This is a genomic window from Streptomyces sp. NPDC037100, assembly GCF_055606225.1.
The window spans coordinates 166,182-217,913 of the sequence record NZ_JBVJSX010000010.1 but is presented as its reverse complement, the minus strand read 5'-3'; the positions used below and the strand labels follow the sequence as shown (position 1 = coordinate 217,913).

Here is a 51,732-nt window from a genome sequence, read left to right as displayed (position 1 = left end):
GACGCGGAGCAGGTGCTCCGCCTCCGCCCGACGGGCCCGTACCGCCGAGCGGCCCCCGTCCTGGCCTTCGGTCCGCGCGTCGCCCTCGGTCCGCGCCGCGGCGGCGCTCAGTCCTCCGACGCGACGCGGAGAAGGTGCTCCGCCTCCGCCCGCCGGGCCCGCACCGCCGAGCGGCCCCCGTCCTGGCCCTCGGTCCGCGCGTCGCCCTCGGTCCGTGCCGCGGCGGCGCTCAGTCCTCCGACGCGACGCGGAGCAGGTGCTCCGCCTCCGCCCGACGGGCCCGTACCGCCGAGCGGCCCCCGTCCTGGCCTTCGGTCCGCGCGTCGCCCTCGGTCCGCGCGTCGGCATCGGTCTCGGGGACGTCGTGGCCGCCGTAGGCCGACAGCACCGTGCGCGCCCGAGCCCTCGCGTCGGCCGGCCGGCCCAGTTCGATCTCCAGCCAGCCCGCGGTGAGTTCGGCGCCGGTGCGACTGTGCAGGGCGCCCTCCCCGAGCGAGTCGAACACCTCGGCGGCCCGCTGCAGCCGGGACAGGGCCTCCTCGAACACGGCTCGGACGGCGGGGCCTTCGGCGCCCTCCGAGACGGATCGGGTCAGCAGGTCAGCAAACTGCCGGTGGGTGTCGCCGAGTTCGGCCACGAGCTGCTGCCGGGTCTCCTCGTCGGACGCCGCCTCCCGTGCCGTTTCGCACGCGCCGATCGCCTCCGCCATCAGGGCACGTGCCTGGGCCGGCCCGCTCTCGGTCTCCAACGCCAGCCAGGCGCGGGCGCGCAGGGAGCGGATCAGGCCGGGGGTGTTGCCGAGCGCGCGCCACAGGTCGCCCGCGCGGGCGTAGGCCCGGTCCGCCTCGACGGGCAGTCCGGCCTGCCCGAGGGACTCCCCGGCCAGGTGGGCGAGGGTCGCGTGGTCGTGCTGCTCGGGCCAGTGCCGGGCGATCTCGGCGGCCTGCAGCCGGCGTTCGGCGGCCGCGCGGTGCTCGCCGAGCTCGCTCAGGCAGTCGCCGAGCCACCACTGCGTCTGCACGACCGCCCCGTCGCCGTGCGTCTCGGCGGTCAGGTCGGGCAGCGCCGACTCCAGCACCTCCGCGGCCTCGGCCCACCGCCCCTGCCGCAGCAGGAGCCCGCCGAGCTGCTGTCGCGCCCAGGCACCCAGCGTCGCCGACTCACCCGCCTCGTCGGCCCAGTGGGCGGCCTCCAGGGCGTGCCGGGCGGCCTCCACGGCATCACCCCGGCCACCGAGGACCTCGGCGAGCTGGAGGTGCAGCTGGGCCCGGCCGGGCGCTTCCAGGTGCGCTCCGCCGTGCTCCAGGGCCGCCCGCAGCGCACGTTCGGTCTCCGCCGCGTCGCCGAGGTGGTGGGCCAGGGTGGCCAGGCGGGCCTCGTACTCCACCGCGTACCACGGCAGTCCCGCCGCGACGAACGCCGCCGCGCCCCGCGCGAACAGCTCCGCGGCCGTCTCCAGGTCCCCGGCGAGCCCCGCCAGCTCCCCGAGCATCGCCTGCGCCTCGGCGACCCGCGCGGCCAGTCGTACGTCCTTGCCCGTCCGGCCGTCGACGAGCGCGAGAACCTCACGGACGGCGTTCTCTGCCTCGGCGAGAGCGGCCCCCTCGCCCTCGCCCTCGTGCGCCCGGCGGGTCAGGATCCGCGCCCGGCTCATCACGACGGACGCCGTCTGGCGCATCCCCGTGCCCTCGGCGGCGTACAGCGCGAGGATCTCGTCGTACGGGCCGGTCACCGCCGCCACGGCGCCGTCCACGTCACCCGCGAGCGCGCGGACGTACGCCCCACGCGCGCGTGCGGCGAGAGCCTCGCCCGGGTCGCCCGCCTCGGCGTAGAGGTCTGCGGCCCGCTCGAAGAGCACGATGCCCTCGGAGCCGAGGGACATCGCCTCGTGGTCGGCCATCTCGGCACGGTCACGCGGGTCCAGCTCGGCGTCGCCGGCGGCCTCGGCGGCCGCCGCCCACGCTTCCACGGCGTTCGGCCGCAGGGTGTCCGACAGCCGCCGGGCCTCGGCCAGCAGGGCGGGCAGATCGGACTGCCCGGTGGCGCGGACCGGAGCGGCCGGGGGAACGGGCGGGGGAGCCGGGCGTACCGACCGCACGCCCAGCGGCAGCCGTTCCGCCAGCGGTTGCCGCGCCATACGCGCGCGTGCCCGCTCGCTCACGTGCGCCGTGCCGTTGCGCTCGTCGAAGCGCGCCGCCAGGGCGAGGGCCTCCCCGCGCGCGTGCGCGGCGAGTTCGCGGGCGGTCCACTCCCGCCCGGCCGGCCCCGGCACCCGCCGCTCGCCCAGCCCCAGCCCGGTCAGCCGGTCCATGAGCAGGGCCACCACGCTCAGGAAGTCCAGCCTGCTCTGCGGATGCCCGTCGTCGGTGAAGTACGCCGGCCGCTCCGCGAGCAGCTCCAGACCCCGGGCCTCGTTGCCGGTCAGCGCGCAGAACTCCACGTGCTCGGCGTACGCACCGCGCATGCTCTCCATCGCCCGGACGAGCCGGAAGCCCCGCAGGTGGTTGGCCCGGGCCTCGTCCAGGCGGCCCAGCCGCAGCAGCGGCACCAGGGAGGACGCGAAGGCCGTGTGCGGCTCGTGGGCGCAGGTGAACTCGCCCTCCAGCACCGGCCGCCACAGCCGAAGCGCCTCGGCGTCCCGCCCCAGTTCCGCCTGCCACCAGCCCTGTCCGTGCAGCTCGCAGGCGTGGCAGTCCGCCATGGTGTCCCGGTCGGCGGCCAGCCACGCGGCGTACGCCCGCTCCGCCCGCGCCACGTCCCCGACGTGTGCGGCCACACTGTGCTCGGCGCTGCGCACGGCCCGTTCGGAGTGCCCGGCGAGCCGGTAGCGGTGCTCCATCTCGCCGAGCCACTTCTCGATCGACGCGAGCGGGATGTGCGGCTGGTCGAGCATGCCGGCCGAGACCCACTTGAAGACCCAGTGCAGCGAGTGGGTCTCGTACTCGTCGAAGTCCTCGGGCCGCTCGTCCCACATGCGCAGCAGCCGCGCGAAGGGGACGAACATCTTCCCCTTCTCGGAGCTGTAGTTGTAGACCTTCAGCTGGTGGCCGAGGGCCTCGATCACGGCGAGCGGGACGCCCAGCTTCTCGGCCGCCGTCAGCAGCTCCTCCGCGCGGGCGTTGCGGGCCGGCCCCTCCGGCTGCCCGGAGTTCTCCGCCATCGCCTCGCGAAGGGCGTCGAAGTCCGTGATCTCCGTCATGACTGACCGTCCTCGCTGTGCGTGGCCCACTCCAGGAGGCCGATGAACGCGCGGTTGAGCAGCGCCGAGTCGGCCGGCCTGAGCGGTCGCTGCGCCATCAGCAGCGCCTGCCCGTACAGCGACTCGGTGGCGGTGCCGATCAGCTCCGGGTCGGGCAGCGCGCTGATCCGCCGCACCAGCGGGTTGAGATGGTTGAGCACCAGCCGCGCGCGGGGTGCGCTGCCGCGCAGGGAACCGAGGATGCCCGCCCACAGGTCGTCGGCCCGCGCCTCGGCGTCCGCCCGCGCCTGCTCGTGCCGGGCGTCCCGGTCGTCGAGGTGCAGCGCGGGCACGGAGAGCGGGTGGAAGGCCCGCAGGACCACGTCGCAGCCGAGCGGGTCGAGCCGGGCCCGGGCCGCCGCCAGGAAGCCGGACAGGGCCAGCTCCTCGGCCGGGTCGACCGCGTCCAGATGCGCGGTGACCGTGTCCGCGTCCAGCTCGGAGACCACGGTGCCCGGCCGCACCGACGGCAGCGCCTGCACCAGCTCGCTGTCGTACGTGTAACCGCCGTTGACCACGCCGATGCCCTGCGCGGACGCGATCGGCGCGACCTGCCGGTACTCCTCGACCGTCCGCGTGAAGTGCACCACCGGGTGCCGCTGCGCGAACTCCTCCAGGGACAGCCGCCCGTCGGTCGTCTCGAACGGCAGCCACGGCAGCATCGTGCGCAGCATCTCCCGGTCGTGCCGGGCCAACGACTTCACGCCCAGGTGGTGCACCGACAGGAACGCGGCCAGCCGGTCCGGATCACCGGCCGCCAGCCCCGTCAGCCAGGCACGGATCCGCTCGCCCAGCGCCTCCCGCACGCCGGCCAGCGTCTCGTCCTCGTACAGCGCCTCGCGCGACGCCGTGGGCCGCAGACTGTCCGTGTCGAGCACGCAGCGCACGAAGAACGCCCAGTCGGGCAGCAGCTGTTCGGCCCGCTCGGTCAGCAGCATGCCCTTGAGGTGCACCCGGTGACCCGCGCGCTGGGCCGGGCTCACCGCCGACGGCAGCACGTACGCCACCCCGCGGATGCCGGCCAGCGGCACGGACAGGTCGATCGTGTCCAGCGGGGTGAAGCCGAACAGATCGTGGCAGTGCCGGGCGAGGGCGACGCGACGGGCGGCCGGGCCCGGATACGGCCGGTCCCAGGGCGCCGGAAGGTCGGTGACCGCCTCGTCGCCGACCCGGACGTCGTACGGCAGCAGCGACCCGAAGTCCCGGGCCAGCGCCTCGACCCGCTCGGGCGCGAGCCACTCCGCGGCACCGGCACGGGCCACCAGGTGCACGGTCGTGCCCGGTTCGGGCCGCTCGGCGTCCGGCAGCGTCCGCACGGTGTACGAACCGTCGTCGGAGGCCGTCCACTCCACCGGCGGCGCCCCGGGCGTACGCGCGCTGCGGCTGACGACCCGGATCCGCTCGGCGACGACGAAACAGGCCAGCAGCCCGATGCCGAACTGCCCGAGGAAGTCGGACCGCGCCGCTTCGAGCCCCTCGGCCCGCTTGGAGCTGCGCCCGATGGTGGCCAGCAGGCTGTGCACGTCCGCCTCGGTGAGCCCCACGCCGGTGTCCTCGACGCGCAGGGCGCCGCCCTCGGTGTACAGCCGGACCCGGGACGGAGCGTCGGGTTCCGTCGCGCGTCTGGCCGTGATGGCGTCCACGGCGTTCTGCAGCAGCTCGCGCAGATACACCTTGGGGCTGGAGTAGAGGTGGTGGGAGAGCAGGTCCACCAGACCACGCAGGTCGACCTGGAACGTATGAGGTGACGGGGGCGAATGGGGTGCCTGGGAGGGCTGTGAGGTCTGGGAGTCCATCATCACGGCGCCGGTGGGGGACTCGCGACGGCGCGGGGTCGGGCGGTCCCGGTGGGGCGGTGACCGCGAAGAGGGCCGGGAGCGCGTCATCCTAAGGCCCTGGCGAGCCGCCTGACCAGGGGTTTCCAGGATCTTTACGGCGATCGGGCCGCGGGCCTGGAAGCCATTGTCAGTGGCGTGGTGTGCAATGGATCTCGTGCCCGCACTGGAAGAACCCCTGCGCCAACCGCTGAAGTCGGTGCTCGGCCCCGCCACCGCGAAGGTGATGGCCGAGCACCTCGGCCTGCTCACCGTCGGCGACCTCCTGCACCACTACCCGCGCAGATACGAGGAGCGCGGCCAGCTCACCCACCTCGCCGACCTCCCCATGGACGAGCACGTCACGGTGGTCGCGCAGGTCGCCGACGCCCGCCTGCACACGTTCGCCTCCGCCAAGGCCCCGCGCGGCAAGGGCCAGCGCCTGGAGGTCACGATCACGGACGGCAGCGGCCGGCTCCAACTGGTCTTCTTCGGCGCCGGAGTCCACAAGCCCCACAAGGAACTCCTGCCGGGCACCCGCGCGATGTTCGCGGGCAAGGTCTCCGTCTTCAACCGTCGTCTCCAACTCGCCCATCCTGCCTACGAGTTGCTGCGCGGCGACCCGGAGGAGTCCGTCGAGACCTGGGCGGGCGCCCTGATCCCGATCTACCCCGCCACCGCCAAGCTGGAGTCCTGGAAGATCGGCAAGGCGATCCAGACGGTCCTGCCCACCGCCCAGGAGGCCGTCGACCCGCTCCCCGACTCCCTGCGCCAGGGCCGCGGGCTGGTCCCGCTCCCCGAGGCCCTCCTCAAGATCCACCGCCCGCAGACCAAGGCCGACATCGAGGACGCCCGCTCCCGCCTCAAGTGGGACGAGGCCTTCGTCCTCCAGGTCGCCCTGGCCCGCCGCCGGCACGCGGACGCCCAACTCCCCGCCGTCCCCCGCAAGCCGGCCCCCGACGGCCTCCTCACCGCCTTCGACGCCCGTCTGCCCTTCACCCTCACCGACGGCCAGCAGCGCGTCTCGAGAGAGATCTTCGACGACCTGGCCACCGACCATCCGATGCACCGGTTGTTGCAGGGGGAGGTCGGTTCGGGCAAGACCCTGGTCGCCCTGCGCGCCATGCTCGCCGTGGTCGACGCGGGTGGACAGGCCGCCATGCTCGCGCCCACCGAAGTGCTCGCGCAGCAGCACCACCGGTCCGTCGTCGAGATGATGGGAGAACTGGCCGAGGGCGGCATGCTGGGCGGCGCCGAGCAGGCCACCAAGGTCGTGCTGCTCACCGGCTCCATGGGGGCGGCCGCCCGGCGGCACGCCCTGCTCGACCTCACCACCGGCGAGGCCGGCATCGTCATCGGCACGCACGCGCTGATCGAGGACAAGGTGCAGTTCCACGACCTGGGCCTGGTCGTGGTCGACGAACAGCACCGCTTCGGCGTCGAGCAGCGCGACGCCCTGCGCGGCAAGGGCAAACAACCCCCGCATCTGCTGGTCATGACCGCCACGCCCATCCCGCGCACGGTCGCCATGACCGTCTTCGGCGACCTGGAGACCTCCGTCCTCGACCAGCTGCCGGCCGGCCGCTCGCCGATCGCCAGCCATGTGGTCCCGGCCGCCGACAAGCCCCACTTCCTGTCCCGCGCGTGGGAACGGGTCCGCGAGGAGGTGGAGAACGGCCACCAGGCCTACGTGGTCTGCCCCCGCATCGGCGACGAGGAGGACGACCCCAAGAAGTCCGCCAAGAAGAAGTCCCCGGAGGACGAGGCGGAGAAGCGCCCGCCTCTCGCCGTCCTCGACGTGGCCGATCAGCTCACCAAGGGCCCCCTCCGGGGGCTCAGGGTCGAGGTTCTGCACGGCAGGATGCACCCCGACGACAAGGACGCCGTCATGCGCCGCTTCGCCGCCGGCGAGACCCATGTCCTGGTCGCCACGACGGTCATCGAGGTCGGCGTCAACGTCCCCAACGCCACCGCCATGGTGATCATGGACGCCGACCGTTTCGGCGTCTCCCAGCTCCACCAGCTGCGCGGCCGCGTGGGGCGTGGCTCGGCCCCCGGGCTCTGCCTCCTGGTCACCGAGATGCCCGAGGCGAGCCCGGCCCGCCAGCGCCTGGGCGCGGTCGCCTCCACCCTCGACGGCTTCGAACTCTCCCGCATCGACCTGGAACAACGCCGCGAGGGCGACGTCCTCGGCCAGGCCCAGTCGGGCGCCCGGACCAGCCTCCGGATGCTCGCGGTCATCGAGGACGAGGAGATCATCGCGGAGGCCAGAGAGGAGGCGGCGGCTGTGGTCGCGAACGACCCGGAGCTGACCCACCTCCCTGCGCTGCGGACGGCACTGGACGCCCTCCTGGACGAGGAAAGGGAGCAGTACCTGGAAAAGGGCTGAGTGTGTGCCACCCAAGGGGCGCGGGGAACCGCGCGACCAGCCACACTGATACCCGAAGCCCGCCCTCGACCAAGGACCACAGATGACCCGCGTGATCGCCGGCCGGGCCGGCGGACGCCGCCTGGCCGTCCCGCCAGGAACAGGAACCCGCCCCACATCGGACCGCGCCCGGGAAGGCCTCTTCTCCACCTGGCAGTCCCTCCTCGGCGGCCCCCTGGACGGCGAACGCGTCCTCGACCTCTACGCGGGATCGGGGGCCGTCGGCCTGGAGGCCCTGTCCCGCGGCGCCGGCCACACCCTCCTCGTCGAGGCCGACGCCAAAGCCGTCCGCACGGTCCGCGAGAACGTGAAGAGCCTCGGCCTCCCCGGCGCCGAGGTCAGATCAGGCAAAGCGGAACAGATCATCCGCACGGCACCCCCCGGCGCCCCGTACGACCTCGTCTTCCTCGACCCGCCCTACGCCGTCACTGACGACGATCTTCGGGAGATCCTCCTCACACTCCGCACCGAACGCTGGCTCGCCGAGGAAGCCCTCGTCACCGTGGAGCGCAGCACCAGAGGCGGTGAATTCCGGTGGCCCGAGGGTTTCGAACCCCTCCGGGCCCGTCGCTACGGCGAGGGAACGTTTTGGTACGGTCGCGCCGCCTCTACGTGCGAAGACGCACGATGACCGGACCGGAGAGCGAGGGATCACAAGTGCGCCGCGCCGTATGTCCCGGGTCGTTCGACCCGATCACCAACGGACACCTCGACATCATCTCCCGTGCCTCCAGGCTGTACGACGAGGTCTACGTCGCGGTGATGATCAACCAGGCCAAGAAGGGCCTGTTCGAGATCGAAGAGCGGATCGACCTGATCCGCCGGGTCACCGCCGAGTACGGCAACGTCCGCGTGGAGGCCTTCCACGGCCTGCTCGTCGACTTCTGCAAGCAGCGCGACATCCCCGCCATCGTCAAGGGCCTGCGCGCGGTCAGCGACTTCGACTACGAGCTGCAGATGGCACAGATGAACAACGGCCTCTCGGGCGTGGAGACCCTCTTCATCCCCACCAACCCCACCTACAGCTTCCTCTCGTCCTCCCTGGTCAAGGAGGTCGCCACCTGGGGCGGCGACGTGTCCCACCTGGTCCCGGCCGAGGTCCTCCAGGAGCTCACCGAGCGCCTGAGGAAGGACTGAACCGGCCCCCGGCGGCCCCACGGGGCCTGACTGCCCGTCACCCGGTGTTCCGGGGCGGCCCCATGGCCGTACAGTCGTCCCGTCCGTCTCCAACGCATCTGTAGAGAGTGGCGAGCACACGGTGGACGTGCAGAAGAAGCTCGACGAGATCGTCTCCGCGGTCTCCGGCGCCCGGTCCATGCCCATGTCGGCCTCGTGCGTGGTCAACCGCGCCGAACTGCTCGCGATGCTGGACGAGGTGCGCGCCGCGCTGCCCGACTCCCTCGCCCAGGCCCAGGAGCTGATCGGCGGCCGTGAGCAGATGGTCGAGCAGGCCCGCCAGGAGGCGCAGCAGATCATCGAGAGCGCGCACGCCGAGCGCGGGTCGCTGATCTCGGGCACCGAGGTCGCCCGCCGTTCCCAGGCCGAGGCCGACCGCATCCTCGCCGAGGCGCGCCAGGAGGCCGAGGAGATCCGCGCCGAGGCCGACGAGTACGTCGACTCCAAGCTCGCCAACTTCGAGGTCGTCCTCACCAAGACCCTGGGCTCCGTCGGCCGCGGCCGCGAGAAACTCCTGGGCACCGGCCCCGGCACCGACGAGCAGGGGTACGAGGACGAGGACGCCCCCGAGCGCAGCCACGACCCGGAGACCCAGCGCCGCAGCGCCGACGAGTACGTCGACGTCAAGCTCGGCGCCTTCGAGGCGGTCCTCGCCAAGACCCTGGAGGCCGTCGGTCGCGGCCGGCAGAAGCTGCACGGCCGGATCGCCACCGACGACCTCGGCTCCCTCGCCGACGACGCGAGTACCGTCCAGCACTCCAGCGACGCCGACTACCTGGCCGACCTGGCCGCCCTCACCGACCAGAAGCCCCCGGCCGGGCAGCCCGCCCGGCAGCAGGACTACGGACAGCCGCAGCCGGCGTACGCACCGGCCCCCGGCTACGCCCCCGCGGGAGGCGACCCCGCCCAGCAGCCCGATCCGTACGGCGACTATCAGCAGGCCTACGCCGCCCAGCAGGACCCCTACGGCTACCAGCACGCCGATCCCTATGCCTACCAGGGCTACGACCCCCAGCAGGCCGCCTACGACCCGAACCAGGTCCAGCAGCAGCCGCAGCAGGGCCACCAGGCCCAGCAGGGTTACGCCCTCGACGAGACCAGTCTCTTCGACACCGGCATGATCAGCGCCGAGCAGTTGCGCGCCTACGAGCAGGGCCGCGGCCAGGCCTGAACCCCGGATTGGGCCGAAAGCGAAAGGTCCAGTATCCTGGCTCTTCGGTCGCGCGTACGTCCGCGATCAACGCTGCCCGGGAACAACGAAGGGCAGCGCCCCCCGAGCTCAGCAGACCGAAAGTTGGAATGGCCCTGAACGCCCGCCTCGACCACCGCAACCCCCTCGTGTTCGACACACACGAGCTGGGCCGGCGGCCTGGTGCGCTGCAGCGCCTGACCCGCACGGTCGACGCTCCCAAGGACCTCGGTATCAAGGGAGTCATCGGAGTGCCGGAAGGCGCCCCGGTGGAGCTCGAACTCCGCCTGGAGTCGGTCATGGAAGGGGTGCTCGTCACGGGCACCGCCCGTGCCGCGGCCGAGGGGGAGTGCGTAAGGTGTCTGGAGCCGCTCGAGCAGCAGCTCGAAGCGGAGTTCCAGGAGATGTTCTCGTACCCTGACGCCGACGACCGGGGCCGCGTGATCGCGGAACCGGGCGACGACGCCGAGGACGACGAGGACAGGCTCTTCATCGAGGACGGCTTGTTCGACCTCGAGCCCGTGCTGCGTGATGCGGTGGTGCTCGCACTGCCGATGCAGCCGGTGTGCCGGGAAGACTGCCCCGGTCTGTGCGCCGAGTGCGGCGCGCGGCTGGCGGACGACCCGGACCACCACCATGACGCCGTCGACATCCGTTGGGCGGCATTGCAGGGACTCGCCGGCACCATGAAGGACGGCGAGAAGGACGAGATGAGCGGCGCCGAAGCGGAAGCGGGCGTCGACGAGAAGCAGGAGAAGTAGCCGTGGCTGTTCCGAAGCGGAAGATGTCGCGCAGCAACACGCGCCACCGCCGGTCGCAGTGGAAGGCTGCGGTCCCCACCCTGGTTGCGTGCGAGCGCTGCCACGAGCCCAAGCAGCAGCACATCGCGTGCCCGTCGTGCGGCACCTACAACAAGCGCCAGGTCCTCGAGGTCTGAGCGGCTGGTGAGAGGCACTGTGTCCACGCCTAAGAACAAGTCTTCCCGTGTGAGCGGGAGTGCTCCGGCGGACAACAACCAGGCCTCGTCCCACACGCTTCTGGAAGGGCGGCTCGGGTACAAGCTCGAGTCCGCCCTTCTGGTGCGCGCACTGACCCACCGGTCGTACGCATACGAGAACGGCGGTCTGCCGACCAACGAGCGCCTGGAGTTCCTCGGGGACTCCGTCCTCGGCCTCGTGGTCACGGACACGCTGTACCGCACCCACCCCGACCTCCCAGAAGGCCAGCTGGCCAAGCTGCGGGCCGCGGTGGTCAACTCGCGTGCGCTCGCCGAGGTGGGCCGCGGGCTCGACCTGGGCTCCTTCATCCGGCTCGGCCGGGGTGAAGAGGGCACGGGCGGCCGGGACAAGGCGTCCATCCTCGCCGACACCCTCGAAGCGGTGATCGGCGCGGTCTACCTGGACCAGGGACTGGACTCGGCGGCGGAGCTCGTGCACCGCCTGTTCGACCCCCTGATCGAGAAGTCCTCGAACCTCGGAGCCGGCCTGGACTGGAAGACCAGTCTCCAGGAGCTCACCGCGACCGAGGGGCTCGGTGTTCCCGAGTACCTGGTCACGGAGACCGGCCCCGACCACGAGAAGACCTTCACTGCTGCCGCCCGCGTCGGAGGCGTCTCGTACGGCACCGGCACCGGCCGCAGCAAGAAGGAGGCGGAACAGCAGGCCGCCGAGTCCGCATGGCGGTCCATCCGGGCCGCGGCGGACGAGCGCGCCAAGGCGGCGAAGGACGCCGAGGCGACGCAGACGGCAGCTGCTCAGGCCGCCCAGACGGTCACCGACGGCAGCGTCGGCGGCTGACCGCCGCCGCCCTCACCGGGCGGCAAGAACAGCGCACCCGAGCGCCCGCCCCTGCCCGGGGCGGGCGCTCGCGTCATCCACAGGTCCGTGACGGGGGAGCCCATGCCCGAGTTGCCCGAGGTCGAGGTCGTGCGGCGCGGTCTCGAGCGGTGGGTCGCCCACCGGACCGTCGCCGAGGCCGAGGTGCTGCACCCGCGCGCGGTACGCCGTCATCTCGCGGGCGCCGACGACTTCGCACACCGTCTCAAGGGCCACCGCATCGGCGTCCCCAGCCGGCGCGGCAAGTACCTGTGGCTGCCCCTGGAGGACACCGACCAGTCGATCCTGGCCCACCTCGGGATGAGCGGCCAGCTCCTGGTCCAGCCGCACACCGCGCCGGACGAGAAGCATTTGCGCATCCGCGTCCGCTTCACCGACGCCCTGAGCACCGAGCTGCGCTTCGTCGACCAGCGCACCTTCGGCGGCCTCTCGCTGCACGACAACACCCCCGACGGCCTGCCGGACGTCATCGAGCACATCGCGCGCGATCCGCTCGACGAGCTCTTCGACGACGAGGCCTTCCACCGGGCCCTGCGCCGCAAGCGGTCCACGATCAAGCGGGCCCTGCTCGACCAGTCGCTGATCAGCGGTGTCGGCAACATCTACGCGGACGAGGCCCTGTGGCGCGCCCGCATCCACTACGAACGCCCGACCGCGACCTTCACCCGCCCCCGCACCCTGATGCTGCTGGGGCATGTGCGGGACGTGATGAACGCGGCCCTCGCGGTGGGCGGCACCAGCTTCGACAGCCTGTACGTCAACGTCAACGGCGAGTCGGGCTACTTCGACCGGTCGCTCGACGCGTACGGGCGCGAGGGCCTGCCCTGCCGGCGCTGCGGCACACCCCTGCGGCGACGGCCCTGGATGAACCGGTCGAGCTACTACTGCCCGAAGTGCCAGCGGCCGCCCAGAATCACGCCCTAGCGGAGTCGTACCGCTCGCGCGCGGCCAGCACCTGCTCCATGCTGCCCTCCACGAAGCGGATCAGGGCGAGCAGCCGCTCGGCCACGTCCCGCCCCAGCGGCGTCAGTTCGTAGTCCACCCGGGGAGGATTGGTCGGCTGGGCCTCACGGTGGACCAGGCCGTCGCGCTCCAGGGCGTGCAGCGTCTGGGACAGCATCTTCTCGCTGACCCCGTCGACGCGGCGGCGCAGCTCGTTGAAGCGCAGCGACCCCTCGTACAGGGCGCCGAGCGCCAGGCCGCCCCAGCGGCCCGTGACGTGCTCCAGCGTGCCGCGCGACGGGCAGGCCTTGGCGAACACGTTGAACGGAAGGTCTTCGAGGCCCTCCGTGAGCCCCTCGGTGGTGGTCATAATCCCAGCGTACGCCAGCGCAGCGCTAACCAATAGCTCGCACTAACCAGGAGTTAGCACTCCTGTGACTGCGGCTTTCCCACGCCACCGGAGTGCCGTCAGCCGGGCCTGGTAGCCGAAGAAGTGATGGGCCGGGGCCCTGACCTGCAGTCGTCCAATCGATCAACGCTGCGACCTGCGACTTAGCCGTCGGTGGTTGTCGGCGTTGGTCGTCGTCGAGCATCCCCGCACGGCCCGGAGACGGCCCGAGTGGCGACCGTAGTTCAGACCCCGATCACGATCGGGAGCGCGTCCGGCCGGCCGTAAGCGAGGATGCGCGTGAGTGCCTCCTTCATGTGAGCTACGTCCGCGGCCGGTGCATGTAGCACTGCCTCGACTACCGGATCATCCAGGAACAGGGCTTCCAAGGAATCGGGGTCGAACGTGACCCGCAGGATGTCTCCATCCAGCTCCACCGTGCGCACGCATCCGTACGCGGTGCCTTGGTCGGGGGTGACAACGCAGTACGAGTCGCAGCCGTTGCGGATGTTCTGCGCATCGGGTTCCTCAAAGCTGCACTGGAAGTCAAGCGCGAAGCCCTCTCCGCCTTCTGACTCGGCAACTCCGGCAGTCAGGGCATAGATGTCCGGCCCCGGCTCGTGCCACCCGTAAGCGATCTTCGCAGTGAAGCTGTAGGTCATACGCGTGTTCTACCAGTGCCTGCAACGGCCGATGACGTGAGGTCGGCGGAGCGGCTTTGGGCGGGAGCTGCCATGAGGCGAGTGATCATGGCCCGTAAGCTTCCGGCGCGTCGGGCAGTCTGTGGACCTGCCCGTTGAAGCACGACGTTGGGGCCATGATCTTCGAGGCTCGCCCCATGGTGGCTGCCTAAAGTGGTGGCTCCCTAAAGCCGTGGAGCCGACCGCCCCAGCCACGACGTGTTCTGACCTCATGCCCGTGTGCCTGCCTCTTGGGCGGGAGCGAAGCGACGACGGGTGCTTGACGCGGGGGAGAGCATCAAGGCTCTCAGTGAGTACCTGGGCCACCATGACCCCGGCTTCACCCTGCGTACCTACGCACACCTGATGCCGTCGAGCGAGACCCGGACCCGGGCCGCCGTTGATCGCGTCTTCGCGGATGAAGAGTCATCGAGTGACGGCCCCGAGACGGCCCCAGGGGTCTCCTAGGCCTCTGACCTGCGGCTATCTCAGTAGCCGAAGTTCTGCGTCCACCAAGGGCCGCCGGAACCGAGTTCGACTCCCACGCCCAGCGTCTTGAAGTCGCAGTTCAGTATGTTGGCGCGGTGGCCGGGGCTGTTCATCCAGGCGTCCATCACGGCCGCGGCGTTCGCCTGGCCGCGGGCGATGTTCTCGCCCCCGAGGTTGGATATCCCGGCCTTCTCGGCCCGGTCCCAGGGGGTGCGGCCGTCCGGGTCGGTGTGGTCGAAGAAGCCGCGCGCCGCCATGTCCTCGCTGTAGCTCTGGGCCAGGTCCGTGAGAGCGCTGTTGGCGGCGACCGGGCTGCAGCCCACCTTGGCCCGCTCCTCGTTCACGAGGCTGAGCACCTGGGCCGCGGCGGCGGACTCCCCGGACAGGGCGGCGGAGGCGCTGGGCGTCCTCGGCGCCTTCGTGGCCGTACGGGAGGGCGTGGTGTCCGGCTTCTCGCTCGGGGTGGCCGCCGGCTCCTTCTTCTCCGGAGTCTTCTCCTGCGTCTTCTCCGGCTTTTCCGGCGTCTTCGTCGGTGCGGCCGAGGTCTTCGAGGCGGACGGCGACGGTGTGCCGGAACGCTCGGCGTCCCGGCTGGTGGACGTCTCGTCCCGGCTGTCGGCGGTGCCGGTGGTGCCGCCCTGCTCGATCGGGGTGTTCGTCGGCGTGTCCCCGGCCTGGACCTTGTCGGCCCCGCCGCCCCCGCCGAGCTTGTAGTTGTCGAGGCCGGGCACCGCCCCCGTGGCGACCGCGACCGTGCCGAGGGCGACGGCGGCGGAGACGCCGAGCAGCCCGGTGCGCATCGGCCGGGCGGCCTTCTTGCGGCGGCGGTGCGAACCTGCGCGCCGGGCACCGACGTCGGGCGTGAACCCGTCGCTCGCGAAGACGGCCGTGTCGCCGTAGCGGTCACCCGCGGCGGCCCCCTCGGGCCCCTCGGCGGCGAACAGGTACGCCTCGCTCTTCGCGTAGCTGTCGGCGTACGCCTCCGGGTTCAGATAGGGCGCGATGCCCATCGTCGGGGCGTCGTCCGCGGCGGGGTACAGCGGATCGTGGCCCTCCGCGAAGCCGTCGGCGTGGGTGATTCCCGTGGCGCGGCCCGTGGCGGCGCGGCCGGCGTCGGAGCGTCGGTGGCGTCCCATGTCCTGGCCTTCCTCGTCCTGGCGGTCGACTCGTCCTCGAGATCAACACCAAACTCACTCGATCGTGTGAGTTTCATATGAGATTCGTTGAGGGGGGACGGTACCGCATGGCGCAAGGGGAGGAAGTGCCCGGAGAGAGTTTGGGCGGTTAGGTTGCAGTCATGAGCGAGGATGTGCGATTGGTCGCCTGGGTGCGAGGACGCGTCCAAGGTGTGGGTTTCCGCTGGTTCACGCGGGCCAAGGCATTGGAGATCGGCGGCCTGAGTGGCTTTGCTCTCAATTTGGGCGACGGGCGGGTCCAAGTGGTCGCCGAGGGCGGTCGCGAGGGCTGCGAGGGCCTGCTGGAGTGGCTCCAGGGCGACGACACGCCCGGCCGCGTGGACGGCGTCACCGAGATCTGGGACACACCGCGCGGCGGCTACGACGGCTTCGCCATCCGCTGATCATGCCCGCCGGGCGGCTCCCGGGGCGGCCTCCGGGGGGCGCGCCGGCAGCTGCCCGGAGAGGAAACTTGCTGGTGATTGCCAGAACCGCTTGCCTTGCCACGCTCCACACGCAAGGATGATCGCCACGCCCCGAGGGCCCCGCAGAAGCCGCAGTACGGCCGTTCCAGGCCGCGCGTGCCCGGGCCGCCCCCCAATACGGGGCGTGATCGTGTTGACCGTCAAACTTTTTGGTGAGACGCTGAAAGCCCCGCGCACCTTAGCTGTTTGGCATGGCTGAACGGCAGTACAACTCCAGGCCCTGCCAATACCGCGGGTGCGAATCCCTCACGACCCACACCGCAGCGGTCGGTCACGCATTGTGGAGGACCATCCATCATGGCAAAGGCGCTTCTCGGTTACGTCGGCGGCTCCGACCCGCGACTCCTCGCCGAGATGCGACGGCTCCAGCAGCGCGTCCAGGACCTGGAATCCGAGCTCGGACGAATCCAGGCGGAGAACGAAGCGCTGACGGCTGCCGCTTCTCACGACAGGATCATGGAGAGCGTTGACGCACACCAGGCGGAGCCTGCGCTCACCTGATCACTGCACCGCTCCACAACAGCACAGCAGTGGTTGGGCCGCCCGTCACAACCACCTAGTTGTCAGAAGTGCAAGGGACGCCCTGTCGGCGTCCCTTCTTTCTTGCTTCCTTGCCCCCGCATCCTTTCACCGTCTTCAACGTCTGATGTGCCCTGCGCGTTCAGCGGCGAAACCGCGGGTTCATGGAGTGAGACATGCCCGGGCGGTAGAGTCCGGCGGCGTGCACCTCAAGGCCCTGACCCTCCGCGGGTTCAAGTCGTTCGCCTCGGCGACCACCCTTCGGTTCGAGCCGGGGATCACGTGCGTCGTCGGACCGAACGGCTCGGGCAAGTCCAACGTCGTCGACGCGCTCAGCTGGGTCATGGGCGAGCAGGGCGCCAAATCGCTGCGCGGCGGCAAGATGGAGGACGTCATCTTCGCCGGCACCACCGGCCGCCCCCCGCTGGGCCGCGCCGAGGTGTCCCTGACCATCGACAACTCCGACGGGGCCCTGCCCATCGAGTACGCCGAGGTCACCATCACGCGGATCATGTTCCGCAACGGCGGCAGCGAGTACCAGATCAACGGCGACACCTGCCGCCTCCTCGACATCCAGGAGCTCCTCTCCGACTCCGGCATCGGCCGCGAGATGCACGTGATCGTCGGGCAGGGCCAGCTCGACTCCGTACTGCACGCCGATCCCATGGGCCGCCGCGCCTTCATCGAAGAGGCCGCCGGCGTCCTCAAGCACCGCAAGCGCAAGGAGAAGGCGCTGCGCAAGCTGGACGCGATGCAGGCCAACCTCGCGCGCGTGCAGGACCTCACCGACGAGCTGCGGCGCCAGCTCAAGCCCCTCGGCCGGCAGGCCGCCGTCGCCCGCAGGGCGGCCGTCATCCAGGCCGACCTGCGCGACGCCCGCCTGCGCCTGCTGGCCGACGACCTCGTACGGCTCCGGGAGGCGCTCAAGGCCGAGGTCGCCGACGAGGCCGCGCTGAAGGAGCGCAAGGAGTCCGCCGAGCAGGAACTGCGCAAGGCGCAACAGCGCGAGGCCCTCCTGGAGGACGAGGTCAGGCAGCTCACGCCGCGGCTCCAGCGCGCCCAGCAGACCTGGTACGAGCTCTCCCAGCTCGCCGAACGGGTGCGCGGCACGATCTCGCTGGCCGACGCCCGGGTGAAGAGCGCCACCTCCGCGCCCCCCGAGGAGCGGCGCGGCCGCGACCCCGAGGACATGGAGCGCGAGGCCGCCCGCATCCGCGAGCAGGAAGCCGAGCTGGAAGCGGCCCTGGAGGCGGCCGAGCGCGCCCTGGAGGACACGGTCGCCCACCGCGCCGAGCTGGAACGCGCGCTCGCCCAGGAGGAACGGCGCCTGAAGGACGCCGCCCGCGCCATCGCCGACCGGCGCGAGGGGCTGGCCCGGCTCAGCGGCCAGGTCAACGCCGCCCGCTCCCGCGCGGCCTCCGCCCAGGCCGAGATCGAACGCCTGGCCGCCGCCCGTGACGAGGCGCAGGAACGTGCCGTCGCCGCGCAGGAGGAGTACGAGGCACTCAAGGCGGAGGTCGACGGCCTCGACGCCGGCGACGCGGAACTCGCGGCACAGCACGAGGAGGCGAAACAACGGCTCACCGAGGCCGAGACCGCCCTCACGGCAGCCCGCGAGGAGACCACGGCGGCCGAACGCAAACGCGCCGCCACCCAGGCCCGCCACGACGCCCTCGCCCTCGGCCTGCGCCGCAAGGACGGCACGGGCATACTGCTCGCGGCCAAGGACCGCCTCTCCGGCCTCCTGGGCCCGGCGGCGGAACTGCTGACGGTGACCCCCGGCCACGAGGCCGCCCTGGCCGCCGCGTTCGGGGCGGCGGCGGACGCCGTCGCGGTCACGTCCCCGGCATCCGCGGCCGACGCGATCCGGCTCCTCCGCAAACAGGACGGGGGCAGGGCCACCCTGCTCCTGGCAGGAGATGACGCCCTCGGAAGCGCGGGGAACGGCGCGACCGGTCACAACGGCCCTGCGGACGCCAGCCGCACCTACGCCGCAGACCTGGTACGCGGCCCCACTGACCTCATGCCGGCCGTCCGACGGCTGCTGGACGGCATCGTCGTCGTCGGCACTCTCGAAGACGCCGAAGACCTCGTCTACGCCCGCCCCGACCTCACCGCCGTCACCGCCGAAGGTGACCTCCTCGGCGCCCACTTCGCCCACGGCGGCTCCGCCGGCGCCCCCAGCCTCCTCGAAGTACAGGCCTCCGTCGACGAGGCGGCAGCCGAACTGGAAGAGCTCGCCGTCCGCTGCGAGGAGCTCGCCGAGGCCCAGCACGCGGCCGTCGACCGACGCAGGGACGCCGCCGCGCTGGTCGAGGAGCTGGGGGAGCGGCGCCGGGCCGCCGACCGGGAGAAGTCCGCCGTGGCCCAGCAGCTCGGGCGGCTCGCGGGCCAGGCGCGCGGGGCCACCGGCGAGGCGGAGCGCGCCACCGCCGCCGCGGCCCGGGCCCAGGAAGCCCTCGACAAGGCGCTCCAGGAGGTCGAGGAGCTCGCCGAGCGGCTCGCCGTCGCCGAGGAGATGCCGATCGAGGAGGAGCCCGACACTTCCGCACGGGACCGGCTCGCCGCCGACGGTGCCAACGCACGCCAGACCGAGATGGAGGCCCGGCTCCAGGCCCGTACGCACGAGGAACGGGTCAAGGGACTGGCCGGGCGGGCCGACTCGCTGGACCGGGCCGCCCGCGCCGAACGCGAGGCGCGAGCGCGTGCGGAGCAGCGGCGGGCCCGGCTGCGGCACGAGGCGGCCGTCGCCGAGGCCGTCGGCGCCGGTGCCCGGCAGCTCCTCGCGCACGTCGAGGTCTCCCTGGCCCGCGCCGACGAGGAGCGCCACGCCGCCGAGGCCGCCAAGGCCCGCCGCGAGCAGGAACTCGCCCGTGCCCGCACCGAGGGGCGTGATCTCAAGGGCGAGCTCGACAAGTTGACGGATTCGGTCCACCGTGGCGAGGTACTCGGCGCCGAGAAGCGGCTGCGCATCGAGCAGCTGGAGACCAAGGCGCTGGAGGAGCTGGGTGTCGAGCCGGCCGGACTGGTGGCGGAGTACGGACCGCACCAGCTCGTGCCGCCCTCGCCCCCCGCCGACGGCGAGGAGCTGCCGGAGGACCCGGAGCACCCGCGCAACCGGCCCAGGCCGTATCTCAGGGCCGAGCAGGAGAAGCGCCTCAAGGCCGCAGAGCGTGCCTACCAGCAGCTCGGCAAGGTGAACCCGCTCGCCCTGGAGGAGTTCGCGGCACTGGAGGAACGCCATCAGTTCCTCAGCGAGCAGCTGGAGGACCTGAAGAAGACGCGGGCGGATCTCCTGCAGGTGGTGAAGGAGGTCGACGAGCGCGTCGAGCAGGTCTTCACGGAGGCCTACCGCGACACGGCCCGGGAGTTCGAGGGCGTCTTCAGCCGGCTGTTCCCCGGTGGCGAGGGGCGGCTGATCCTGACCGACCCGGACAACATGCTCACCACGGGCGTGGACGTCGAGGCGCGTCCGCCGGGCAAGAAGGTCAAGCGGCTGTCGCTGCTCTCGGGCGGGGAGCGGTCACTGACCGCGGTGGCGATGCTCGTGTCGATCTTCAAGGCGCGGCCCAGCCCGTTCTACGTCATGGACGAGGTCGAGGCCGCCCTCGACGACACCAACCTCCAGCGGCTGATCCGGATCATGCAGGAGCTCCAGGAAGCCTCCCAGCTGATCGTGATCACCCACCAGAAGCGCACGATGGAGGTCGCCGACGCGCTCTACGGCGTCTCCATGCAGGGCGACGGTGTGTCGAAGGTCATCAGCCAGCGCCTCCGCTAGATGCCTGTGCACTACACCGGTCTCACCTGCACCTCTTCATGACTTCAACACTTGAACACATTGCCTCCACACTCCTGCCTCAGATTCACAGTCAATGACCTATTGACTTCGAAACTTGAAGGCATAGTCTCGGCAACGTTCCTTTTACCTTCAGGTACCTTCAGGTGGCACCTCGAAGGGCTGATCCCCTCCGGCAGCGTTGCCGGTGGCCCGAGGAGTACACGTGACCAGCACAGCGCAGGCACCCAAGTCAGGAGCCAGGACGGCTCACCCCGATCATCTCGGGCACGTCATCTTCATCGCGGCGGCAGCCGCGATGGGCGGTTTCCTCTTCGGCTACGACAGCTCCGTGATCAACGGCGCCGTCGAGGCCATCCGTGACCGCTACGACGTAGGATCCGCGGCCCTCGCCCAGGTCATCGCCATCGCCCTCATCGGCTGCGCCGTCGGCGCCGCGACCGCCGGCCGCATAGCCGACCGCATCGGCCGTATCCGGTGCATGCAGATCGCCGCGGTCCTCTTCACCGTCAGCGCCGTCGGCTCCGCGCTGCCCTTCGCGCTGTGGGACCTCGCCTTCTGGCGGGTCGTCGGCGGCTTCGCCATCGGCATGGCCTCCGTCATCGGCCCGGCCTACATCGCCGAGGTCGCACCGCCCGCCTACCGCGGCCGGCTCGGCTCCTTCCAGCAGGCCGCGATCGTCATCGGCATCGCCGTGTCGCAGCTGGTCAACTGGGGTCTGCTGAACGCCGCCGACGGTGACCAGCGCGGCAAGCTGATGGGCCTGGAGGCCTGGCAGGTCATGCTCGGCGTCATGGTCGTCCCGGCCGTCCTCTACGGCCTGCTCTCCTTCGCCATCCCCGAGTCGCCGCGCTTCCTCATCTCCGTCGGCAAGCACGAGCGCGCCCGGGAGATCCTCGCCGAGGTCGAGGGCAAGGACATCGACCTGAACGCCCGTGTCGCCGAGATCGAGGGCGCCATGAAAAGCGAGCACAAGTCGAGCTTCAAGGACCTGCTCGGCGGCAGCTTCTTCTTCAAGCCGATCGTCTGGGTCGGCATCGGCCTGTCGGTCTTCCAGCAGTTCGTCGGCATCAATGTCGCGTTCTACTACTCCGCGACGCTGTGGCAGTCGGTCGGCGTCGACCCCGCCGACTCGTTCTTCTACTCCTTCACCACGTCGATCATCAACATCGTCGGCACCGTCATCGCGATGATCTTCGTCGACCGCATCGGCCGCCGGCCGCTCGCGATCATCGGCTCGGTCGGCATGGTCGTCGGCCTGGCGCTGGAGGCCTGGGCGTTCTCCTACCACCTCGTCGACGGCAAGCTGCCGGCCACGCAGGGCTGGATCGCCCTGATCGCCGCGCACGTCTTCGTCCTCTTCTTCGCCCTGTCCTGGGGTGTGGTCGTCTGGGTCATGCTCGGCGAGATGTTCCCCAACCGGATCCGTGCCGCCGCCCTGGGTGTGGCCGCCGCCGCGCAGTGGATCGCCAACTGGGCCATCACCGCGAGCTTCCCGTCCCTGGCCGACTGGAACCTCTCCGCGACCTACGTGATCTACACCGCGTTCGCCGCGCTCTCGATCCCGTTCGTCCTGAAGTTCGTCAAGGAGACGAAGGGCAAGACCCTGGAGGAGATGGGCTAGACCCGTCCCGCGACTCGGGGGGAAGGGCCAAGTCCCCGCTGCCCCTCTCCCCGTAACCCGCCGCCGCCCCGGTTCGGCCACTGCCCGAGCCGGGGCGGCGGTCCGTCGTTCACCAGTCGAGTACGCCGCCCCCATGAACACGTCGACCGGCAAGTGAACACGTCGACCGGCAAGCCCACGGCGACAGTGGATCACCGAGGAGGCGTGGCGGGCCCCCGTTTGTCCGGCAGGGTCAGCGGTCCAGGCCCGGCAGCACCCGCTCGCAGAACAGCTGCAGGCTCCGCCACCCCTCCTCCGTCGGCATCCCGCCCGCCAGCGGATGCAGGACGTAGGACTCCAGCCCCAGCGCCACGCACGCCTCCGGCGTGAGGATCCGGTACACGCCTTCCGCCCGCAGCTCCTCGACCGTCGCCGCGGCCGACTTCACCGCCGAGCGCATCCCGCCCGGCTGCCAGGAGGCGTACGTCCGGGCCTCGTGCAGGAAGTGCCGCCCGTACTGCGCCCAGGCCCGGTCCGGATCCTCCGCAACGTGCAGCAGGGGCGTCTCGGCGGCGGGCATCATCACCCAGCCTTCGGTGCCGTACTCGACCAGCAGCTCCTTGTAGTACGTCTCCAGCTCCGGCAGATGCGCGCTGGGGAAGAACGGCAGACCGAGCCGGGCGGCGCGGCGGGCCGCTGCCCGGGACGAGCCGCCGACCAGGAGCAGTGGGTGCGGTTCGGTGCAGGGGCGCGGGGTGACACGGACCGTGCGGCCACGGTAGGAGAAGGGCTCGCCCGTCCAGGCCGCCAGCAGCGTCTCCAGCAGCTCGTCCTGGAGTTTCCCGCGCCGGGCGAAGTCCACCCCGAACTGCGCGTACTCCTCCGGCCGGTACCCGATCCCGGCGACCGTCACCAGCCGCCCGCCGCTCAGCAGGTCCAGCACGGCGATCTCCTCGGCCAGCCGCAACGGGTCGTGCAGCGGGCCGATGATCGCCGAGACGGTGACCGCGACACGCCGGGTGGCACCGAAGACGGCACCCGCGAAGGCGAACGGCGACGGCAGCCAGTTGTTGTCCGCCCCGTGGTGTTCCTCCGTCTGCACGGTGCTCACGCCCCGGTCGTCGGCGTACGCGGCCATCTCCAGGGCCGCCCGGTAGCGGGCACCGAGCTCGGCCGGCGTCGCCCCGGGAGCGACGAGGTTGAAGCGTGCGACCGTGACGGGCATGGGGCGTCTCCCTCCGCCGGGCGGGTGTCCGGGGGACGTTAGCTGACGATGCGTCAGACATCCAGAGGTGTGGAGATCAGGCGGCGCCCGGCCCGGCGGGGCGGTGCGAGCGGGGTGACCCGGGGGCCCATGACTGATACTGGACCCGTTATGGACATCGTCATCCTTGCTGTAGTCATCGCCGTGGTCGTGATCGGCGCGCTCGGCGGGCTCATCGTCGGCAGCCGGCGCAAGAAGCAGCTGCCCCCGCCCCCGCCCGCAGCGCCCGACATCACCGCCCCACCGGCCGAGCCGCACGTCGGCGACGAGGCCGAGACGCCGCGGGAGGAACCGCGGCGCACCATCGAGGAGGTGGATCTCCCGGACGGCTCGGCTCCGGTCGTAGTCGAGGAGCCGCCCGCCGAAGCTCCCGAGATCGAGATCCCGGAACCCACCGCCGGCCGCCTGGTCCGGCTGCGGACCCGGCTCTCCCGCTCGCAGAACGCCCTCGGCAAGGGGTTGCTCACCCTGCTGTCGCGCGAGCACCTCGACGAGGACACCTGGGAGGAGATCGAGGACACGCTGCTCACCGCAGACGTCGGCGTGCAGCCCACCCAGGAACTGGTCGAACGGCTGCGCGAGCGCGTGAAGGTGCTCGGCACCCGCACCCCCGAGGAACTGCGCACCCTGCTCCGCGAGGAACTGGTCACGCTGGTCGGCCGTGACATGGACCGCGCGGTCAAGACCGAGCCGGAGGACCGCAAGCCGGGCATCGTCATGGTCGTCGGCGTCAACGGCACCGGCAAGACCACCACCACCGGCAAGCTCGCCCGTGTGCTGGTGGCCGACGGCCAGAGCGTCGTGCTCGGCGCCGCCGACACCTTCCGTGCCGCCGCCGCCGATCAGCTCCAGACCTGGGGCGAGCGCGTCGGCGCCCACACCGTGCGCGGACCGGAGGGCGGCGACCCGGCCTCCGTGGCCTTCGACGCGGTCAAGGAGGGCAAGGAGATGGGCGCGAACGTCGTGCTCATCGACACCGCCGGCCGCCTGCACACCAAGACCGGGCTCATGGACGAGCTCGGCAAGGTCAAGCGGGTCGTGGAGAAGCAGGCCCCGGTCGACGAGGTGCTGCTCGTCCTGGACGCCACCACCGGCCAGAACGGCCTGGTGCAGGCCCGGGTCTTCTCCGAGGTCGTCGACATCACCGGCATCGTGCTCACCAAGCTCGACGGCACGGCCAAGGGCGGCATCGTGGTCGCGGTCCAGCGCGAGCTGGGCGTCCCGGTCAAGCTCGTCGGGCTCGGCGAGGGTGCGGACGACCTGGCGCCGTTCGAGCCGGAGGCGTTCGTTGACGCCCTTATCGGAGAGTGAGCTCGGCACCTGCCGAGGACGACCTCCGGACATTCGTATGTGCGCACGAAGCGCCCGTCCCGATACGCGATCGGGACGGGCGCTTCGCTGTGTACGTCCGTACGGAACTAGGCTCGCGAACGGTGCGCCACGTACGCCAGCGTGCCCAGCACCAGGCGGGCCTCCGGCGGCCGGGACGCCGAGTCCAGGGCGGGGGAGCGCAGCCAGCGCACCGGGCCAAGGCCGCCGCGGTCGGAGGGCGGTGCCGTGATGTACGTGCCCGGGCCGAGGCCGCGCAGGTCGAGGGAGGCCGGGTCGTCCCAGCCCATGCGGTAGAGCAGGCCGGGGAGATCGGCGGCGGCGCCGGGGGCGACGAAGAAGTGCGCGCGGCCGTCCGGGGTCGCGGCGACCGGGCCGACGGGCAGGCCCATGCGCTCCAGCCGGGCCAGCGCGCGGCAGCCGGCGGACTCGGCCACCTCGATGACGTCGAACGCCCCGCCGACCGGCAGCATCACCGAGGCGCCGGGGAACTCGCCCCATGTCTCGGTCACGGCGTCCAGCGTCGCGCCGGCCGGGAGCACCGGCGCGAAATCGAGCCGGTGCGCGCCCGGTGCGGGGCAGTCGCCGCGGCCGCAGGAGCAGGCGCCCGCCGAGGCCCGGGCACCCGGCACCACGTCCCAGCCCCACAGCCCGGTGTACTCGGCCACGGCCGTGCCGTCCGACGTGCGGCGGCGACGTGAGCCGGACCGGATGTCGCGCATGCCACGGTTGATACCGATCGTGAAGCCCATGCCCCCTCCAACGGGTCCGGCGCCCGGTGGTTACGCAGCGGACGCAGTGTGTGACTCTCTGTTTCCGCCTTCCCGATGGCGGCCCGCCCACTCGGCGCCCGGATGCGCCCGGGGTGGCGTGTCCGGCGACGCGCGCCCCCAAGTGCATCGCTGCACCCACTCCTGGTTGTGCTGTGTCAAGTGAATCGCGCCCAGGCGTACGTGAGTTCATTCGAAGGGGTGGCGAATGGTGGCGTTTCCGTGTGAGCCGTGGCTGGACGGGTGATCGTAGGATTACTTTGTGTGCACGAGACCTGGGGGCACACGCGCTCGTGGGTATGCCGGAGGCAAGTCGTCATTCCGTTCGAAGGGTGACAAGGGCCGGACGGACGGCCGTACGAACCGGCATGCTGATAGGGCTTGGCGCACTCGGCGACAAGTGGTCTCAGGGATGGGGGCGTTCCAGTGAGCGGCAACGGCGGAAGCGGAACGAACGCTGCGAGCGCGACGCACGCTGACAAGCGCCCCAACGAGCTGCTCACCTCCTGGTTCGTGCGCAGCGGCTGGTCCAAGGGTGAGCTCGCCCGCCAGGTCAACCGCAGGGCACGCCAGTTGGGCGCCAACCACATCTCCACGGACACCTCGCGCGTGCGCCGCTGGCTCGACGGCGAGAACCCCCGCGAGCCGATCCCCAAGATCCTGTCCGAGCTGTTCTCCGAACGCTTCGGCGTCGTCGTCTCCGTCGAGGACCTGGGCCTGCGCACCGCGCGCCAGTCACCCTCCGCCACCGGCGTCGACCTGCCCTGGACGGGCCCGCAGACCGTGGCCCTGCTCAGCGAGTTCTCGCGCAGCGACCTCATGCTGGCGCGGCGCGGCTTCCTCGGGAGCTCGCTGGCCCTCTCTGCGGGCCCGGCCCTCATCGAGCCCATGCAGCGCTGGCTCGTCCCCTCGCCCCCGGCCCCGCGCGCCGAGCCCGGGCCGGCGGGCGGCTCCGGGCGCGCCCGCGGCCGGCTCTCCAAGCCGGAGCTGGACCTCCTGGAGTCCACGACGGTGATGTTCCGGCAGTGGGACGCCCAGTGCGGCGGCGGCCTGCGCCGCAAGGCGGTCGTCGGACAGCTGCACGAGGTGACGGACCTCCTCCAGGAGCCCCAGCCGGAGTCCACCACCCGGCGTCTGTTCAAGGTCGCCGCCGAACTCGCCGAGCTGGCCGGCTGGATGTCGTACGACATCGGGCTCCAGCCGACCGCGCAGAAGTACTTCGTCCTCGCGCTGCACGCCGCCAAGGAGGCAGGCGACCGGCCGCTCGGGTCGTACGTGCTGTCCAGCATGAGCCGCCAGATGATCCACCTCGGCCGGCCCGACGACGCGCTGGAGCTGATCCACCTCGCGCAGTACGGCAGCCGTGACTGCGCCGGCCCGCGCACCCAGTCGATGCTGTATGCGATGGAGGCCCGCGCCTACGCCAACATGGGGCAGCCCGGCAAGTGCAAGCGGGCGGTGCGGATGGCCGAGGACACCTTCTCCGAGGCCGACGAGTGGGACGAGCCGGACCCCGACTGGATCCGCTTCTTCTCGGAGGCCGAGCTGTACGGCGAGAACTCCCACTCCTACCGCGACCTGGCCTACGTCGCCGGCCGCAGCCCCACGTACGCCTCGCTGGCCGAGCCCCTGATGAACCGGGCCGTGAAGCTCTTCGCCGAGGACGGCGAGCACCAGCGGTCGTACGCACTGAACCTGATCGGCATGGCCACGGTGCACCTCCTCCAGCGCGAACCCGAGCGGAGCACGGTCTTCGCCACCGAGGCCATGCAGGTCGCCAAGAAGGTCCGCTCCGAGCGCGTCAACACCCGGATCCGGAAGACGATCGACACCGCCGCCCGGGAATTCGGCGACCTCGGCGAGGTCGTCGACCTCACCGAGCGGCTCGCCGCCGAACTGCCCGAGACCGCCGAGGCGGTCTGAGAAGCCCTCCGACCTCCTGAACCCCGGCCGCGGCCGGCCCTCCCGAACTGCCCGACTCGGCTCCCCCATGCCAGGTCATCGGAAGGCCGACCGCGGCCGGTCTGTGCGCCCACGGCTGCCTGAAGCCGAAGGTTGCGCCACGATAACGATCGGCTCGCCCGTAATCCGGCAGTTCATCGACGCGTAACACAGAACGCGCCTTCGTCACGGCCGCGAAACAACGAGGGGCTTCGACCGAAACCGCGCTGCGCCAATCTCGTGGCGCATAACCGGCCCGCCCCTCAAGTCCGCTCGAGGCTTCGCCCGCACGGGGCCGTACCAATGACGAGGAGACGCCGATGGCACCAGCCATCACCCTTGCCGCAGAGGCGCCCAAGCTCTCTGCCGCGAACACAGGGTTCATGCTCATCTGTTCCGCCCTGGTGATGCTCATGACCCCGGGTCTGGCCTTCTTCTACGGAGGCATGGTCCGCGTCAAGAGCACCCTGAACATGCTGATGATGAGTTTCATCAGCCTCGGGATCGTCACCATCCTGTGGGTGCTGTACGGCTTCTCCATGGCGTTCGGCACCGACTCCGGCAGCCTCATCGGCTGGAACTCCGACTGGGTCGGTCTCGGCAACATCGGCCTTACGGAGCTGTGGCCCGGATACACCATCCCGGTGTTCGTGTTCCTGGTCTTCCAGCTGATGTTCGCGATCATCACGCCCGCCCTGATCAGCGGCGCCCTCGCGGACCGCGTGAAGTTCAGCGCATGGGCGCTGTTCATCGCCCTGTGGGCCACGGTCGTCTACTTCCCGGTCGCGCACTGGGTCTGGGGCACCGGCGGCTGGGCGTTCGAAATGGGTGTCATCGACTTCGCCGGTGGTACGGCGGTGCACATCAACGCGGGCGCCGCGGCGCTCGGCGTGATCCTCGTCATCGGCAAGCGCATCGGCTTCAAGAAGGACCCGATGCGCCCGCACAGCCTGCCGCTGGTCATGCTCGGCGCCGGTCTGCTGTGGTTCGGCTGGTTCGGCTTCAACGCCGGCTCCTGGCTCGGCAACGACGACGGCGTCGGCGCGCTGATGTTCGTCAACACGCAGGTCGCCACCGCCGCCGCCATGCTGGCCTGGCTCATCTACGAGAAGATCCGCCACGGCGCCTTCACCACGCTGGGCGCCGCCTCCGGCGCGGTCGCGGGCCTGGTCGCCATCACCCCCGCCGGCGGCGCGGTCACCCCGCTCGGCGCGATCGCCGTCGGCGTCATCGCCGGTGTGCTGTGCGCCATGGCCGTCGGCCTGAAGTACAAGTTCGGCTACGACGACTCCCTGGACGTCGTCGGCGTCCACCTGGTCGGCGGTGTCGTCGGCTCCCTGCTGATCGGCCTCTTCGCCAGTGGCAAGGGCCAGTCCACCGTCGAGGGCCTCTTCTACGGCGGCGGCCTGACCCAGTTCTGGAAGCAGTGTGCCGGTGTCTTCGCGGTCCTCGGCTACTCCCTGATCGTCTCCGCGATCCTCGCCTTCATCCTCGACAAGACCATGGGCATGCGGGTCACCGAGGACGACGAGGTCGCCGGCATCGACCAGGCCGAGCACGCCGAGACCGCATACGACTTCAGTGGCGCCGGTGGCGGTGCCGCCAAGACGGCCGTCACGGCCCCCGTCGCCGCAGCCGCGAGCAAGAAGGTGGACGCATGAAGCTCATCACCGCCGTCGTGAAGCCGCACCGGCTCGACGAGATCAAGGAGGCCCTGCAGGCCTTCGGCGTACACGGCCTGACGGTCACCGAGGCCAGCGGCTACGGTCGGCAGAGGGGCCACACCGAGGTCTACCGCGGTGCCGAGTACACCGTCGACCTGGTGCCCAAGATCCGCATCGAGGTCCTGGTCGAGGACGACGACGCCGAGCAGCTGATCGACGTCGTGGTCAAGGCGGCCCGCACCGGCAAGATCGGTGACGGCAAGGTCTGGTCGATCCCGGTCGACACGGCCGTACGGGTCCGGACCGGCGAGCGCGGCCCCGACGCGCTCTGAAGACCCTCGAGGCAGGCAACGGAACAGGAGTCGCTGGGTGACGGGTACGGACGTGCAGAAGGAAGCAGAGGACTCGGGACCCAGCGGCTACGCGGCGGCCCGGCTGCGTCTCCTCACCGAGGAGGCGCGGTCCGGGCCGCCGCGCCGTGCGGCCCTGGCCGAACTCACGGACGACTGGCTCACCGGCCTGTTCGCGGCGGGCGCCGAGGGGCTGCGCGGTGCCTCCCTCGTCGCCGTCGGCGGCTACGGGCGCGGTGAGCTGTCCCCGCGCAGCGACCTCGATCTGCTCCTGCTGCACGACGGCAGTGACGCCAAGTCCGTCGCCACCCTCGCCGACCGGCTCTGGTACCCCGTCTGGGACCTGGGCCTGGACCTCGACCACTCCGTCCGCACCCCCGCCGAGGCCCGCAAGACCGCCGGTGAGGATCTCAAGGTGCAGCTCGGACTGCTGGACGCCCGGCACATCGCCGGCGACCTCGGCCTCACCGCCTCCCTGCGCACGGCCGTCCTGGCCGACTGGCGCAACCAGGCCCCCAAACGCCTGCCCGAACTCCAGGAACTGTGCGCCGAACGCGCCGAGCGCCAGGGCGAGCTGCAGTACCTGCTGGAACCCGACCTGAAGGAGGCCCGCGGCGGACTGCGCGACGCCACCGCGCTGCGCGCCGTCGCCGCCTCCTGGCTCGCCGACGCCCCCCGCGAGGGCCTCGCCGACGCCCGGCGCCGGCTCCTGGACGTCCGGGACGCCCTGCACCTGGCCACCGGGCGCGCCACCGACCGGCTCGCTCTCCAGGAGCAGGACCAGGTGGCCGCCGAACTGGGCCTGCTCGACGCCGACACCCTGCTGCGGCAGGTGTACGAGGCGGCCCGGCTCGTCTCGTATGCCAGTGATGTCACCTGGCGAGAGGTGGGGCGTGTCCTGCGGTCGCGCGCCGTGCGGCCCCGGCTGCGCGCCATGCTGGGCGGCGGGAAGCCGACCGCCGAGCGGTCTCCGCTGGCCGAAGGAGTGGTGGAGCAGGACGGCGAGGTAGTGCTCGCCCGCGCCGCGCGCCCCGAACGCGACCCCGTGCTGCCGCTGCGCGCCGCTGCCGCCGCCGCGCAGGCCGGCCTCCCGCTCTCGCTGCACGCCGTACGGCGCCTGGCGGCCACCGTGCGCCCGCTGCCCACGCCCTGGCCCGCCGAGGCCCGTGAACAGCTCGTCACCCTGCTGGGTTCCGGCCGCCCCACCATCGAGGTCTGGGAGGCACTCGAGGCGGAGGGGCTGATCACCCGGCTGCTGCCCGACTGGGAGCGCGTCCGCTGCCGCCCGCAGCGCAACGCCGTGCACCTGTGGACCGTCGACCGGCACCTCATCGAGACCGCGGTGCGCGCCTCCGAGTTCACCCGCCGGGTAAGCCGCCCCGACCTGCTGCTGGTCGCCGCGCTGCTGCACGACATCGGCAAGGGCTGGCCCGGCGACCACTCCGTGGCAGGCGAGATCATCGCCAAGGACGTGGCCACCCGTATCGGCTTCGACCGCCACGACGTGACCGTCATCGCCACCCTCGTACGGCACCACCTCACACTCATCGACACCGCGACCCGGCGCGACCTGGAGGACCCGGCCACCGTGCGCTCCGTCGCCGAGGCCGTCGGCTCCGAGGGCACCCTGGAGCTGCTGCACGCGCTCACCGAGGCCGACGCCCTCGCCACCGGCCCGGCCGCATGGTCGTCCTGGCGCGGTTCGCTCGTCGCCGACCTGGTCGAACGGGTCTCGGCGGTGCTCGCCGGCGACGCCCCCGACGACCCCGAGGAGGCCGCGCCGACCGCCGAGCAGGAGCGGCTCGCCCTGGAGGCGGCGGCGACGGGCAGCCCGGTGCTCTCCCTGCGGGCCCAGACCGAGGCGCCCGCCGGGCAGGAGCCGTCCGGCGACCCCGAGCCGCTCGGCGTGGAACTCCTCATCGCCGTGCCCGACCAGCCCGGGGTGCTGCCGGCGGTGGCCGGCGTCCTCGCCATGCACCGGCTGACCGTACGCACCGCCGAGCTGCGCTCCGTGCACCTCCCGGACGGCGTGGACGGTTCCGTCCTGCTGCTGGACTGGCGCGTCGCGGCCGAGTACGGCTCGCTGCCGCAGGCCGCCCGGCTGCGCTCGGACCTCGTGAGGGCCCTGGACGGCTCCCTGGACATCGCCGGCCGCCTCGCCGAACGGGACGCGGCCTATCCGCGCCGCCGGGGCGTGATCGCCCCCGCGGCCCGGGTGTCGGTCCACCCGGCCGCCTCCCGGCTGGCCACGGTCATCGAGGTCCGCTCCCAGGACGCCCCGGGCCTGCTGTTCCGCATCGGCCGCGCCCTGGAGGACGCGAACGTGCGGATGCGCAGCGCCCACGTCTCGACCCTCGGCGCCAACGCCGTCGACGCCTTCTACGTGACCGGCCCGGAAGGCGCGCCGCTGCCCGGGGACGAGGCGGCGGCGGTGGCGCGCAAGCTGGAGGAGACACTGCGGGGGTGAGGCCGACCCTGTGACTTGTCATGCCGGGATACCCTGGAGGGCGATTCCCTGTAGCCACCGACCCCGAGGACCGCGAGCGCCGTGTTCGATACTCTTTCCGATCGCCTCTCAGCGACCTTCAAGAACCTGCGCGGCAAGGGACGGCTCTCCGAGGCGGACATCGACGCCACGGCGCGCGAGATCCGGATCGCGCTGCTCGAGGCGGACGTGGCGCTTCCCGTCGTCCGGGCGTTCATCAAGAACGTCAAGGAGCGCGCCCTCGGCGCCGAGGTCAGCAAGGCGCTGAACCCCGCCCAGCAGGTCCTCAAGATCGTCAACGAGGAACTGGTCACCATCCTCGGCGGCGAGACCCGGCGTCTGCGCTTCGCCAAGCAGCCGCCCACCGTGATCATGCTGGCGGGTCTGCAGGGTGCCGGTAAGACCACCCTCGCGGGCAAGCTCGGCCGCTGGCTCAAGGAGCAGGGCCACTCGCCGCTCCTGGTCGCCTGTGACCTCCAGCGCCCCAACGCCGTGAACCAGCTCAGCGTCGTCGCCGACCGCGCCGGTGTCGCGGTCTACGCCCCCGAGCCGGGCAACGGTGTGGGCGACCCGGTCAAGGTCGCCAAGGACTCCATCGAGCACGCCAAGTCCAAGGTCCACGACATCGTGATCGTGGACACCGCCGGCCGTCTCGGCATCGACCAGGAGATGATGCAGCAGGCCGCGGACATCCGCGACGCCGTCTCCCCGGACGAGATCCTGTTCGTCGTCGACGCGATGATCGGTCAGGACGCGGTCAACACCGCCGAGGCCTTCCGCGACGGCGTCGGCTTCGACGGCGTGGTGCTCTCCAAGCTCGACGGTGACGCCCGCGGTGGTGCGGCCCTGTCCATCCGGCAGATCACCGGCAAGCCGATCATGTTCGCCTCCAACGGCGAGAAGCTCGACGACTTCGACGCGTTCCACCCTGACCGGATGGCCTCCCGCATCCTCGACATGGGTGACCTGCTCACCCTGATCGAGCAGGCGGAGAAGACGTTCAGCCAGGAAGAGGCCGAGAAGATGGCCTCCAAGCTGGCGTCCAAGAAGGGCCAGGACTTCACCCTGGACGACTTCCTGGCCCAGATGGAGCAGGTCCGCAAGATGGGCTCCATCTCCAAGCTGCTCGGCATGCTGCCGGGCATGGGCCAGATGAAGGACCAGATCAACAACCTCGACGAGCGGGACGTCGACCGCACGGCCGCCATCATCAAGTCGATGACCCCGGCCGAGCGCCAGGAGCCGACGATCATCAACGGCTCGCGCCGCGCCCGTATCGCCAAGGGCTCCGGCGTCGAGGTCAGCGCGGTCAAGAACCTGGTCGAGCGGTTCTTCGAGGCCCGCAAGATGATGTCCCGCATGGCCCAGGGCGGCGGAATGCCCGGGATGCCGGGGATGCCCGGCATGGGCGGCGGCCCCGGCAGGACGAAGAAGAAGCAGAAGCAGGCCAAGGGCAAGCAGCGCTCCGGCAACCCGATGAAGCGCAAGCAGCAGGAGCAGGAGGAGGCCGCCCGCCGGGCCGCCGCGGCCGAGGGCGGCAGCGCCTTCGGGCTGCCGCAGCAGGGCGGCAAGGACTTCGAACTGCCCGACGAGTTCAAGAAGTTCATGGGCTGACGGCCGGTCCGAACGGCACTGAGGGCGCCCCCTTCTCCTCAAGGGGGCGCCCTCAGCGGTGTGCGGAGCTTCGCCGGTCAGCCGTTCGGGAACTTCCAGACGTACGGCTCGCCGTCCTCCTCGGACCAGTGGACCTCGACGCTCTTGGCGTTCGCCGGGACCACGTACGTCTCGCAGAAGACATGGCTCTCGCCCTGCTTCCAGCTCTCGACGTCGTACGGGTCCTCGCAGCCGGTGGCGTCCTCGGACGCGCCGATGAGGACCGAGCCGCGCTGTCCGTCGGCGAAGACCGTCGTGCCGTCGTGCACGTCGGAGCCGTCGGTGAGGGCGGGCCCGCTCTTGTGCGTGTACTTCACGTGCGCGACGGCCAGCACCTTGCCCTTGACCTTGTCCGGCTCGGAGACGGCCTTCGCCGCCTCGGCCTCGGTGCCCACCTCGACCTTCTGCGCCAGCACCTCGTAGGTGACCTCGCCCGGGTCCTCGGCGACCTTGCCCGTGGCGCTCTCGCCGGCCCCCATCTCGCCGCCGGAGGCGGGCTCCGGCGACGGCGAGGCCTTGGCCTGGGCGGTGCCCGTGCTCTTCGCGTCGGCGGTGTCGTCGCCGCCCCCGCAGGCGGTGAGCGTCAGGGCGAGGACGGCGACTGGCGCGACGAGGCGCAGCGCGGTGTGGTGGTGCGGCACAGCAGCTCCTGTATGCAGATGTATAGGTCCCCCGAGCGGTGGATCACACTAAGCGTTCATGATCCACTTGCTGGAACCAAAAGCTCCCCCTGGTGTTTTCTTCACACCATTCACACCTGCATCGGGAGCGCTGTGCGTCAGGGTGTCCGGGCGATCAGGTACCGGAACACGTTCGGCATCCACACCGTCCCGTCCTGCCGCTGGTGCGGATGCAGGGCCTCGGTGAGTTCCTTGTCCACCTGCACCTGGTCCGTCGCGGTCATCGCCGCGTCGAACAGACCCGTCGATTTCAGGCCGCGTACCGCGCTGTCCACGTCGGCGTAGCCGAAGGGGCACGCCACCCGCCCCGATCCGTCCGGCCTGAGCCCGGCCCGGTGGGCGACCTCCTCCAGGTCGTCGCGGCAGGCGGGGCGCCAGCTGCCCGAGGTGCGCAGCGGCTCCGCCAGCTTCGTGGCCACCCGCATCACGGACGCCGTGGCGCAGCGCTCCGGCGGACCCCAGCCCGCCAGCACCACGGCCGCACCGCGCCGGGCGAGCGGCGTCGCCTCCGCGAGCACTCCGGCCAGCCCCTCCGAGTCGCCCGCCAGGCACCCGATCGGCTCGAAGGCGGTCACCAGGGTGTAGCCGGGAGCGCCCGGCTCCGCGGTGTCCCGGGGCGAGCCGTCGACCAGCCGGGCGCCCGGACGCGCAGGCCCGCCCGACGCCCCGGGAAGCAGCCGCTCCCGCGCCAGGGCCATTCTTTCGGGGGAAGCGTCGACACCGGTGACCGCCGCTCCCCGGGCGGCGGCCATCAGCAGGGAGAGCCCGGAACCGCAGCCGAGGCCGAGCAGCCGCGTCGCGGGACCCACGTCCAGTCGCTCGTAGACGGCCTCGTAGAGCGGTACGAGCATCCGCTCCTGGATCTCGGACCAGTCACGCGCGCGTGCACGCAGGTCCACACGGGGTGCGGCCCCCGCGTGAGGCAGGTGCTGCCGCACGAGCGTAGGTGTCATAAGTAAGCGCCCCAATCCGCCGAGAGTTGCCTCTTGCCCGATTCCATGGCCCCCGTGACAGTGCGCTCGCACTACCCCCGTATGCCAGGAAACTCCCCCCTCGACCCGTCGTCCAGTGGAATGCGGAAGGGGTTGTGAGTTGTCATGTGCCTATGGCGAGATTTCACATTCCGGCAACGTGGGCCCGTACCCTCTCGCCATGGCCAAGGCACCTGTTCTCACCCCCGGGCGGTCGATTTCCCGCGGTGGTATCAGGACTTGATCACCAAAGCGGAGCTCGCCGACAACGGGCCGGTGCGCGGCACCATGGTCATCCACAGCCCGTACGGGTACGGGCTGTGGGAGCGGATGCAAAGAGCTCGAAGAGCCGGCCGTGTTCCGGCCCACCTCCGAGGAGGCGCGCGATTTCGCCGCGCACGGCGGCTGGGCGCGCATCCCGTGGGCCGTGCTCGGGCCTCGGGGAGGCCGAACTGGCCGATCACGCGGTGACCGTACGGTGTCTGGGCGCCGAGGACGGGTCGGTGCCGGAAGCCGACGACGCACCCGGTAACGTCGCGGTCGTCGCACGCGCTTACTGAGCAGGGCTCCAGGCGGCCGAAACACCTCTTGCGCACCCGCGGACCTCTGGTACGACGGCACGCGCGGTTTGTATACGCGCCGACCGAGAGGGTGGCCCGAAGGGCCTCGGCTGAGGGTGGTGACGGGAGACGGGCGGGCGTACGAGGGACTACGCACCACCTTGTGGTGAGGTGCGAGGCTTCTCCACAGATCAGCGCACCCGCCCTCGTCAGGACGCATCAGAGGCAACTGACGGGTACGTGCAAATTATTTGGGATGGCCCGGAATCGGAACACTGGGGCACCCCGGCTCGTTGTCATTACGTGAGCACGACACAGACACCACCTGTTCTCGCCGCAGAGCTGGCACAGGCGTGGGCCGACATTCAGCGGTACCACTCCGAGCTGCCCGACCTTGCCGCGCCAGAGTCCCTGATCGGGGAGTCGTCGTCCGCGTGCGGTCACGAGCTCTCCTTCGAGCGACTGCTCCATGAGGCAGTCCATGGCATCGCCGCCGCGCGCGGCGTCCGCGACACCTCCCGTGCCGGCCGCTACCACAACCGCAGATTCCTCGCGATCGCCGAGGAGCTGGGCCTGGACCACCCCGAGGAACCGCATCCCAGCAGCGGATTCTCCCTGGTCACGCTCACCCCCGAGGCGAAGCGCCGCTACCGCCCGACGATGGAGCGTCTCCAGCGCGCCCTGAAGGCCCACACCGCCGCGACCTCTTCCGACACGTCCCGCACCTTCCGGGGGCCGGCCGCCCGGCACGGATCCTCGGGCGGCGGTGTGCGCGTCAAGGCGGTCTGCGACTGCGGCCGCAACGTCCGGGTCGTCCCGTCCGTCCTCGCCCAGGCGCCGATCGTCTGCGGCGGCTGCGGCAAGCCGTTCCGGATCCCGGACATCGTGGGAGCGGCAGCGAGCTGACGCCCCGTACCGGCATCTCGTGGCTGCCGGTCTTCGGCGCAGGGCTCGGACCGATGGCGCACCCGGACGTGCCGCGCCTCCCACGCCGGGTGCGCCGTCGGCATGCCCGCGCAGCGGACCCGGCCCCCGGCCCGGAGCGACTCGCCGGGTGTGGCACAATGGCTAGCTGTACTCGACAGCCGCACAGGAACCCTCTCGCCTCCGGCTGACGCGTCCATCGGGCACTCGGGTACCGCAACCCCACGCGGCTCTCTCGCCGTGCCCAACCACGTCAAAACCAGGAGAACCCACTCCCGTGGCAGTCAAGATCAAGCTGAAGCGTCTGGGCAAGATCCGTTCGCCTCACTACCGCATCGTCGTCGCCGACTCCCGTACCCGCCGTGACGGCCGGGCCATCGAGGAGATCGGCAAGTACCACCCGACGTACAACCCGTCGGTGATCGAGGTCGACGCCGAGCGCGTGGCGTACTGGCTCGGTGTCGGCGCCCAGCCGACCGAGCCCGTGATGGCCATCCTCAAGAAGACCGGCGACTGGCAGAAGTTCAAGGGCGAGCCCGCCCCGGCTCCGCTGCTGACGCAGCCCGAGAAGGCCGCGCGCCCGTCGTTCGAGGCCATCGGCGGCGACGACGAGGGCAAGGGTGAGGCGATCACCCAGAAGAAGAAGGCCGAGAAGAAGGACGAGGCCGCCGAGTCCGCTTCGACCGAGGCCTGAGCATGCTCGAGGAGGCTCTCGAGCACCTCGTGAAGGGCATCGTCGACAACCCTGACGATGTGCAGGTCGCCTCGCGCAACCTGCGTCGCGGTCGCGTGCTCGAGGTCCGGGTCCACCCGGACGACCTCGGCAAGGTGATCGGCCGCAACGGCCGCACCGCACGCGCCCTGCGTACCGTCGTGGGCGCCATCGGCGGTCGGGGCGTCCGCGTCGACCTCGTCGATGTGGACCACGTCCGCTGACGCTTTCGCAGCAGCACCGGCTCGGGCCGGGGAGGGCCACTGGGCCGTCCCCGGCCCGCAGTCGTATGACAGGAGAATGGACACGTGCAGCTGGTAGTCGCACGGATCGGCCGTGCCCATGGCATCAAGGGTGAGGTCACCGTCGAGGTGCGGACCGACGAGCCGGAGCTGAGGCTCGGTCCCGGTGCCGTACTCACCACCGATCCCGCATCCGCAGGACCGCTCACCATCGAGACGGGCCGCGTCCACAGCGGCCGTCTCCTGCTGCGCTTCGAGGGCGTCAGCGACCGCACCGGCGCCGAGGCCCTGCGCAACACCCTCCTGATCGCCGAGATCGACCCGGAGGAACTGCCCGAGGGCGAGGACGAGTACTACGACCATCAGCTCATCGACCTGGACGTGGTCACCGCGGACGGCACCGAGGTCGGCCGGATCACGGAGATCTCGCACCTGCCCACCCAGGACCTGTTCATCGTGGAGCGTCCCGACGGCAGCGAGGTGATGATCCCCTTCGTCGAGGAGATCGTCGCCGAGATCGACCTCGAGGAGCAGAAGGCCGTCATCACGCCGCCGCCCGGCCTGATCGACGACCGCGCCGAGATCGCATCCAGCCGGGACGAGTCGTAATGCGCCTCGACGTCGTCACGATCTTCCCCGAGTACCTGGAACCGCTGAACGTCTCCCTCGTCGGCAAGGCACGCGCGCGTGGACAGCTCGACGTGCACGTCCACGACCTGCGTTCCTGGACCTACGACCGTCACAACACGGTCGACGACACCCCGTACGGCGGCGGCCCCGGCATGGTCATGAAGACCGAGCCGTGGGGAGACGCACTGGATTCCGTCCTCGCCGACGGCTACGAGACGGGCTCCCGGGCGCCCGCCCTCATCGTGCCCACGCCCAGCGGCCGGCCCTTCACCCAGGAACTCGCCGTCCACCTCTCCGAGCGCCCCTGGCTGATCTTCACCCCGGCCCGCTACGAGGGCATCGACCGCCGCGTCGTCGACGAGTACGCGACACGGATACCGGTGTACGAGGTGTCCATCGGCGACTACGTCCTGGCCGGCGGCGAGGCGGCCGTCCTCGTCGTCACGGAGGCCGTGGCGCGGCTGCTGCCCGGCGTCCTGGGCAACGCGGAGTCCCACCGGGACGACTCCTTCGCGCCCGGCGCCATGGCGAATCTGCTCGAAGGGCCCGTCTACACCAAGCCCCCCGAGTGGCGCGGCCGGGACATCCCCGACGTGCTGCTCAGCGGCCACCACGGGAAGATCGCCCGCTGGCGCCGCGACGAGGCCCTCAAGCGCACCACCGCCCACCGGCCCGACCTCATCGAGCGCTGCGACCCCAAGGCCTTCGACAAGAAGGACCGCGAGATGCTCTCCATCCTGGGCTGGGCACCCGACCCGGCAGGGGAGCCGTGCGGCCGATTTTGGCGCAGGACCGACGCCGTGGAAGAATAGCCAGCTGTTGTGCGTCCGTCCGGCGTGCGCCCCTGCCACAGGGGGAGACGACGTCCGCCCCGACTCGCACACACCTGATCCCGAAACCTAGTTTCCGTTGATGACCTGTGGCATCAGCGAGGAAAGCAGACGAAATGTCTCACCTGCTCGACACCGTCGACTCCGCGTCGCTGCGCACCGACGTCCCCGCCTTCCGTCCGGGCGACACCGTCAACGTCCACGTCCGCGTCATCGAGGGCAACCGCTCCCGTGTGCAGCAGTTCAAGGGCGTCGTGATCCGCCGCCAGGGCGCCGGCGTGCGCGAGACCTTCACGGTCCGCAAGGTCTCCTTCTCCGTCGGCGTCGAGCGCACCTTCCCGGTGCACACCCCGATCGTGGAGAAGATCGAGCTCGTCACCAAGGGTGACGTCCGCCGCGCCAAGCTGTACTACCTGCGCGAGCTGCGCGGCAAGGCCGCGAAGATCAAGGAGAAGCGCGAGAGCTGAGCGCTCTCCGGGGTTCGCGTCGGGGCCGGATAGCATCTGGCTCCGATGGACACCGAAGCACAGCACACGGAGCGCGACCGCTCCTCCCGCCCTTCCGGCTCCGAGACGACCACCTCGGGACCCGCAGGGCCGGAGGACCGGTCGCGTTTCGCGTTGGCGGCGCGTGTCAGCTCCTGGGTTCCGGGCGGCCGGTTCACCCTCACCCTGCTGGTCTGCCTGGTGTTCCTGCTGTTGCTCAGCACGTTCGTGCTGCGGCCGTTCCAGATCCCCAGCGGATCGATGGAGCCGGGATTGAGGATCGGGGACCGGGTTCTCGTAAATAAGTTGGCATACCGTTTCGGTGCCGTGCCGCAGCGGGGAGACATCGTCGTGTTCGACGGGACCGGGTACTTCGGGCACGCGGACTACGTCAAGCGCGTTGTCGGTGTGGGGGGAGACCGCGTGGTCTGCTGCGACGAGGAGGGGAGGATCCAGGTGAACGGCCGGCCGGTCGACGAGTCGGGATTCCTGCATCCCGGCGACAGCCCGTCCGCGGTGCCCTTCGACGTCGTCGTCCCCGGCGGCACCCTGTTCGTCCTCGGTGACCACCGCAGCGACTCCAGCGACTCCCGCGACCACCTCGGCTCGCCGGGCGGCGGCATGATCCCGGTGGACGACGTGATCGGCCGCGCCGACTGGATCATCTGGCCGTTCGGTCACGCCACCCGGCTGCACCGGCCCGACGCCTACGCGCGCGTGCCCGACGCCGGCAGGGCGGGCGCCCATGGGTAACCGCGGCAAACCACGCGGCGTCCCTGCGGGCCCCGCGCAGAACCTGCTGCCCACCGGCGCCCGGCGCGCCGCCGGTCCCTCCGGCAGCGGCCGTACGCGGGCCGAGCGCCGCAAGCTCCAGCGCAAGGTCAAGCGGCGCCGCAGGCGCGGCGCCGTGAAGGAGATACCGCTCCTCGTGGGCGTGGCGGTCCTGATAGCGCTCGTGCTGAAGACGTTCCTCGTCCAGGCCTTCGTCATCCCGTCCGGCTCCATGGAGCAGACGATCCAGATCGGCGACCGCGTCCTGGTCGACAAGCTCACCCCGTGGTTCGGCTCACAGCCGCAGCGTGGGGACGTCGTCGTCTTCAAGGACCCCGGCGGCTGGCTCCAGGACGAGCAGCCCACCACGCCGAAGTCCGACCCCGTCGTCATCAAGCAGGTGAAGGAAGGGCTCACCTTCATCGGCCTGTTGCCGTCCGAGAACGAGAAGGACCTCATCAAGCGGGTCGTCGGCGTCGGCGGCGACCGCGTCAAGTGCTGCGACACACAAGGGCGGGTGACCGTCAACGGCGTCCCGCTGAACGAGGACTATCTGTACCCCGGCGCCGCCCCCTCCGACACGCCGTTCGACATCACGGTCCCTCAGGGACGGCTGTGGGTGATGGGCGACCACCGGAACAACTCCGCGGACTCCCGCGCCCACCAGGACACCGACTACGGGGGCACGGTCTCCGAGGACGAGGTGGTGGGCCGCGCCATGGTCATCGCCTGGCCGTTCGGGCACTGGAACATGCTGGAGGAGCCGAATACGTACGCCACCGTGTCCGACTCGGCCACCGGGTCGACCGCTGCTCCCGAACTGTCGCATAGGGTTGCCCCCTACGATCCGAACGGAACGATCCAGCTCCCGACCCCTGCGGAACTCCCGCTCGTTATGGGAGTGGTGGGCCTGCGCCGCGTATGGGGCAGGCGGCGGCACAGAGTGAGGAGTTGGCGTGGGGGATGTGGCGGTTGGCGCACGGTCCGGACACGACGGCGAGGAGCACCGCGGACGCCCCGCGGAATCCGCCGTCCCGGCCGCGGACAGCGCCGTGACCTCCGGGAATGACTCCGGGGCAGCCGAGGACGGCAGGGTGACGGGCGAGCACACGACAGCCGAGGGCCAGGGACCGGGCGGCACGGCCAGGACACCGAAGAAGCCGCGCTCCTTCTGGAAGGAACTGCCCATCCTGATCGGCATCGCGCTGGTGCTGGCGCTGCTGATCAAGACCTTCCTGGTGCAGGCGTTCTCCATCCCCTCCGACTCGATGCAGAACACCCTCCAGCAGGGCGACCGCGTTCTGGTCGACAAACTCACGCCCTGGTTCGGCTCGGAGCCCGAGCGCGGCGAGGTCGTCGTCTTCCACGACCCGGACAACTGGCTGGCGGGCGAGCCGACCACGGACCCGAACGCCCTGCAGACCTTCCTCAGCTGGATCGGCCTCATGCCGTCCGTGGAGGAGAAGGACCTCATCAAGCGCGTCGTCGGCGTCGGCGGCGACACCATCGAGTGCAAGAACACCGGCCCTCTCACGGTCAACGGCAAGGCGCTGAACGAGCAGGACTACGTCTACGCCGGCAACACGCCGTGCAGCGTCGACGACCAGGGCGGTCAGTTCAAGGTCAAGGTCCCCGAGGGCTACATCTGGGTCATGGGCGACCACCGGCAGAACTCGCGGGACTCCCGCTACAACCAGTCCGACAAGAACCACGGCATGGTCCCGGTGAAGGACGTGGTCGGACGCGCCGTCGTCGTCGCCTGGCCGATCAACCGCTGGGCCACCCTGCCGGTCCCGGACACCTTCGACCAGTCCGGGCTGAGCGCCCAGCCGGCCGCCGCGGGCCTGACGGTCGCGCCGCAGGGGATCGCGCTCCTCGGCGTGGTGCCGGTGGTGCTCTGGCGTCGCCGGAAGCAGTGATCCCGGCCATGGGCTGACCCCGGCCAGTACCCCCGGGTAGGGTGCGGACCCATGGGTGGCGAGAGCATGACGCACACGGCCCCGCGCAGCGGTGGCCCGGGCACGGGCCCGGTGGGCAGCCGGACCGGACAGCGGCTGTCCGGGCTGGCCGTCGCACTGGGCCTTGTGCTGTTTCTCGGCGGGTTCGGCTGGGGAGCGGTGGTCTACCGGCCGTACACCGTGCCCACCAGTTCGATGACCCCGACGATCGACGCGGGCGACCGGATCCTGGCGCAGCGCGTCGACGGCGGCGAGGTGCGCCGCGGTGACGTCGTCGTCTTCAAGGACGCGACCTGGGCCAACGCGCCGATGGTCAAGCGCGTGGTCGCCGTCGGCGGCGACACGGTCTCCTGCTGCCAGGACGGCAGGCTGAAGGTCAACGGCAAGGAGATCGACGAAACGTACCTGCCCAAGGGCACACCGGCCGAGATGAGCAACTTCCCGACCGTGACCGTCCCCAAGGGCCGGCTCTTCCTGCTCGGCGACGAGCGGGGCAATTCCGTGGACTCCACGGCGCACCTGACCGACGCCGCCAGTGGCACGGTGGCACGCTCCGCCGTGGACGCCCGCGTCGACAGCGTGGTGTGGCCCATGAAGGGCATGCTGCAGCGCCCCACCGGTTTCGAGCCGCTCGGCACCCTCTCCTCGCCCGGACCGCTGCGGACGATCACCGCCCTTGTGATCGCCGGCGCCGTGCTCGTCCTGGGCGGAGGCGCCTACGGGCCCATCGCCAAGCGCGCGGGCGCCGCCCGGGCCCGGCGGGAGAGCGCCGCGGAGCCCGCAGGTGTCCGCTGAGGCCGCGGGAGCGGGCCGGGACATCTACGAGGGCGGGCTGCGCAGGGTCGCCCGGGTCGTGCTTCTGGACCCACGGGACCGCATCCTGCTGCTGCACGGGCACGAGCCGGACGACCCGGCCGACGACTGGTGGTTCACTCCCGGTGGCGGTGTGGAGGGCGAGGAGACCCGTGAACAGGCCGCGCTGCGGGAACTCGCCGAGGAGACGGGCATCACCGAGGTCGAGCTCGGTCCTGTGCTGTGGCGGCGCAAGTGCTCCTTCCCGTTCGCGGGCCGCCGCTGGGACCAGGACGAGTGGTACTACCTGGCGCGTACGGACCGCACGACGGTGGCCGCCACCGGGCTGACCGAGCTGGAACGGCGCAGTGTCGCCGGAGCGCGCTGGTGGACGTGTCCGGAACTGAGCCGGGCACATGAGACGGTGTATCCGACCAGACTCGCCGGGCTGCTGCGCACGCTGCTCGACGAAGGTCCCCCGGCCAGGCCAGTGATCCTTGACCCGGAAATCGTCTAGGGGCTCACAGGACTGGCGCACAATGGGGGGATCGCACGGCTGAAGGGGAACATGCCATGAGCGCCGAGGACCTCGAGAAGTACGAGACCGAGATGGAGCTGAAGCTCTACCGGGAGTACCGCGATGTCGTCGGTCTGTTCAAATACGTGATCGAGACTGAGCGGCGCTTCTACCTGACCAACGACTACGAGATGCAGGTGCACTCGGTCCAAGGTGAGGTGTTCTTCGAGGTCTCGATGGCGGATGCCTGGGTCTGGGACATGTACCGGCCGGCGCGGTTCGTGAAGCAGGTGCGAGTGCTCACGTTCAAGGACGTGAACATCGAGGAGCTGAACAAGAGCGATCTGGAGCTGCCCAGCGGGTGAGGGCCGTGCGGGTGACGGGGGCTCGGTCACCCGGGCGGGTGGCGAGGTTTTCCACAGTCGCCGGGCCGTCCACCAAGATCCACTTCGTGGGGGCGGGTGCGTGATCGTTGGCGCCGGAGGTGGTGCCGACATGACCGCACATCTGGCACGCAGTGCCATGGGCAGGTACGGGGAGGGTCTGGCCGCACGACGGCTGGCCGAGGCCGGACTGACGGTGCTGGAGCGCAACTGGCGCTCCGGCCGGACCGGCGAGATCGACATCGTGGCCAGGGACGGGGACGTCCTGGTCGTCTGCGAGGTGAAGACCCGCCGGGAGGGGCCCTTCCAGCATCCGATGGCGGCCGTGACACCGCAGAAGGCGGAGCGGCTGCGGGGCCTGGCCGAGCGGTGGATCCAGACACACGGGGGCGCACCGCCCGGCGGGGTCCGCATCGACGTGGTCGGCGTGCTGCTGCCGGCCCGCGGAGCCGCCGTGGTCGAACATGTGCGGGGGGTGGCCTGAATGGCATTCGCCCGTACGTGTTCGGTGGCGCTGGTGGGCGTCGAGGGGGTGGTCGTCGAGGTCCAGGCCGACCTCGAACCAGGCGTCGCGGCCTTCACGCTGGTGGGGCTGCCCGACAAGAGCCTCACGGAGAGCAAGGACCGAGTACGCGCCGCGGTCGTCAACTCGGGCGCGGCCTGGCCCCAGAAGAAACTCACCGTCGGCCTGAGCCCGGCCTCGGTGCCGAAGTCCGGCAGCGGCTTCGACCTGGCCGTCGCGGCGGCGGTCCTCGGTGCGGCGGAGCGCATCGACCCGAAGGTCCTGGCCGACATCGTGATGATCGGCGAACTGGGGCTGGACGGGCGGGTGCGGCCGGTGCGGGGGGTGTTGCCGGCGGTGCTGGCGGCCGCCGAGGCGGGATATGAGCAGGTGGTGGTGCCGGAGGGTGCGGTGCCCGAGGCTTCGCTGGTACCGGGTGTTTCGGTGCTGGGCGTGCGGAGCCTGCGACAGCTGATCGCGGTTCTGACCGACGAGCCGGTACCCGAGGAAGAGCCCGTGCCGAGGGAGATCCGTTCCGACCCCTTCCTGGCGGGCCTGGCCCTGCCGGGCACCGGGCTGGGCGCCGTGACCAGTGATCACACACCCGATCTGGCGGACGTGGCCGGACAGCACATGGCCAGGGCCGCCCTGGAAGTGGCAGCGGCAGGCCGGCATCACGTCTTCTTCAAGGGGCCTCCGGGCGCAGGCAAGACCATGCTGGCCGAGCGGCTGCCGGGGCTGCTGCCCGAGTTGAGCCGACAGGAGTCCCTGGAGGTCACAGCCGTTCACTCCGTGGCCGGAGTTCTGCCGTCAGGCCACCCGTTGGTCGACAGGCCCTCGTACTGCGCTCCCCACCACTCGGCCACCATGGCCTCGCTCGTCGGTGGTGGAAACGGCCTGCCCAGGCCTGGCGCGGTCTCTCTTGCTCACCACGGTGTGCTGTTTCTCGACGAGGCCGCGGAGTTCCACAGCAGTGTGCTGGACGCCCTGCGCCAGCCGTTGGAATCAGGCCATGTCGTGATCGCTCGTGCCGCCGGCCTGCTGCGGATGCCCGCGAGGTTCCTCATGGTCCTCGCGGCCAATCCGTGCCCCTGCGGGAGGCACGGAAGGGGCGATGACATCTGCGAGTGCCGGCCCTCCACCATCAAGCGATACCGCGCGCGCCTGTCCGGCCCCCTGATGGACCGCGTCGATCTGCGAGTGACGGTGGAACCGGTCTCCAGGGCAGAGCTGCTGCAGCTCCACACCGGCGCCGAGACGTCGACGACCGTGGCGGAACGCGTCAAGGTGGCGCGCGAACGTGCGGCACGACGCTATGAGGGGACGCCCTGGCGGACCAACAGTGAAGTGCCCGGACATGAACTCCGTACCCGGTGGCGTGTCCAGTCCGGGGCCCTCGCCAAAGCCGAGCAAGATCTGGACCGCGGACTCCTGACCGCACGAGGGCTGGACCGGGTGCTCCGCGTCGCCTGGACCCTGGCCGACCTGGGAGGGCGCGACAGGCCGTCGTCGAACGACGTGAACTGGGCGCTGGAACTGCGCACGGGCGTGCGCCGGGGAGCGATCCTGGAAGGACTCCGCACATGACGGACGACGACCTGCTCTGCCGGGTCCTTCTCACCCGGGTCATCGAGCCCGGGGACGAGGTCGGCGGGCGGTGGGTGCGGGAGTTCGGGGCCCGGGAAGTGGTGCGGCGGCTGGGGGAGGGCGGGACCGCTCTGCCGGGGGTCAGCGGGAAGCGGTGGGCCGGGCTGGTGGCCCGGGCCGAGGCCGCCCGGCCACGCCGGGATCTGGCGGCCGCCCGGGACGCCGGCGTGCGGTTCGTTTCCCCCGGGGACGCGGAGTGGCCGGGACAGCTCGACGATCTCGGGGACGCCCGGCCCCTGGGGCTGTGGGTGCGCGGGCGGGCCGGTCTGCGGATGTGGGCGCTGAAGTCGGTCGCCGTGGTCGGTGCCCGGGCCTGCACCGAGTACGGGGCCCACATGGCCGCCACCCTCGCCGCCGGGCTCGCCGAGCGGGGCTGGGTCGTGGTGTCGGGCGGCGCCTACGGAGTCGACGGTGCCGCCCATCGAGGAGCCCTCGGAGCCGGCGGCGCCACCGTCGCCGTCCTCGCCTGCGGCGTCGACCGCCCCTACCCCCGCGGCCATACCCAGCTGATCGGCAGGATCGCCGAACAGGGGCTGGTGATCGGCGAGCTGCCACCCGGGGACCACCCCACGCCGAGCCGGTTCATCCTGCGGAACAGAGTGATCGCCGCGCTCACCCGCGGCACGGTGGTGGTCGAGGCGGCCCACCGCAGCGGCTCCCTGGTCACCGCGCGGGCGGCACAGCGCCTCGGCCGGCACACGATGGGTGTGCCGGGCCCGGCCACGAGCGCCCTGTCCGCCGGAGTGCACGATCTGCTGCGCGGGGAGGCCGTCCTGGTCACCGACGTCGCGGACGTCGTGGAACTGGTCGGCGGCATGGGAGAGCTGGCCCCCGACCGGCGGGGCCCCGTCCTGCCCCGGGACCTGCTGGAGCCGGCCGGCCGGCAGGTGCTCGACGCGCTGCCGGGACGCGGCACGGCCGGGCCGGACGAGATCGCGCGCTCCGCCCGGACCGCACCGGACGACGCGATCGCGAGACTGTACGAACTCCGGGCACTCGGTTACGTCGAACGACACGGCGACGGCTGGAAGTTGACACGCCAGGCGGTGATGTCGGTCCGCGACGCTCGCGGGCCGTGCTGACGGCCTGTGTTCGGCCGTCCGGGGGAACCCCGACATCCCTTGGAAATGCGCCCAGTTGAGGCCCTGCGGTGATCACGCCGAGCGACCGCGCCACCCCGAGGGGGCGTCCTGAGGAACGTATCTGCGCCCGCTCTGGCCTCTGCCCTTCGCGCACCGCGACGCCACAGTCACGCTACGCTCGCGAGGGTCCCGACACGGACAGGCAACTCGACATCAGACAGACAGCTCACCTCGGCAGCACCACTCCGCAGCAGAACGGCACAAGGCGACGAATGCCCCAGCACACCTCCGGGTCCGACCGGGCGGCGATCCCCCCAGCCGCCCGTGACGGTGGCAGCGTGCGGCCGCCCGCTCCCTCGACGCTCGACGAGTTGTGGCGGTCGTACAAGGCGACAGGGGACGAGCGGCTGCGGGAGCAGCTGATCCTGCACTACTCGCCGCTGGTGAAATACGTCGCCGGGCGGGTCAGCGTGGGCCTGCCGTCCAATGTGGAGCAGGCGGACTTCGTCTCGTCCGGGGTGTTCGGGCTGATCGACGCGATCGAGAAGTTCGACATCGACCGGGAGATCAAGTTCGAGACCTACGCGATCACCCGGATCCGCGGCGCGATGATCGACGAGCTGCGGGCGCTGGACTGGATCCCGCGCTCGGTGCGGCAGAAGGCGCGCAACGTGGAGCGGGCGTACGCCACGCTGGAGGCGCGGCTGCGGCGGACGCCGAGCGAGGGTGAGGTGGCCGGCGAGATGGGCATCGCCGTCGAGGAACTCCATGCGGTGTTCAGCCAGTTGTCGCTGGCCAACGTGGTGGCCCTGGAGGAGCTGCTGCACGGGGGCGGTGAGGGCGGCGACGGGCTCAGCGTCATGGACACGCTGGAGGACACCGCCGCCGACAACCCCGTCGAGGTGGCCGAGGACCGGGAGCTGAGGAGGTTCCTGGCACGGGCGATCAACACACTGCCCGAGCGGGAGAAGACCGTGGTCACGCTGTACTACTACGAGGGCCTCACCCTGGCCGAGATCGGGAACGTGCTGGGCGTGACGGAGAGCCGGGTCAGCCAGATCCACACCAAGTCGGTGCTGCAGCTCAGAGCGAAACTGGCGAGCTTCGGCCGCTGACGCGGCCGGATGCCCTCGGGTCGGCATCAACCACTCCCGCGCGGCGGGGCGCGTCCGTAGAGTGTTGACGTGCCAAGGATTCGAGCGGCCTCCGTGGCCGAGCACCGGTCGATGCAGCGAGCCGCCCTGCTGGACGCGGCTCGTTCCTTGTTGTCCGAGGGCGGTACGGAGGCGTTGACCTTCCCGGCCCTCGCCGAGCGCACCGGCCTCGCGCGTTCGTCCGTCTACGAGTACTTCCGGTCACGGGCGGCCGTGGTCGAGGAACTGTGCGAGGTCGACTTCCCGGTCTGGGCGGCGGACGTGTCGGCCGCGATGGAGCGGGCGGAGACGGCCGAGGCCAAGGTCGAGGCATATGTGCGGCAGCAGTTGGAGCTCGTCGGGGACCGGCGGCACCGGGCCGTGGTCGCGATCTCCGCGAGTGAACTCGACGCGGGGGCGCGGGAGAAGATCCGGGCGGCGCACGGCGGGCTGGTCGCGATGATCGTCGAGGCGCTGGGCGAGCTGGGGCACCAGCAGCCTCGGCTCGCGGCGATGCTGGTGCAGGGAGTGGTGGACGCGGCCGTGCGCAGGATCGAACTGGGGGCGGCGGAGGAGCCGGCGACCATCGCGGATGCGGCGGTGTCCATGGCGCTGCGGGGTGTGCGGGGCTGAGCCGCGTCCGCGTCCGCGCCCGGCGCGGGTGGGTCCGCAGCCCGGCGGAGCGGGGTGCGCCGCGCCCACCCTCCCCAAGGCTCCCGGCTTCGCTCGAGCAGGGGGAATCCCGTCGCCCCGGCGGCACGACTGCCCGCAGCCGGGTCAGTACACCGGCAGCAGCCTGGACGGGCCCCGGCTGAGCAACCACGGGGGCAGGAGCGACAGGGGGTTCAGGTATGTCTCCCCGCGACGCAAGCCCCAGTGCACACACGTAGCCGTGCAATGCGAGCCGTTCGCGTCCGCCGTGCCGATCACCTCGCCCGGTGCCACTTCGTCGCCCTCCTCCACCGACGCCGTCACCGGTTCGTAGGTCGTGCGCAGAGGCGGTTCGCCGGTGTCCGCCAGCTCCACCGAGACCACTCCTTTTCCGGCCACCCTGCCCGCGAAGGAGACCCGGCCCGCAGCCACCGCCCGCACCGGCGTTCCCGGTGCCGCCGCCAGGTCCACACCCCGATGGCCGCGGCCGTAGACCGTCGCCGGGGGTTCCCACCCGCGCAGGACCGGAGGACGCAGGCCCACGGGCCATGCGCGGCCGACCGCCGGAACGGCGGGGTCCCCGAGGGGAGCGCCTGCCGCGAGCAGCCGAGGCGGTGGGGCCAGCAAGGCCCACGCCGTGAGGATCAGCAGCAGGATCAGACGCGTACACACGCGGACACACCGGTTCACTCGCATGGGCAAAGCGTCCCGGACCCTCACCCCGTGCGGACCTCGGCTGTGGATCACCCGCCGGTTGTGGACAACGGCGTCACCCGGTACCCCGCGGGTCCCGTACACTTCTGGTGGCGACCCGAGCCATCGGGTCGACTTCGCACGCCCCGATACGAACCCCGGCAAAGGGCCCGTATCAGCGCCCCTCGGTCCCTCGTGGAACGGCGCGCAGTGGGCGTCAGGCGCGGAAGCCGTCCGGCATCCGCGGCACAACCGAGAAAATCAAGGAGATACGGCCATGGCCGTCGTCACGATGCGGGAGCTGCTGGAGAGCGGCGTCCACTTCGGTCACCAGACCCGTCGTTGGAACCCGAAGATGAAGCGCTTCATCTTCACGGAGCGCAACGGCATCTACATCATCGACCTGCTCCAGTCGCTGTCGTACATCGACCGCGCCTACGAGTTCGTCAAGGAGACCGTCGCCCACGGCGGCACGGTCATGTTCGTCGGCACGAAGAAGCAGGCGCAGGAGGCCATCGCCGAGCAGGCCACCCGCGTCGGCATGCCCTACGTCAACCAGCGCTGGCTGGGCGGCATGCTCACCAACTTCTCGACCGTCTACAAGCGTCTGCAGCGCCTCAAGGAGCTCGAGCAGATCGACTTCGAGGACGTCGCCGCGTCCGGTCTGACCAAGAAGGAGCTTCTCGTGCTCTCGCGCGAGAAGGCCAAGCTGGAGAAGACCCTCGGCGGTATCCGCGAGATGCAGAAGGTGCCCAGCGCCGTCTGGATCGTGGACACCAAGAAGGAGCACATCGCCGTTGGTGAGGCCCGGAAGCTGAACATCCCGGTCGTCGCGATCCTCGACACCAACTGCGACCCCGACGAGGTCGACTACAAGATCCCGGGCAACGACGACGCGATCCGCTCCGTCACCCTGCTCACCCGCGTCATCGCCGACGCCGTCGCCGAGGGCCTCATCGCCCGCAGCGGTGTCGCCACCGAGGGCAAGGGCGAGAAGGCCGCGGGCGAGCCGCTGGCCGAGTGGGAGCGCGACCTGCTCGAGGGCGAGAAGAAGGCCGACGAGGCCGCCCCCGCCGCCGAGGCCGCTCCGGCTGAGGCCCCCGCCGCCGAGGCCGCTCCGGCCGAGGCTCCCGCCGCCGAGGCCGAGAAGCCGGCCGAGGGCGACAAGCCGGCCGAGGCCGAGCAGGCCTGACCCCGTCAGTCCCGTGGTGACGGCGGGAGCGGTACTGCGTACACCAGCGCCCTCGGCGCGGTGAAGTCCGCTCCCGCCGTTCACCCGTAGGTCAGCGGAAGGACAGCGCCCTCAGGCTCCATGAGGGCGCGACCGCAGGATCCGCAGATCTTCGATCTTCCAGACTTCGAGAGAGATTCACAGACTCATGGCGAACTACACCGCCGCCGACGTCAAGAAGCTCCGTGAGCTCACGGGCGCCGGCATGATGGACTGCAAGAAGGCGCTGGACGAGGCCGAGGGCAACGTCGAGAAGGCCGTCGAGGCGCTCCGCATCAAGGGCCAGAAGGGCGTCGCCAAGCGCGAGGGCCGCTCCGCCGAGAACGGCGCCGTGGTCTCGATCATCGCCGACGACAACTCCTCCGGCGTCATCGTCGAGCTGAAGTGCGAGACGGACTTCGTCGCCAAGGGCGAGAAGTTCCAGGCCGTCGCCAACCAGATCGCGCAGCACGTCGCCAAGACCTCCCCGGCCGACCTCGACGCCCTGCTCGCCTCCGAGATCGAGGCCGGCAAGACCGTCCAGGCGTTCGTCGACGAGGCCAACGCCAACCTGGGCGAGAAGATCGTCCTGGACCGCTTCGCGCAGTTCGCCGACGGCTACGTGACGGCGTACATGCACCGCACGATGCCTGACCTGCCCCCGCAGATCGGCGTCCTCGTCGAGCTGGACAAGCCGAACGCCGAGATCGCCAAGGGCGTCGCCCAGCACATCGCCGCCTTCGCGCCGAAGTACCTCTCGAAGGAGGACGTCCCGGCCGAGGTCGTCGAGTCCGAGCGCCGTGTCGCCGAGGAGACCACCCGCGCCGAGGGCAAGCCCGAGGCCGCCCTGCCGAAGATCGTCGAGGGTCGCCTCAACGGCTTCTTCAAGGACGCCACGCTGCTCGGCCAGCCGTACGCGCTCGACAACAAGAAGTCCGTCCAGAAGATCCTGGACGAGGCCGGTGTCACCCTGAAGCGCTTCACGCGCATCAAGGTCGGCATCTGAGTCCGTACCGCGCTCGACGCCCGACCCCGATAGGGTCGACAGCAGTCGTCCGCGTACGCCGTCACACCAGTGGCGGACGACAGCAGATCTGACGAGGAGGCCATTGCCGTATGGGATGCGAAACACGCCCCACCGGC

The 51,732-nt window shown here is 71.1% G+C and carries 47 protein-coding genes and 2 pseudogenes; 39 read left to right on the top strand and 10 right to left on the bottom strand.

Annotated features, from left to right (window positions below):
- Window positions 1–229: 229 nt before the first annotated feature.
- Together ACZ7EG_RS29695 and ACZ7EG_RS29690 are read right to left on the bottom strand one after the other, a co-directional pair.
- Window positions 230–3,199, bottom strand: coding sequence for a tetratricopeptide repeat protein (locus ACZ7EG_RS29695; protein ID WP_471085402.1), 2,970 nt, complete (start codon window positions 3,197–3,199; stop codon window positions 230–232).
- Entirely contained in the window at window positions 3,196–5,034 is a 1,839-nt protein-coding gene (locus ACZ7EG_RS29690) for an HSP90 family protein (protein ID WP_471085716.1), read from the bottom strand. Before ACZ7EG_RS29690 ends, ACZ7EG_RS29695 begins: the two co-directional genes overlap by 4 nt.
- A 187-nt stretch (window positions 5,035–5,221) precedes the next feature.
- Between ACZ7EG_RS29690 and recG the strand changes: the two genes are divergently transcribed.
- From recG to mutM, 8 genes are all read left to right on the top strand, one after another.
- Window positions 5,222–7,441, top strand: a complete 2,220-nt coding sequence (gene recG / locus ACZ7EG_RS29685) for an ATP-dependent DNA helicase RecG (protein WP_471085399.1) — start codon at window positions 5,222–5,224, stop codon at window positions 7,439–7,441.
- A gap of 82 nt (window positions 7,442–7,523) precedes the next feature.
- On the top strand, window positions 7,524–8,111 hold the full coding sequence (gene rsmD / locus ACZ7EG_RS29680; protein WP_471085396.1) for a 16S rRNA (guanine(966)-N(2))-methyltransferase RsmD: 588 nt from the start codon (window positions 7,524–7,526) through the stop codon (window positions 8,109–8,111).
- Window positions 8,112–8,137: 26 nt separating this feature from the next.
- Window positions 8,138–8,617, top strand: coding sequence for a pantetheine-phosphate adenylyltransferase (gene coaD / locus ACZ7EG_RS29675; protein ID WP_104781443.1), 480 nt, complete (start codon window positions 8,138–8,140; stop codon window positions 8,615–8,617).
- Between the two features lie 121 nt (window positions 8,618–8,738).
- On the top strand, window positions 8,739–9,827 hold the full coding sequence (locus ACZ7EG_RS29670; RefSeq protein ID WP_471085393.1) for an ATP synthase F0 subunit B: 1,089 nt from the start codon (window positions 8,739–8,741) through the stop codon (window positions 9,825–9,827).
- Between the two features lie 128 nt (window positions 9,828–9,955).
- Complete coding sequence (locus ACZ7EG_RS29665) at window positions 9,956–10,606, top strand: YceD family protein (protein WP_471085390.1); 651 nt, start codon at window positions 9,956–9,958, stop codon at window positions 10,604–10,606.
- Between the two features lie 2 nt (window positions 10,607–10,608).
- Window positions 10,609–10,782, top strand: coding sequence for a 50S ribosomal protein L32 (gene rpmF, locus ACZ7EG_RS29660; RefSeq protein WP_003951102.1), 174 nt, complete (start codon window positions 10,609–10,611; stop codon window positions 10,780–10,782).
- A gap of 7 nt (window positions 10,783–10,789) precedes the next feature.
- Window positions 10,790–11,641: a ribonuclease III gene (gene rnc, locus ACZ7EG_RS29655; protein ID WP_471085387.1), complete on the top strand. Its 852-nt coding sequence runs from the start codon at window positions 10,790–10,792 to the stop codon at window positions 11,639–11,641.
- A gap of 102 nt (window positions 11,642–11,743) precedes the next feature.
- Window positions 11,744–12,604 (top strand): bifunctional DNA-formamidopyrimidine glycosylase/DNA-(apurinic or apyrimidinic site) lyase, encoded by an 861-nt coding sequence (mutM, locus tag ACZ7EG_RS29650; protein ID WP_471085385.1) that lies wholly within the window; start codon window positions 11,744–11,746, stop codon window positions 12,602–12,604.
- Here mutM and ACZ7EG_RS29645 read toward each other — a convergent pair.
- Window positions 12,594–12,992, bottom strand: coding sequence for a winged helix-turn-helix transcriptional regulator (locus ACZ7EG_RS29645; protein ID WP_471085382.1), 399 nt, complete (start codon window positions 12,990–12,992; stop codon window positions 12,594–12,596). The two genes, mutM and ACZ7EG_RS29645, sit on opposite strands and share 11 nt — an antisense overlap.
- A 263-nt stretch (window positions 12,993–13,255) precedes the next feature.
- Window positions 13,256–13,672: an Imm10 family immunity protein gene (locus ACZ7EG_RS29640; RefSeq protein WP_471085379.1), complete on the bottom strand. Its 417-nt coding sequence runs from the start codon at window positions 13,670–13,672 to the stop codon at window positions 13,256–13,258.
- Between the two features lie 294 nt (window positions 13,673–13,966).
- Here ACZ7EG_RS29640 and ACZ7EG_RS29635 point away from each other — a divergent pair.
- Window positions 13,967–14,158, top strand: a pseudogene (locus tag ACZ7EG_RS29635) (site-specific integrase); the annotation flags it as partial.
- Between the two features lie 20 nt (window positions 14,159–14,178).
- Here ACZ7EG_RS29635 and ACZ7EG_RS29630 read toward each other — a convergent pair.
- Window positions 14,179–15,315, bottom strand: coding sequence for a CAP domain-containing protein (locus ACZ7EG_RS29630; RefSeq protein ID WP_471085376.1), 1,137 nt, complete (start codon window positions 15,313–15,315; stop codon window positions 14,179–14,181).
- A gap of 161 nt (window positions 15,316–15,476) precedes the next feature.
- On the opposite strand from ACZ7EG_RS29630, the gene ACZ7EG_RS29625 reads away from it, so the two are divergent.
- The 4 genes from ACZ7EG_RS29625 (at window position 15,477) to ACZ7EG_RS29610 (ending at window position 21,781) form a co-directional block, all read left to right on the top strand.
- A complete protein-coding gene (locus ACZ7EG_RS29625; protein WP_031108009.1) occupies window positions 15,477–15,758 on the top strand; it encodes an acylphosphatase in 282 nt (93 codons plus the stop codon).
- Between the two features lie 378 nt (window positions 15,759–16,136).
- Complete coding sequence (locus tag ACZ7EG_RS29620) at window positions 16,137–16,340, top strand: hypothetical protein (RefSeq protein ID WP_030852030.1); 204 nt, start codon at window positions 16,137–16,139, stop codon at window positions 16,338–16,340.
- Window positions 16,341–16,560: 220 nt separating this feature from the next.
- The gene (smc, locus tag ACZ7EG_RS29615) at window positions 16,561–20,139 is read left to right on the top strand and encodes a chromosome segregation protein SMC (protein WP_471085373.1); all 3,579 of its coding nucleotides are present in this window, start codon (window positions 16,561–16,563) and stop codon (window positions 20,137–20,139) included.
- A 223-nt stretch (window positions 20,140–20,362) separates the two neighbouring features.
- Window positions 20,363–21,781: a sugar porter family MFS transporter gene (locus tag ACZ7EG_RS29610; RefSeq protein ID WP_471085370.1), complete on the top strand. Its 1,419-nt coding sequence runs from the start codon at window positions 20,363–20,365 to the stop codon at window positions 21,779–21,781.
- A gap of 232 nt (window positions 21,782–22,013) precedes the next feature.
- Here the strand turns inward: ACZ7EG_RS29610 and ACZ7EG_RS29605 are convergent, their stop codons facing one another.
- Complete coding sequence (locus ACZ7EG_RS29605) at window positions 22,014–22,985, bottom strand: LLM class flavin-dependent oxidoreductase (protein ID WP_471085367.1); 972 nt, start codon at window positions 22,983–22,985, stop codon at window positions 22,014–22,016.
- Between the two features lie 150 nt (window positions 22,986–23,135).
- Here ACZ7EG_RS29605 and ftsY point away from each other — a divergent pair, with 150 nt between their 5' ends.
- Window positions 23,136–24,335, top strand: a complete 1,200-nt coding sequence (gene ftsY, locus ACZ7EG_RS29600) for a signal recognition particle-docking protein FtsY (RefSeq protein ID WP_366711261.1) — start codon at window positions 23,136–23,138, stop codon at window positions 24,333–24,335.
- Between the two features lie 107 nt (window positions 24,336–24,442).
- On the opposite strand, the gene ACZ7EG_RS29595 is transcribed toward ftsY, so the two are convergent.
- Complete coding sequence (locus tag ACZ7EG_RS29595; protein WP_471085364.1) at window positions 24,443–25,105, bottom strand: bifunctional DNA primase/polymerase; 663 nt, start codon at window positions 25,103–25,105, stop codon at window positions 24,443–24,445.
- A 444-nt stretch (window positions 25,106–25,549) separates the two neighbouring features.
- On the opposite strand from ACZ7EG_RS29595, the gene nsdA reads away from it, so the two are divergent.
- The 5 genes from nsdA (at window position 25,550) to ffh (ending at window position 33,177) form a co-directional block, all read left to right on the top strand.
- Window positions 25,550–27,046 (top strand): transcriptional repressor NsdA, encoded by a 1,497-nt coding sequence (nsdA, locus tag ACZ7EG_RS29590; RefSeq protein ID WP_471085361.1) that lies wholly within the window; start codon window positions 25,550–25,552, stop codon window positions 27,044–27,046.
- A 338-nt stretch (window positions 27,047–27,384) separates the two neighbouring features.
- The gene (locus ACZ7EG_RS29585) at window positions 27,385–28,725 is read left to right on the top strand and encodes an ammonium transporter (protein WP_471085358.1); all 1,341 of its coding nucleotides are present in this window, start codon (window positions 27,385–27,387) and stop codon (window positions 28,723–28,725) included.
- A complete protein-coding gene (locus ACZ7EG_RS29580) occupies window positions 28,722–29,060 on the top strand; it encodes a P-II family nitrogen regulator (protein WP_003993253.1) in 339 nt (112 codons plus the stop codon). Before ACZ7EG_RS29585 ends, ACZ7EG_RS29580 begins: the two co-directional genes overlap by 4 nt.
- Window positions 29,061–29,097: 37 nt before the next feature.
- A complete protein-coding gene (locus tag ACZ7EG_RS29575) occupies window positions 29,098–31,545 on the top strand; it encodes a [protein-PII] uridylyltransferase (RefSeq protein WP_471085355.1) in 2,448 nt (815 codons plus the stop codon).
- An 81-nt stretch (window positions 31,546–31,626) separates the two neighbouring features.
- Window positions 31,627–33,177, top strand: a complete 1,551-nt coding sequence (ffh, locus tag ACZ7EG_RS29570) for a signal recognition particle protein (protein WP_471085352.1) — start codon at window positions 31,627–31,629, stop codon at window positions 33,175–33,177.
- Between the two features lie 77 nt (window positions 33,178–33,254).
- Here ffh and ACZ7EG_RS29565 read toward each other — a convergent pair whose 3' ends face one another.
- A complete protein-coding gene (locus tag ACZ7EG_RS29565) occupies window positions 33,255–33,857 on the bottom strand; it encodes a hypothetical protein (RefSeq protein WP_471085349.1) in 603 nt (200 codons plus the stop codon).
- Between the two features lie 137 nt (window positions 33,858–33,994).
- A complete protein-coding gene (locus ACZ7EG_RS29560) occupies window positions 33,995–34,849 on the bottom strand; it encodes a methyltransferase domain-containing protein (protein ID WP_471085346.1) in 855 nt (284 codons plus the stop codon).
- Between the two features lie 199 nt (window positions 34,850–35,048).
- Here ACZ7EG_RS29560 and ACZ7EG_RS29555 point away from each other — a divergent pair.
- The 18 genes and pseudogenes from ACZ7EG_RS29555 to ACZ7EG_RS29470 all read left to right on the top strand — a co-directional run.
- Window positions 35,049–35,203: pseudogene (locus ACZ7EG_RS29555) on the top strand (proline--tRNA ligase); the annotation flags it as partial.
- Window positions 35,204–35,730: 527 nt separating this feature from the next.
- The gene (locus tag ACZ7EG_RS29550) at window positions 35,731–36,333 is read left to right on the top strand and encodes a hypothetical protein (protein WP_471085343.1); all 603 of its coding nucleotides are present in this window, start codon (window positions 35,731–35,733) and stop codon (window positions 36,331–36,333) included.
- A gap of 295 nt (window positions 36,334–36,628) precedes the next feature.
- Window positions 36,629–37,045 carry a 30S ribosomal protein S16 gene (gene rpsP, locus ACZ7EG_RS29545; protein ID WP_030852064.1) on the top strand — a complete coding sequence of 139 codons (417 nt, stop codon included), beginning with the start codon at window positions 36,629–36,631 and terminating at the stop codon, window positions 37,043–37,045.
- 2 nt (window positions 37,046–37,047) lie between these two features.
- The gene (locus ACZ7EG_RS29540; protein WP_003973401.1) at window positions 37,048–37,287 is read left to right on the top strand and encodes an RNA-binding protein; all 240 of its coding nucleotides are present in this window, start codon (window positions 37,048–37,050) and stop codon (window positions 37,285–37,287) included.
- A gap of 84 nt (window positions 37,288–37,371) precedes the next feature.
- Window positions 37,372–37,914, top strand: coding sequence for a ribosome maturation factor RimM (gene rimM, locus ACZ7EG_RS29535; RefSeq protein ID WP_471085340.1), 543 nt, complete (start codon window positions 37,372–37,374; stop codon window positions 37,912–37,914).
- A complete protein-coding gene (gene trmD, locus ACZ7EG_RS29530) occupies window positions 37,914–38,747 on the top strand; it encodes a tRNA (guanosine(37)-N1)-methyltransferase TrmD (protein WP_471085337.1) in 834 nt (277 codons plus the stop codon). Before rimM ends, trmD begins: the two co-directional genes overlap by 1 nt.
- Window positions 38,748–38,881: 134 nt before the next feature.
- Complete coding sequence (rplS, locus tag ACZ7EG_RS29525; protein WP_279551339.1) at window positions 38,882–39,232, top strand: 50S ribosomal protein L19; 351 nt, start codon at window positions 38,882–38,884, stop codon at window positions 39,230–39,232.
- A gap of 45 nt (window positions 39,233–39,277) precedes the next feature.
- Window positions 39,278–40,003: a signal peptidase I gene (gene lepB, locus ACZ7EG_RS29520; protein ID WP_471085334.1), complete on the top strand. Its 726-nt coding sequence runs from the start codon at window positions 39,278–39,280 to the stop codon at window positions 40,001–40,003.
- Window positions 39,996–41,090 carry a signal peptidase I gene (gene lepB, locus ACZ7EG_RS29515; RefSeq protein WP_471085331.1) on the top strand — a complete coding sequence of 365 codons (1,095 nt, stop codon included), beginning with the start codon at window positions 39,996–39,998 and terminating at the stop codon, window positions 41,088–41,090. Before lepB (ACZ7EG_RS29520) ends, lepB (ACZ7EG_RS29515) begins: the two co-directional genes overlap by 8 nt.
- Window positions 40,978–41,940: a signal peptidase I gene (lepB, locus tag ACZ7EG_RS29510; RefSeq protein ID WP_471085328.1), complete on the top strand. Its 963-nt coding sequence runs from the start codon at window positions 40,978–40,980 to the stop codon at window positions 41,938–41,940. Before lepB (ACZ7EG_RS29515) ends, lepB (ACZ7EG_RS29510) begins: the two co-directional genes overlap by 113 nt.
- 51 nt (window positions 41,941–41,991) lie before the next feature.
- Window positions 41,992–42,774, top strand: coding sequence for a signal peptidase I (lepB, locus tag ACZ7EG_RS29505; RefSeq protein WP_471085325.1), 783 nt, complete (start codon window positions 41,992–41,994; stop codon window positions 42,772–42,774).
- A complete protein-coding gene (locus ACZ7EG_RS29500) occupies window positions 42,764–43,288 on the top strand; it encodes an NUDIX hydrolase (protein ID WP_471085322.1) in 525 nt (174 codons plus the stop codon). The genes lepB (ACZ7EG_RS29505) and ACZ7EG_RS29500 overlap by 11 nt, the downstream gene beginning before the upstream one ends.
- A gap of 56 nt (window positions 43,289–43,344) precedes the next feature.
- Entirely contained in the window at window positions 43,345–43,653 is a 309-nt protein-coding gene (locus ACZ7EG_RS29495) for a DUF2469 domain-containing protein (RefSeq protein ID WP_003993268.1), read from the top strand.
- 100 nt (window positions 43,654–43,753) lie between these two features.
- Complete coding sequence (locus ACZ7EG_RS29490; protein WP_352096912.1) at window positions 43,754–44,155, top strand: YraN family protein; 402 nt, start codon at window positions 43,754–43,756, stop codon at window positions 44,153–44,155.
- Window positions 44,156–45,760 carry a YifB family Mg chelatase-like AAA ATPase gene (locus tag ACZ7EG_RS29485; protein WP_471085317.1) on the top strand — a complete coding sequence of 535 codons (1,605 nt, stop codon included), beginning with the start codon at window positions 44,156–44,158 and terminating at the stop codon, window positions 45,758–45,760.
- Window positions 45,757–46,902: a DNA-processing protein DprA gene (gene dprA, locus ACZ7EG_RS29480; RefSeq protein WP_471085314.1), complete on the top strand. Its 1,146-nt coding sequence runs from the start codon at window positions 45,757–45,759 to the stop codon at window positions 46,900–46,902. Before ACZ7EG_RS29485 ends, dprA begins: the two co-directional genes overlap by 4 nt.
- Before the next feature lie 272 nt (window positions 46,903–47,174).
- Window positions 47,175–48,017 carry an RNA polymerase sigma factor WhiG gene (gene whiG, locus ACZ7EG_RS29475; RefSeq protein WP_471085311.1) on the top strand — a complete coding sequence of 281 codons (843 nt, stop codon included), beginning with the start codon at window positions 47,175–47,177 and terminating at the stop codon, window positions 48,015–48,017.
- Window positions 48,018–48,110: 93 nt separating this feature from the next.
- Window positions 48,111–48,668: a TetR/AcrR family transcriptional regulator gene (locus ACZ7EG_RS29470; protein ID WP_351631666.1), complete on the top strand. Its 558-nt coding sequence runs from the start codon at window positions 48,111–48,113 to the stop codon at window positions 48,666–48,668.
- Window positions 48,669–48,812: 144 nt separating this feature from the next.
- Here the strand turns inward: ACZ7EG_RS29470 and ACZ7EG_RS29465 are convergent, their stop codons facing one another.
- Entirely contained in the window at window positions 48,813–49,382 is a 570-nt protein-coding gene (locus tag ACZ7EG_RS29465; protein ID WP_471085308.1) for a murein hydrolase activator EnvC family protein, read from the bottom strand.
- A gap of 274 nt (window positions 49,383–49,656) precedes the next feature.
- Here ACZ7EG_RS29465 and rpsB point away from each other — a divergent pair, with 274 nt between their 5' ends.
- Both rpsB and tsf read left to right on the top strand, forming a co-directional pair.
- Window positions 49,657–50,571: a 30S ribosomal protein S2 gene (gene rpsB, locus ACZ7EG_RS29460; protein WP_471085305.1), complete on the top strand. Its 915-nt coding sequence runs from the start codon at window positions 49,657–49,659 to the stop codon at window positions 50,569–50,571.
- A gap of 187 nt (window positions 50,572–50,758) precedes the next feature.
- Entirely contained in the window at window positions 50,759–51,595 is an 837-nt protein-coding gene (gene tsf, locus ACZ7EG_RS29455; protein WP_053668724.1) for a translation elongation factor Ts, read from the top strand.
- The last annotated feature ends 137 nt before the right edge of the window (window positions 51,596–51,732 follow it).

Bases quoted from the DNA above. Each gene is read 5' to 3' on its own strand.
- ACZ7EG_RS29695 (WP_471085402.1), bottom strand. From the start codon at position 3,199: ATGACGGAGATCACGGACTTCGACGCCCTTCGCGAGGCGATGGCGGAG.
- ACZ7EG_RS29690 (WP_471085716.1), bottom strand. From the start codon at position 5,034: ATGGACTCCCAGACCTCACAGCCCTCCCAGGCACCCCATTCGCCCCCG.
- recG (WP_471085399.1), top strand. From the start codon at position 5,222: ATGGATCTCGTGCCCGCACTGGAAGAACCCCTGCGCCAACCGCTGAAG.
- rsmD (WP_471085396.1), top strand. From the start codon at position 7,524: ATGACCCGCGTGATCGCCGGCCGGGCCGGCGGACGCCGCCTGGCCGTC.
- ACZ7EG_RS29665 (WP_471085390.1), top strand. From the start codon at position 9,956: ATGGCCCTGAACGCCCGCCTCGACCACCGCAACCCCCTCGTGTTCGAC.
- mutM (WP_471085385.1), top strand. From the start codon at position 11,744: ATGCCCGAGTTGCCCGAGGTCGAGGTCGTGCGGCGCGGTCTCGAGCGG.
- ACZ7EG_RS29645 (WP_471085382.1), bottom strand. From the start codon at position 12,992: ATGACCACCACCGAGGGGCTCACGGAGGGCCTCGAAGACCTTCCGTTC.
- ACZ7EG_RS29640 (WP_471085379.1), bottom strand. From the start codon at position 13,672: ATGACCTACAGCTTCACTGCGAAGATCGCTTACGGGTGGCACGAGCCG.
- ACZ7EG_RS29630 (WP_471085376.1), bottom strand. From the start codon at position 15,315: ATGGGACGCCACCGACGCTCCGACGCCGGCCGCGCCGCCACGGGCCGC.
- ACZ7EG_RS29625 (WP_031108009.1), top strand. From the start codon at position 15,477: ATGAGCGAGGATGTGCGATTGGTCGCCTGGGTGCGAGGACGCGTCCAA.
- ACZ7EG_RS29620 (WP_030852030.1), top strand. From the start codon at position 16,137: ATGGCAAAGGCGCTTCTCGGTTACGTCGGCGGCTCCGACCCGCGACTC.
- ACZ7EG_RS29605 (WP_471085367.1), bottom strand. From the start codon at position 22,985: ATGCCCGTCACGGTCGCACGCTTCAACCTCGTCGCTCCCGGGGCGACG.
- ftsY (WP_366711261.1), top strand. From the start codon at position 23,136: ATGGACATCGTCATCCTTGCTGTAGTCATCGCCGTGGTCGTGATCGGC.
- ACZ7EG_RS29595 (WP_471085364.1), bottom strand. From the start codon at position 25,105: ATGGGCTTCACGATCGGTATCAACCGTGGCATGCGCGACATCCGGTCC.
- ACZ7EG_RS29585 (WP_471085358.1), top strand. From the start codon at position 27,385: ATGGCACCAGCCATCACCCTTGCCGCAGAGGCGCCCAAGCTCTCTGCC.
- ACZ7EG_RS29580 (WP_003993253.1), top strand. From the start codon at position 28,722: ATGAAGCTCATCACCGCCGTCGTGAAGCCGCACCGGCTCGACGAGATC.
- ACZ7EG_RS29560 (WP_471085346.1), bottom strand. From the start codon at position 34,849: ATGACACCTACGCTCGTGCGGCAGCACCTGCCTCACGCGGGGGCCGCA.
- ACZ7EG_RS29540 (WP_003973401.1), top strand. From the start codon at position 37,048: ATGCTCGAGGAGGCTCTCGAGCACCTCGTGAAGGGCATCGTCGACAAC.
- trmD (WP_471085337.1), top strand. From the start codon at position 37,914: ATGCGCCTCGACGTCGTCACGATCTTCCCCGAGTACCTGGAACCGCTG.
- rplS (WP_279551339.1), top strand. From the start codon at position 38,882: ATGTCTCACCTGCTCGACACCGTCGACTCCGCGTCGCTGCGCACCGAC.
- lepB (WP_471085334.1), top strand. From the start codon at position 39,278: ATGGACACCGAAGCACAGCACACGGAGCGCGACCGCTCCTCCCGCCCT.
- lepB (WP_471085331.1), top strand. From the start codon at position 39,996: ATGGGTAACCGCGGCAAACCACGCGGCGTCCCTGCGGGCCCCGCGCAG.
- lepB (WP_471085325.1), top strand. From the start codon at position 41,992: ATGGGTGGCGAGAGCATGACGCACACGGCCCCGCGCAGCGGTGGCCCG.
- ACZ7EG_RS29495 (WP_003993268.1), top strand. From the start codon at position 43,345: ATGAGCGCCGAGGACCTCGAGAAGTACGAGACCGAGATGGAGCTGAAG.
- ACZ7EG_RS29485 (WP_471085317.1), top strand. From the start codon at position 44,156: ATGGCATTCGCCCGTACGTGTTCGGTGGCGCTGGTGGGCGTCGAGGGG.
- dprA (WP_471085314.1), top strand. From the start codon at position 45,757: ATGACGGACGACGACCTGCTCTGCCGGGTCCTTCTCACCCGGGTCATC.
- whiG (WP_471085311.1), top strand. From the start codon at position 47,175: ATGCCCCAGCACACCTCCGGGTCCGACCGGGCGGCGATCCCCCCAGCC.
- ACZ7EG_RS29465 (WP_471085308.1), bottom strand. From the start codon at position 49,382: ATGCGAGTGAACCGGTGTGTCCGCGTGTGTACGCGTCTGATCCTGCTG.
- rpsB (WP_471085305.1), top strand. From the start codon at position 49,657: ATGGCCGTCGTCACGATGCGGGAGCTGCTGGAGAGCGGCGTCCACTTC.
- tsf (WP_053668724.1), top strand. From the start codon at position 50,759: ATGGCGAACTACACCGCCGCCGACGTCAAGAAGCTCCGTGAGCTCACG.